The organism is Candidatus Saccharibacteria bacterium (genome assembly GCA_017983775.1).
GTDB lineage: Bacteria > Patescibacteriota > Saccharimonadia > JAGOAT01 > JAGOAT01 > JAGOAT01.
Genome location: JAGOAT010000003.1, coordinates 1 through 43410, shown reverse-complemented (window position 1 = coordinate 43410; position 43410 = coordinate 1). Strand labels below are relative to the sequence as shown.

At 41.0% G+C, this 43410-nt stretch carries 42 protein-coding genes, 3 tRNA genes and 2 pseudogenes; 21 read left to right on the top strand and 26 right to left on the bottom strand.

What is annotated here, in order from left to right; translation table 11 throughout:
• Positions 1-50: 50 nt before the first annotated feature.
• The 4 genes and pseudogenes from dcm to KA531_00765 all read left to right on the top strand — a co-directional run bounded on the left by dcm (position 51) and on the right by KA531_00765 (position 4231).
• Positions 51-1283 (top strand): annotated as a pseudogene (gene dcm, locus KA531_00780) (DNA (cytosine-5-)-methyltransferase).
• Positions 1204-1938 (top strand): restriction endonuclease, encoded by a 735-nt coding sequence (locus KA531_00775; protein ID MBP6005426.1) that lies wholly within the window; start codon positions 1204-1206, stop codon positions 1936-1938. Before dcm ends, KA531_00775 begins: the two are co-directional and overlap by 80 nt.
• Before the next feature lie 124 nt (positions 1939-2062).
• Entirely contained in the window at positions 2063-2410 is a 348-nt protein-coding gene (locus tag KA531_00770) for a WhiB family transcriptional regulator (GenBank protein MBP6005425.1), read from the top strand.
• 255 nt (positions 2411-2665) lie between these two features.
• Positions 2666-4231 carry an AAA family ATPase gene (locus KA531_00765; protein MBP6005424.1) on the top strand — a complete coding sequence of 522 codons (1566 nt, stop codon included), beginning with the start codon at positions 2666-2668 and terminating at the stop codon, positions 4229-4231.
• An 87-nt stretch (positions 4232-4318) separates the two neighbouring features.
• Here KA531_00765 and KA531_00760 read toward each other — a convergent pair whose 3' ends face one another.
• The 5 genes from KA531_00760 to KA531_00740 all read right to left on the bottom strand — a co-directional run bounded on the left by KA531_00760 (position 4319) and on the right by KA531_00740 (position 10024).
• A complete protein-coding gene (locus KA531_00760; GenBank protein ID MBP6005423.1) occupies positions 4319-5788 on the bottom strand; it encodes a multicopper oxidase domain-containing protein in 1470 nt (489 codons plus the stop codon).
• Positions 5785-7812: a copper-translocating P-type ATPase gene (locus KA531_00755; GenBank protein ID MBP6005422.1), complete on the bottom strand. Its 2028-nt coding sequence runs from the start codon at positions 7810-7812 to the stop codon at positions 5785-5787. The genes KA531_00760 and KA531_00755 overlap by 4 nt, the downstream gene beginning before the upstream one ends.
• Before the next feature lie 3 nt (positions 7813-7815).
• A complete protein-coding gene (locus KA531_00750) occupies positions 7816-8097 on the bottom strand; it encodes a metal-sensitive transcriptional regulator (GenBank protein ID MBP6005421.1) in 282 nt (93 codons plus the stop codon).
• Between the two features lie 338 nt (positions 8098-8435).
• Positions 8436-9101: a hypothetical protein gene (locus KA531_00745; GenBank protein MBP6005420.1), complete on the bottom strand. Its 666-nt coding sequence runs from the start codon at positions 9099-9101 to the stop codon at positions 8436-8438.
• A 116-nt stretch (positions 9102-9217) separates the two neighbouring features.
• Positions 9218-10024 (bottom strand): dioxygenase, encoded by an 807-nt coding sequence (locus KA531_00740; protein ID MBP6005419.1) that lies wholly within the window; start codon positions 10022-10024, stop codon positions 9218-9220.
• 245 nt (positions 10025-10269) lie between these two features.
• Here KA531_00740 and KA531_00735 point away from each other — a divergent pair, with 245 nt between their 5' ends.
• A complete protein-coding gene (locus KA531_00735; protein MBP6005418.1) occupies positions 10270-10476 on the top strand; it encodes a hypothetical protein in 207 nt (68 codons plus the stop codon).
• A gap of 25 nt (positions 10477-10501) precedes the next feature.
• Here KA531_00735 and KA531_00730 read toward each other — a convergent pair whose 3' ends face one another.
• From KA531_00730 to KA531_00715, 4 genes are read right to left on the bottom strand one after another with little or no spacing between them, the layout of a single operon-like run.
• Positions 10502-11254, bottom strand: a complete 753-nt coding sequence (locus KA531_00730) for a hypothetical protein (protein MBP6005417.1) — start codon at positions 11252-11254, stop codon at positions 10502-10504.
• The gene (locus tag KA531_00725; protein MBP6005416.1) at positions 11251-12141 is read right to left on the bottom strand and encodes an ABC transporter ATP-binding protein; all 891 of its coding nucleotides are present in this window, start codon (positions 12139-12141) and stop codon (positions 11251-11253) included. Before KA531_00725 ends, KA531_00730 begins: the two co-directional genes overlap by 4 nt.
• On the bottom strand, positions 12131-12328 hold the full coding sequence (locus tag KA531_00720; protein MBP6005415.1) for a PLDc N-terminal domain-containing protein: 198 nt from the start codon (positions 12326-12328) through the stop codon (positions 12131-12133). The genes KA531_00725 and KA531_00720 overlap by 11 nt, the downstream gene beginning before the upstream one ends.
• Before the next feature lie 6 nt (positions 12329-12334).
• Entirely contained in the window at positions 12335-12766 is a 432-nt protein-coding gene (locus KA531_00715) for a VOC family protein (protein ID MBP6005414.1), read from the bottom strand.
• 153 nt (positions 12767-12919) lie between these two features.
• Between KA531_00715 and KA531_00710 the strand changes: the two genes are divergently transcribed.
• Both KA531_00710 and KA531_00705 read left to right on the top strand, forming a co-directional pair.
• Entirely contained in the window at positions 12920-13267 is a 348-nt protein-coding gene (locus KA531_00710) for a DUF2200 domain-containing protein (GenBank protein ID MBP6005413.1), read from the top strand.
• A 350-nt stretch (positions 13268-13617) separates the two neighbouring features.
• Positions 13618-14889, top strand: coding sequence for a DUF2130 domain-containing protein (locus tag KA531_00705; GenBank protein ID MBP6005412.1), 1272 nt, complete (start codon positions 13618-13620; stop codon positions 14887-14889).
• A gap of 585 nt (positions 14890-15474) precedes the next feature.
• Here KA531_00705 and KA531_00700 read toward each other — a convergent pair.
• From KA531_00700 to KA531_00675, 6 genes are all read right to left on the bottom strand, one after another.
• Positions 15475-16263 carry an ABC transporter permease subunit gene (locus KA531_00700; protein MBP6005411.1) on the bottom strand — a complete coding sequence of 263 codons (789 nt, stop codon included), beginning with the start codon at positions 16261-16263 and terminating at the stop codon, positions 15475-15477.
• Complete coding sequence (locus KA531_00695; protein ID MBP6005410.1) at positions 16256-17167, bottom strand: ABC transporter ATP-binding protein; 912 nt, start codon at positions 17165-17167, stop codon at positions 16256-16258. Before KA531_00695 ends, KA531_00700 begins: the two co-directional genes overlap by 8 nt.
• Positions 17164-17583, bottom strand: coding sequence for a winged helix-turn-helix transcriptional regulator (locus tag KA531_00690; protein ID MBP6005409.1), 420 nt, complete (start codon positions 17581-17583; stop codon positions 17164-17166). Before KA531_00690 ends, KA531_00695 begins: the two co-directional genes overlap by 4 nt.
• Before the next feature lie 44 nt (positions 17584-17627).
• Complete coding sequence (locus KA531_00685; GenBank protein ID MBP6005408.1) at positions 17628-20294, bottom strand: efflux RND transporter permease subunit; 2667 nt, start codon at positions 20292-20294, stop codon at positions 17628-17630.
• A gap of 83 nt (positions 20295-20377) precedes the next feature.
• Positions 20378-22033 (bottom strand): MFS transporter, encoded by a 1656-nt coding sequence (locus KA531_00680; protein MBP6005407.1) that lies wholly within the window; start codon positions 22031-22033, stop codon positions 20378-20380.
• A gap of 2 nt (positions 22034-22035) precedes the next feature.
• Positions 22036-22494 carry a MarR family transcriptional regulator gene (locus KA531_00675; GenBank protein MBP6005406.1) on the bottom strand — a complete coding sequence of 153 codons (459 nt, stop codon included), beginning with the start codon at positions 22492-22494 and terminating at the stop codon, positions 22036-22038.
• A gap of 735 nt (positions 22495-23229) precedes the next feature.
• On the opposite strand from KA531_00675, the gene KA531_00670 reads away from it, so the two are divergent.
• The 9 genes from KA531_00670 (at position 23230) to KA531_00630 (ending at position 30130) form a co-directional block, all read left to right on the top strand.
• On the top strand, positions 23230-24000 hold the full coding sequence (locus KA531_00670) for a ZIP family metal transporter (protein MBP6005405.1): 771 nt from the start codon (positions 23230-23232) through the stop codon (positions 23998-24000).
• 97 nt (positions 24001-24097) lie between these two features.
• The gene (locus KA531_00665; protein ID MBP6005404.1) at positions 24098-25423 is read left to right on the top strand and encodes a hypothetical protein; all 1326 of its coding nucleotides are present in this window, start codon (positions 24098-24100) and stop codon (positions 25421-25423) included.
• Between the two features lie 54 nt (positions 25424-25477).
• Positions 25478-26176, top strand: coding sequence for a histidine phosphatase family protein (locus KA531_00660; GenBank protein ID MBP6005403.1), 699 nt, complete (start codon positions 25478-25480; stop codon positions 26174-26176).
• Positions 26177-26184: 8 nt separating this feature from the next.
• Positions 26185-26889, top strand: coding sequence for a ribonuclease H-like domain-containing protein (locus tag KA531_00655; protein MBP6005402.1), 705 nt, complete (start codon positions 26185-26187; stop codon positions 26887-26889).
• Between the two features lie 11 nt (positions 26890-26900).
• The gene (locus KA531_00650; protein ID MBP6005401.1) at positions 26901-27509 is read left to right on the top strand and encodes a hypothetical protein; all 609 of its coding nucleotides are present in this window, start codon (positions 26901-26903) and stop codon (positions 27507-27509) included.
• Between the two features lie 9 nt (positions 27510-27518).
• Complete coding sequence (locus KA531_00645; protein MBP6005400.1) at positions 27519-29150, top strand: FAD-binding oxidoreductase; 1632 nt, start codon at positions 27519-27521, stop codon at positions 29148-29150.
• Positions 29151-29536: 386 nt separating this feature from the next.
• Positions 29537-29627 (top strand) — tRNA-Leu (locus KA531_00640).
• A gap of 35 nt (positions 29628-29662) precedes the next feature.
• Positions 29663-29739: transfer RNA gene (locus KA531_00635), tRNA-Arg, on the top strand.
• A 118-nt stretch (positions 29740-29857) separates the two neighbouring features.
• Entirely contained in the window at positions 29858-30130 is a 273-nt protein-coding gene (locus KA531_00630; protein MBP6005399.1) for an integrase core domain-containing protein, read from the top strand.
• A 385-nt stretch (positions 30131-30515) separates the two neighbouring features.
• Here KA531_00630 and KA531_00625 read toward each other — a convergent pair whose 3' ends face one another.
• The 3 genes from KA531_00625 to KA531_00615 form a co-directional block, all read right to left on the bottom strand.
• On the bottom strand, positions 30516-31007 hold the full coding sequence (locus KA531_00625) for a histidine phosphatase family protein (protein MBP6005398.1): 492 nt from the start codon (positions 31005-31007) through the stop codon (positions 30516-30518).
• Between the two features lie 221 nt (positions 31008-31228).
• Positions 31229-32722, bottom strand: coding sequence for an ABC transporter permease (locus KA531_00620; GenBank protein MBP6005397.1), 1494 nt, complete (start codon positions 32720-32722; stop codon positions 31229-31231).
• Positions 32722-33540 (bottom strand): ABC transporter ATP-binding protein, encoded by an 819-nt coding sequence (locus tag KA531_00615; protein MBP6005396.1) that lies wholly within the window; start codon positions 33538-33540, stop codon positions 32722-32724. The genes KA531_00620 and KA531_00615 overlap by 1 nt, the downstream gene beginning before the upstream one ends.
• A 260-nt stretch (positions 33541-33800) precedes the next feature.
• Here KA531_00615 and KA531_00610 point away from each other — a divergent pair, with 260 nt between their 5' ends.
• Positions 33801-34013 (top strand): hypothetical protein, encoded by a 213-nt coding sequence (locus KA531_00610; protein MBP6005395.1) that lies wholly within the window; start codon positions 33801-33803, stop codon positions 34011-34013.
• An 827-nt stretch (positions 34014-34840) separates the two neighbouring features.
• Here KA531_00610 and KA531_00605 read toward each other — a convergent pair.
• Both KA531_00605 and KA531_00600 read right to left on the bottom strand, forming a co-directional pair.
• A complete protein-coding gene (locus KA531_00605) occupies positions 34841-35770 on the bottom strand; it encodes a hypothetical protein (protein MBP6005394.1) in 930 nt (309 codons plus the stop codon).
• A 15-nt stretch (positions 35771-35785) separates the two neighbouring features.
• Entirely contained in the window at positions 35786-37219 is a 1434-nt protein-coding gene (locus KA531_00600) for an ATP-grasp domain-containing protein (protein MBP6005393.1), read from the bottom strand.
• Positions 37220-37354: 135 nt separating this feature from the next.
• Here KA531_00600 and sodN point away from each other — a divergent pair, with 135 nt between their 5' ends.
• From sodN to KA531_00585, 3 genes are all read left to right on the top strand, one after another.
• The gene (gene sodN / locus KA531_00595) at positions 37355-37807 is read left to right on the top strand and encodes a superoxide dismutase, Ni (GenBank protein ID MBP6005392.1); all 453 of its coding nucleotides are present in this window, start codon (positions 37355-37357) and stop codon (positions 37805-37807) included.
• Between the two features lie 44 nt (positions 37808-37851).
• Positions 37852-38109: a hypothetical protein gene (locus KA531_00590; protein ID MBP6005391.1), complete on the top strand. Its 258-nt coding sequence runs from the start codon at positions 37852-37854 to the stop codon at positions 38107-38109.
• A 32-nt stretch (positions 38110-38141) separates the two neighbouring features.
• A tRNA-Pro gene (locus KA531_00585) sits at positions 38142-38218 on the top strand.
• A 1064-nt stretch (positions 38219-39282) separates the two neighbouring features.
• Here KA531_00585 and KA531_00580 read toward each other — a convergent pair.
• The 5 genes and pseudogenes from KA531_00580 to KA531_00560 form a co-directional block, all read right to left on the bottom strand.
• Positions 39283-39777 (bottom strand): annotated as a pseudogene (locus tag KA531_00580) (recombinase family protein).
• A gap of 31 nt (positions 39778-39808) precedes the next feature.
• Complete coding sequence (locus tag KA531_00575; protein MBP6005390.1) at positions 39809-39985, bottom strand: hypothetical protein; 177 nt, start codon at positions 39983-39985, stop codon at positions 39809-39811.
• Between the two features lie 220 nt (positions 39986-40205).
• Entirely contained in the window at positions 40206-40574 is a 369-nt protein-coding gene (locus KA531_00570; protein ID MBP6005389.1) for a hypothetical protein, read from the bottom strand.
• Between the two features lie 96 nt (positions 40575-40670).
• The gene (locus KA531_00565) at positions 40671-41510 is read right to left on the bottom strand and encodes a hypothetical protein (protein MBP6005388.1); all 840 of its coding nucleotides are present in this window, start codon (positions 41508-41510) and stop codon (positions 40671-40673) included.
• Between the two features lie 120 nt (positions 41511-41630).
• Positions 41631-42461 (bottom strand): hypothetical protein, encoded by an 831-nt coding sequence (locus KA531_00560; protein MBP6005387.1) that lies wholly within the window; start codon positions 42459-42461, stop codon positions 41631-41633.
• 274 nt (positions 42462-42735) lie between these two features.
• Here KA531_00560 and KA531_00555 point away from each other — a divergent pair, with 274 nt between their 5' ends.
• Positions 42736-43122: an HIT family protein gene (locus KA531_00555; protein MBP6005386.1), complete on the top strand. Its 387-nt coding sequence runs from the start codon at positions 42736-42738 to the stop codon at positions 43120-43122.
• A 23-nt stretch (positions 43123-43145) separates the two neighbouring features.
• On the opposite strand, the gene KA531_00550 is transcribed toward KA531_00555, so the two are convergent.
• Positions 43146-43410, bottom strand: a 265-nt coding sequence (locus KA531_00550) for a hypothetical protein (protein MBP6005385.1), incomplete at its 5' end; no start/stop codon positions are given.

Here is a 43410-nt window from a genome sequence, read left to right as displayed (position 1 = left end):
AAGAAAGCGATTGAAACATACTTAGAAAACTTTAACAATCCCGAAGATTACAACTTAGGGATGTTACAGAAATCAAAGAATTACCAGAGGTCGATCTAATTGTTGGTGGTGTGCCCTGCCAGTCTTGGTCTGTAGCGGGCAAAAAAAGAGGGTTTGATGATCCTCGTGGTAAGCTTTGGTACGATGCTATTCGTATGGTAGGGATAGCACGACCAAAAGCATTTATTTTTGAGAACGTTAAGGGGCTTGTCGATCCCAGAAATAGGGCGAATATAGAGCTCATCATCAATTGCTTCCAGGAGATTGGTTACTTGGTTAGATATCAACTCCTAAACTCATATGACTTCGGCGCACCACAAAATAGGAGCAGAGTTTTTCTGGTGGGCTTCAGATCAGATATGCAGGAGTTTGCGGCAAAATTTAGTTATCCAAAGCCTATCAAAAAAAATAGACCTGTTGGTAGTCTCATTGAGGGATTGTCTCATCTTGAGATAAAGAAGACTTCATTTGATCCTCATTTGATCCATGGGGCAAATATACCTAGATCACGGAATGCATTTCAAAAAATTGATGAATTGAATGATTTCTTTATATTTTGTGATACCAGGGGTGGACACACAACTGTTCATTCATGGGAGATTTATCAAACAACTAGTCTAGAAAAAGATGTCTGCATCGCTATCATGAAGAATCGTCGCAAGAAGCGCTATGGCTCGGCAGATGGAAATCCCATGTCACTGGAAGATATTAAGGAGTTGGTCCCAAATGCAGGAGTAGAAGTTTTAAGCTCTCTTGTCAAAAAGAACATTCTGAAGATAACGGATGATGGCAAATATACTCTAGTCAATTCAAAGAACTCATCAGGAATTGATGGAGTATATCGTGTCTTCTTGCCAAATTCACTGATTTTTTCAACACTAACAGCTACTGGTACACGAGATTTTATCGCCACCGACTACCTTGAGTGTAGTGATCCAACAGAATACAAGAAGTTATTCATTGACAAGATATTCAAGGAAGGTAAATACCGAAAAGTAACTTCAAGGGAAGCGGCAAGGATCCAGGGCTTTCCAGACAGTTTTATTTGTCACGACAGTGATTATAGTGCTCAGAAACAGTTTGGCAATGCTGTATCTCCTCCGGTTGTCAAAGCTCTTGGTCATCAGATTGTTGAAACAGGTATCTTTGATATAATGAATTCAAATGAACTTGCAAGACAAGCAGAAGATTATAATAAGAGCAAAAGACTGGATGCGCTCCAGCCTAATTTCCAATCATCTTGAGAACACTAAAAAGCTAGCTTCACTAAAAGAGTTTAAGATAAATCCATTCCTGTGGCCTTATCTTGCGAACTACTACAAGGGGGATACTAATTACAGGTCACTTGCAGAGGTATTGATTTTGCCGCGAATTCTAGGAACTTCTATTACGACAACGTTCGGTTCAAGTGTTCAGCAGTTTATAGCAACACTTTTTTCTGATGAAAACTTCGGATCAGCAGTGTCTGGAATAGATATTGAATTCATTGATACTGTGGACGGAAGAAGAAAATATTGCCAGTTAAAAGCTGGGCCAAATGCTCTAAACAGAGATGATGTCAAGACAATATCAGATCACTTTAACGCCGTTAAAAACCTTGCAAGGCAAAATAGTCTCCCCATCCAACTGGACGATTTGGTATTGGGTGTAATATACGGGGAACCAGAAGAAATGAACGCAAATATCAAAAAAGTTTCCGAAAGCTACATGGTTTACTCTGGCAAGGAATTTTGGTATAGACTTACCGGGGATGAAGATTTCTATCAAGATCTTGCAGTCGCCATGGCTGAAGTAGCAGATGAGGTCGATGTGCGTGAGGTGATCAATGAGACCATAGGGAAACTTGCTGAAGAAATCATTCAGAAGTATCCAGAGATATCCCAAAGCAAAGAGCTATAGCCTATACCTTTGTCTTTTATTTTAGCTTAATTAATCAATAGGAAGCAATTAGGATTAATGTTTGAGATTAGAATAATGCTCATGCTTGCAATGATCATAGTAGTTGAGGTATTATCAAGTGATAATGGAACAAAATTGGGGAGAAGAATATGATGGTGCGGTTGATACCACTTTTACTCGCTACGATAAGTCAGATGGAAGAAAAGATAGTCCTGTTGATTATTCTGATCATCCAATGCCTAGTGATGATAGCCAAGCTTGGCGTGAATTTGCAGCCTGTTCAGATAAGCCTACCGACTTATTTTTTCCAGGACCAACGGGGTCTATATCGCCGGCTCTAAGAGTTTGCCAAGGTTGCCCAGCTAGTATTCCATGTTTGAACTATGCGCTAAGACATGGGGTAGTGGATGGTGTTTGGGGTGGTGTATCAGCGAGAGGACGTAAACAAATGACTAGAGCACTTAAAATATAAAATAATAAACAGGAAATAAAAGACTAGGTTGAGTCTAATTAGTCAGTAATCGAATCGATACTTGATATCTGGGAAATCCAGCATTTCGTATTAGCCCGCATTATCCTAGCTCACAGGAGAGGTGGATCGCCCGTAAACCCTTCGGGTTTCGGAGGATGACCCCACCCAGTCATATTCCAAAATCCTGCAAGGCCGTCAGCTGAGGAGGCATCATTCAGCTTGGGCTAATATGATAAGTTGGGTTATACTACAGGTATGAAACAAAGTCAGGCACTAGATGTAATGCTACTAGGACACAATGTCTATCTGACTGGGGCGGCAGGGAGTGGCAAGACATTTGTACTCAACAAGTTTATCGGCATATTGCGTAAAAATAAGATCAAAGTAGCTGTGACAGCGAGTACTGGGATAGCTGCTACCCACCTCGGAGGAATGACCATCCATTCTTGGTCGGGGATTGGCATAGCAGATCAGTTGACCGATCAAGAGATCATTAGATTGAAAAGTAAAGCAAAGCTTGTCAAAAGTCTCAAGTCAACCAAAGTCTTAATCATCGATGAGATCTCAATGTTAGACGGTAAGAGACTAGATTTAATTGATCGGGTTTGTTCGGAGTTACGAGAGGATGATAAACCTTTTGGCGGGTTGCAGGTAGTTCTGTCTGGGGATTTATTCCAGTTGCCTCCAGTCGATCGGAGGGGTCAAGTCAGTTTTGTATTTGAATCAGAAGCTTGGGAGAGGATGAATCTAAAGATTTGTTACCTAGCTGAACAACATCGTCAGGAAGATGATCGGCTCTTAGTTATTCTCAATGCAATTCGAGATCAATCAGTTACGATAGATCATATTAGTAGCCTGGATGCTCGGTATATCGAAGATCAGTTACCCGAAAATCAGCTGGTCACTCGACTCTACACACACAATGCTCAAGTCGATCAGATCAATCAAGATCAACTAAGGCAGATTGGAGGTGAAGAAGTCAGTTACCAGCTAGAAAGCCATGGTAACAAGCGGGTGATTGAGTCAATGGTTGCTAGCTGTCTTGCTCCTGAGACATTAAACCTAAAGATTGGGGCAAGGGTGATGTTTGTCGCCAACAATCCAGCGGAAGGTTATTATAATGGTACTTTAGGTAGAGTCATAGGATTTGATCCGGCGGATTATCCGATTGTGAGGACTAATAATAGGGAAATAACCGTGACTCCATTTAGTTGGAAGATGCAAGATGGTGATAGGACTGTAGCTGAGATCAATCAGCTACCACTTAGGTTAGCTTGGGCTATTACTATCCATAAGAGTCAAGGTATGAGTCTAGATGCAGCTGAGATAGATCTGGGTAGATCATTTGAGCCAGGTATGGGGTATGTAGCCCTGTCTAGGGTTCGCTCGCTAGAAGGTGTATATATCAGAGGAATCAATGATCGGGCATTGGAGGTCAGCCCAGTTGTAGCGAAGTTGGATCAAAAGCTGATTGAAAGATCGAGGGCTACGCAGGCTGAATTGGTCAAGATCTCTCAATCCAAGCTCAGTAAACTTCATCAGAGAGTTCAAGTGGCATTGAAATCAGATGAGGACAAGCTACTTGATAATTATGATCCAGAGCTTTTTGAGTCACTGAAAAATTGGAGGACAAAGCAGGCTAGAATTAAGGAAGTCCCAGCCTATATTGTATTGAGTGACAATACCCTGAAGCTAATTGCTGCTACTAATCCGACCGACCCTAAGTCATTATCAGGGATTAAGGGCATTGGTCAACAAAAGCTGGATGAATACGGGGGGAAGATTCTGGAGATAGTGAGTGAATACCTGGTGAAGCATTGAATTGTTGCCTTAAGACAGCTCAAAATGGCTCAGGTTTTGCCCTCTCAATGTCAGTGAAGAGGTGGTGGCCTATCAATGAATGATGGTTCATTGTATCTGAAACTGTCCCATCATGCCGGCATCTTCGTGTTCTAGGATGTGACAGTGATACATATATGTACCCGAAAGGTTCTCAGCAAACGGAACAGCCAATACTACTTCATCACCAGGTTTTAGATCTATTGTATTATGCCATCCTCGTAGTAAATCTGGTGGTTTTTCCTGATTTATTGAGATGATTTGGAATTGCGTAGCATGAATATGAAAGGGATGATTTGTGCTCATGCCAGAAGGATCATTGTATATGCGCCAATACTCCAGGGAGTCAGCATTGACTGTGAAATTTATTCTATTACTATCAAATGATTGATCATTGATCCCAAAGTTCATTCTACCACTCATCATTGAATCTTGATTGCCCATCAACATCCCTAGATCAAAGTCTCGATCAATTTCTGCATTTGGGAGTTCATCAAATTTTATAAGGGAGTTAGGCAGGGTATACTTATCAGTAAGTTGTTCTTTTTTGGTGAATAATAGTTCAGCTGAGTTGTTAATCATTAGTGCTGGGTTATCACCAGTGATAGCGGAGCTGTCGATTAGTATCTCATATCTTTTTGCAGTGGTGAGTTCTAGTGTAGTGACGCTAACTGGTTGCTCGAGTAGTCCACCATCGGTTCCGATTACATAAAATTCTTGACCACTACTAAGTGATACATTGTAAGTATCACTGTTCGAGCCGTTGAGTAATCTTAGGCGGATTAAGTTGGTACTAATATTGAGATACGGCTTGACTTGAGCATTTAGCATGATAGTATTGCCTTCAAGTCCTTGAGCTTGCTCCATGTGTGATACTTGATAGGGCTCAAGTTTACCTGACTGATCGAGTTTTTTTGATTGAATTACCAAGGGGATATCATCAACTCCATAGTTTGTTGGTAGTCCAAGCGAGCTAGAGTCTTGATCATCTATGATCAAAAAACCACCTAGGCCGTTGTAGACTTGCTTGGCTGTTTCTTGGTGTTGGTGGGGGTGATACCAAAGAGTAGCTGCTGGCTGACTGACAGTAAACTTGGCATGCCAAGTCTCATTTGGGTTGATGATATTGTGAATACCACCATCGGCATCTCCTGGGACAACTGCACCATGCCAATGTGAAGTAGTCTGCTCATCAAGGTTGTTGGTCACTGCGATATCTAGCTTATCTCCTCTGGTTGCCCTGATGGTTGGGCCAAGAATTGGACCATTGTATCCATAGGTCTCTGAGATAGCATCAGCTGAGAATTGATAGGTACTTTTCTGAGCATTTAGATTAAATAGTTTGATGCCATCTACTTTGGTGTAGTCAAGCAGAGGGGGTACCTGTAGCTGATTGGAATAATTATCGGATCTTTGTTTGGCGTGGTCATTTGTCGTCATTGATTTACTATACTCACGCCATCCAATCATGATTACTAGCAAGGCAATAATTGCAATTCCGGATTTAGTCAGTCTTTGTCGATAGGTAGGCTTATTCATATCTTGAGTTTTTTTAGACTCTGGGCATTGATGGCTACTATGATGGTCGATAATGACATCAGGATTGCACCTACAGCAGGGGAGAGCATAATTCCTAGATTTGCTAATGCCCCTCCAGCAAGTGGTATGGCAATAATGTTATAACCAGTAGCCCAGATGAGGTTCTGTTGCATTTTTCGATAAGTAGCTTTTGACAAATTGATTATCTGGCTAACTCCTTGAGGATTGCTACTAGCAAGGACTATACCTGCTGATTCAATTGCAACGTCCGTACCCGCACCAATAGCAATACCGACATCTGCCTGAGTAAGTGCTGGAGCATCATTGACGCCATCACCAACAAAAGCTACCCTTGAGCCACTTTCTTGTATATTTTTGACTACATCAGATTTGTTCTTTGGTAATACCTCAGCGTAGTATTGATCAATATTAAGTTTGTTCGCAACCCATTTTGCTACACCCTTTGAATCACCAGTGACGATTGCAACTTTCTTGCCAGCATTTTGCAATAAGTTGATTGCCTGTATTGACTCGCTGCGAATAGTATCAGCTATCATAAAGGCACCAAGAATTGTTTTGTTATTCGTCAAGTATACTATTGTTTGGCCATTTTGATGTGCTTGCCTAGCTGCTGATTGTAGGGTCATATCTAATATCAATTTCCGTTCTTCCAATAGTCTTGGGCCTCCTAAGTAGTATGTTGTATTGTTAATCTGTGCTTTTGCGCCTCTGCCCTCAAGTGCGCTGAAGTTGGTAACGGGTTTTGTCTTGATATTCATATCTTTGGCTTTTGCTAGAATAGCCTTTGCTATGGGATGTTCAGAATCTTGTTCGACTCCAGCGGCAATAGCAAGAAGCTTTGCTTGGTCATTAGCGATGATTTCTACAACTCCTTGCTTGCCAGTAGTCAGGGTTCCTGTTTTGTCAAACAGGATTACATCAACTACGCGTATCAATTCAAGGGCACTGCGTTTTCGAACAATTACGCCCGCATTAGCAGCCTTGCTAGTTGAGATTGCTGTGACCAAAGGGATTGCTAAGCCCAATGCATGTGGACAGGCGATGATCAGTACTGCTACAACTCTTTCCAAAATATAGCCACTTGACTGACCAGCAATTGCCCAGCCAATAGCTGTAATAAGTGCTGCAATGAGAGCAATATAGAAAAGGTATCCAGCGACCCTGTCAGCAAGAATTTGAGTTTTGGATTTACTGTTCTGGGCTTCTGATACTAGTTTGATGATTCCGGCTAGTGCTGTATTGTCGCCGATCCCGGTTACTTCCATCCTCAGTGAGCCACTACCATTGACTGTACCAGCTACTAATTGATCACCTATTGCTTTGTCTACAAGCTTGGATTCTCCTGTGAGCATTGATTGGTCAACTTTGGACTGACCTTGGGTCACCAGACCATCAACCGGTATTTTTGAGCCTGGGCGGATTAGAACTCGATCACCAACCTTGAGTTCTGTAATAGCTACTTTTTTTGTGCCAGATTTTGTTAACAAATCGGCTTTGTCGGGGAGCAACTTTGCAAGTTCCTTTAGAGCACCTTGTGCATTTGATACTGAGGCCATTTCTAGCCAGTGACCGAGTAACATGATGGTTACCAAAGAAGCTAATTCCCACCAGAAGTCCATTCCTTCAACAATCTTGAGGGTGATTAGTGAGCTATAGACAAAGGCAACACTGATTGCTAGTGAGATAAGTGTCATCATGCCAGGTTGACGATTGGCAATTTCTATCTTTGCACTCTTGAGAAAAACCAGTCCACCATAGAGGAATATAATTATGCCAAAAATAGCTGGGATATATTCGCTTCCTATAAAACTAGGTGCTTTGTAGCTCAATAAATCTTGTATAGTTTGCGAGAAATAGAGAACAGGTAGGGTGAATACTAATGATAGCCAAAATTTTCTCTTGAACATCTCGGGGTTGTGACCGGCGTGTTTATCATGATCTTGATGATTTGCATGGGGGGTACCTTGATGGTCTTGATGGCTATGGTGGCTGTGGTGATCCATCGGTTAACCTCTGATATTTGTTAGGTCATAAATGCGTAACATGTCTTGGATTGCTTTTTGTTGAGTCAATATGTCATCTTGTTGCATGTTTTCTTTCAGGTGTGTTTCCATGTGATTTTCTAGTATTAATTTGTTGAGAGAGCGTAATGATTGCTGGATTGCTAGGCTTTGTGTCAGGATATCTATACAGTATTCTTCTTTTTCAATTGCCCTTACTAGACCCTTGAATTGTCCTTCTATTATTCTTGATCTATGGATAGCGCGTTTTTTGATAGATGTAATCATAATTAGATTGTATACCCCCAGGGGGTATTAACGCAAGTCTATAATATTACTGGATCTGGATATTACGGGTGGGGCTACAGAGACTTGGAAGATGACGGGTTGGGAGCTTGTGTTTGTTGACAGTAGCGTGGGGTAGACTTGGAGTATGACGGGGTTGAGGAGGATTTTCGAAGATGACGAGAGGGGAGTGGTAATATTTGGAGCATGATTAGGCTAGGCTTGAGAAAATTTGGAAGGTGATTAGGCAAGATCATCCTCTGATTGCCCACAGGACAATACGGGAGACCTAGTATGGATGTGAATTTACCATAAGCCAATTCAGGGTGGTGACCTTCAGGCTAAGTCAGTTTACTGGACAATTTTGTACTTTTTGTAATAGTAGACCTTGAGCTTGTAGAGCTTAGTATCCCGAAAACCTTTGTCTTATTGATAATAATCAGCATAGTTAGATTTATCAACATCATCACGCTAGGGAATATCAGATTCTCGAGTACCATATATGAAGTCAGTGAAATATTAAGCATCCAGCCGAGTGTTTGGATGATATAGAACCAAGAACCTTCCGTGGATGGCCTCTTCCATGTTTTGATAAAAGTTGGGATAAATGCTACCAAGAGCGAACTAGCTGCTAATGTATTTGCTAGGATTATTGAGCTAGTGTCCTGAAGGGCTAGAGATAGTCCACCCAAAGATATTGCTACCAAAAAACAAGCTTTATCGATAAGGCTTTTGCCACCCACTCCATACTTGGTACTCATTAAAAAGATTATCAGATTCATTGCAGAGAAGATTATTAGCAAGGCTGAGTATCTCCAATCATTATCATAGTCTGTTGATATTAAATTGTACAAACCAGGTAATGTTGATAGCCAAAACAAAAATCTCGTCATCCGCTCTGGCTTACTCTTGCCTCTGAGCATGCTGAAACCATAAACTATCATAGATAGGACAGGTATTAGCGCTAGATCAGAAATATTCCTAATTTCATCTAGATTGATATCCATTTTTCTCCTTTTGTTTATTTTTATTCGCTTAATTGTTTATAGCTTATACTATTATAGCAGAAGACTTGGACTTTACAATAGTTGATCTCAAGTCAGGATATTTTTGCTTATTCTAATCAAATAGTGATAAATGAGCGCATACCAACACTGCCCATATCTATCACTTGATTGAAATAGCTTAGTTCCTCGTGCTGATCTAGTAAGGACATCACAGCCAACATTGGACGATAATGATCATCCGACTCCACTGCCTGATTGGCTGTCGGAGTAATTTTGTAGGGATTGATTAAGCCCTTGAGGTCATGCCCACTAATACGATTGGTTATTTTTTGGTCAAATTCCTCTGCCCAATCAAAGGCCTCGCCTCCCCAATTGAGTAGTCGCAAATTGTGAATGATATTACCACTACCGATAAAGATCACTCCTCTTTCACGCAGGTGGCGTAAGTCCTCAAATGATTCTACTACTTGCTCTCTAGTCTGATTGATATCTAGGCTAATCTGGAGAATAGGGACTGTAGGCTTAGGAGCAAGATGTTTCATCACCGACCATGTACCATGATCTAGCCCCCAGGAACTGTCAAGTTGGGCCTCATAGTGTAAAAAAGCATTTCTCAGTTGATTAGCAATATCAGGGTCGCCATTGGCATCATATTGAACCTTATACAATTCATCTGGGAAACCATAGAAATCGTAGATGATTGGTTGCTTGGGAGCATCAGTTATATGGGTACCTTTGGTATACCAGTGAGCACTAATCACGACAAAAGCTTGGGCTTCTGGTAAGTTTTTGCCGACCCTTGACCATTGATGGGTGATATCATTATCAAGTATTGCATTCATTGGGTTGCCATGACCGACAAATAAAACAGGCATTTTGGGGCTAGGTTTGAGTGTTGATTCTAGTGATTTGAGCTTATTCATTGGTGTTTCCTTGGGGTAGTCTTATAGTATCAGCTTACACTTCTAGCTAGCTAGAGTCTAGATATAGCCCCCGAAAACAAAACCCATACCTTTGACTGTATCTTACGGTACATAACTGTCATATTACTTCTCATCCTATCTACATATATGATTTATCACAATAACAACAATTCTAGATCTATAATCTATCACTCCCAAGCGAACAGGTTTTGGTTAGGGCCGGCTATAGCTGTTAATATAAGTTTATGATTATTGATCAATTTAGCTGGACGATTATAGATTTTGTTGCAGCAATTGGATTACTTACCTGTTTTGGGTTGATGATTTTTGTGATATTTGATAATTTACACAGAAAATCTCTCCGGATATTAACCCTGATCATGGGTACCTTGGTACTTGCTTATATTTGGGCAGAATTGGCAGTGGGGATATTTACAAACCTAGGTAATTGATCATCTACTTTGACGCCTATGATGGCTATATAGACCTTTTCTTGAATAAAGTGACCGAAGTCCATAGTAGGATGGGTATTAGGACGATCGCAACAAGACTCGCTGGATAGTAGTCAGAGGGTGTTGATTTATCGCTAGCAATAGATACTAAACTTCCTACCAGGCTCGATGGTAGCCAATCACTGACCTGCTTAATCATCCCAAGGATTGGCATACTGAGTAGGATAATTAGACTAATACCGACACTAGCTTTGGTACTCTTGACAAGGGTAGTAGAAAGACTCAAGACTGAGAGAGAGTATCCCAGATACAGGTTGATCAATAGAGTACCTATCAGAATATCTTGCCACTCGACTGAGCCCAATAAAATATTTGTTTGATACCAGCAGGCCAAGATACCGAGATCAAAGGCTAAGATAGTAGCCAAACTAACTATGCCATAACGGGGAAGGATTAAGCGAGCTGGATTTAAACCTGCTCTTGAGCGATAGAATATACTCAGGCTAGGGTTTGTATCAATAGCTAGGGCGGATGCGCCGATGATAATCGCTACAAGTAGTCCGATCTGAAAAGCATTGTTGATATAGTTGCTAAAGCCATCCATAGGTTGAGCCTCAGCTACAATGATTGTGATGTTTGTACTAGCAGAACTGAGAATATCTGATAAATAATAGGCCATCACTGGTCCAAGCAGGCCAAAAACTAGGAATGGTGTGAATAAAGCAAGCCAGAACCGGGTTCTTAACAGCCTAAGTATTTCCAGTCTCCAAAGATTCATTGGCTTGCCCCTGATATCAGATCAAAAAAAGCTTGCTCCAGATTGTCAACAGGCTCAAAGGCAACCAGAGATGCTTGATTGGCAGATAGTATCATAGGAAGTTGTTTTTCTACCCGATCTATCGAATTGGCACTAATTTTGTAGATATTTTTGGTAATTTTTTCTACTTTATCGAGATAGCCTGATTGCTTGAGAAGTCTCTCGAAGTTCTTTGGTTGATCCTTGACAGTCAATTTCCAGCTTGGCTTGATTTGATTTTTGAGTAAGCTCCGAAGGTCTCCTTGATAGATCAATTTGCCCTGATTGAGCACTCCAATCTTGTCACAGATTTCTTGGACATCACTTAGATTGTGACTTGAAAAAACAACGGTAGATTGGGATGACATTTTGCGGATTATGCTGAGAATATCAGATCTACCCTGGGGGTCAAGTGAAGAGCTTGGTTCATCAAGGATTATCAGTCTTGGGTTCCCAGCAAGCACTGAAGCTAGAGCCAAGCGTTGAGTCATACGACGAGAATAGCTACCTACGTATTTTTTGTCGTCTACGTTGAGACCTACCATCTCAAGTAGTTGGTAGGCTCTATCTTGGTCTAGAGGTACTTGACTGAGTCGGCTTGCTAGCTGAAGTGTTTCTTGACTATTTAGCCAGGGCTCAAAAACTGGTATGTCGGGGCAGATTGCAATATCTCTGCGGTCAATTTCTAGGATTAGTTTTCCAGATGTCTGATCCCGAAGACCTGCCATGATGGATAGTAGGGTGGTTTTTCCCGCACCATTTGGCCCAACTAGGCCATAGATTGAATTATCAGGGATAGCCAGATTGATTCGATTTAGTACTTTCTGGTCACCATAGATTTTTGTCAGATTGACAGAGCTAACTATCATTTTGTTTTTTTGCTAGGATTAGGTAACAAATCGCGCCCAGTGGAAATGAGCCAAGGACAATTATTGCCCAAGCCCAGCGTGGCAAATATCTTGATGAATTATGCTTGTATATATCAATCAAGCAATATGTGTCAATTGCTAATACAAGGATAACTAAAGGTAAAATAGCAGCTGAGGAAGGGTTCATAATCTATTAATTTGCTTTATAGATATCCACCATCCAGCGTACGCCAAATTGATCTACCAATGAGCCAAAATAGTCACCCCAAGGGGCTTGTTCTAGGGGTTGATCAATAGTGCCTCCCTGAGCAAGCTTTTCCCAATACTCTTGGATCAATTGATGATCATCGCCATTGAGTGCGAGGACAATATTGGACTGATTGCTTTGATCTGTCCATGTACTAGGGACGTCAGATAGCATTAGCTCGATATATTCTCCTGTCAGAGTGGCATGCATAATTTTGTCTTTGTCCTGGTCTGGTACGGGCATCGCATTATTTGACCGTTGGTTGAATTCTTGAAAAGTATCACTTTGAATAGTTCCACCAAAGATATCCTGATAGAACTTCAGTGCTTGGGTAGCATTACCATTTAGATTGATATAGCTGGTTAGCTTTACACTCATTTTCCTCCTATTGCTTAATGATACTTTTAGCATACTATTTGAAGGGGAGCTATTCAATCTCTTTGGCTATATTTTTCTAAATATAAGGAATGCTAGAGGGTAACTAGATTATAGTTTATTGATTATCTGGTAGTTAATATGTAAGATAAGCTTATGCAAAATAATCGAATCTATACTATGACCTTTGCTAGTGTCTATCCATTATATTTGGCCAAGATCGAGAGAAAGGGAAGGAGTAAACAAGAGCTCGATCAAGTGATTGTTTGGCTAACTGGTTATAGCTTGGCAGAATTGAAGGAACAAATTGATCTAGCAATAACATTTGAAAAATTTTTTGCTGATGCTCCAGCACTAAATCCTAGACGAAAATTAATCACAGGATTGATTTGTGGTATTCGGGTAGAAGAGATTGAGGAGCCTTTGATGCGAGAGATTCGTTATATGGATAAACTGGTTGATGAATTAGCTAAGGGCAAGGTGCTTAGCAAGATCTTGAGGTGATAGATTTGCTTTCTAGGTAAGGTTCTTGGCATCGCCTTGTCATTTCCCGAGGCCTTGTAAACCCTCCTCTCGTCATCTTCCAAATCTCCGAAGGAGATTATGCGAGATCCGGCATACCGTATCAAGTGATTACTCAGATCTCAGTAGAAGTGGATCCCCCCGATTGTCCTACGGAAGGATAACAAAAGGATCGGGTCTTGGAGGATAATAACACCGATAATCTCCAGCAAATATGAGGCAAGTATGATATATTAAATAGTATGAATTTTGTTCGGTCAAATAAGTCAACATTTTTCACAATAGGGTTAGTATAGGTGAGACCATATTGGTTGATTAAGGAGGAATAAGAAATGACAAATGAAATAATCTGCCCACATTGCAAGAAAGCTTTCAAGATTGATCAGGCTGGGTATGCTGATATTGTCAGGCAAGTTCGAAACCATCAGTTTGAAGAAGAATTAGCCAAACATCTAGATACTGCAAAGAGGGAAAAAGAAGATGCAATCAAGCTAGCTGAACAAGCGGTCAGGATACAGCTGGAAGCTGATTTGGCAAGAAAAGAATCTGAACTCGTAGAATTGAAAATGCAAGATCAAGCATTGATCAGTAATGTTCGAGCAGAAAAAGATGCCGAGATAACCAAACTTTTAGCCAAACTTCAGACCATTGAGGTGGAGAAAAAATTGGAGCTCACTGAAGCTTTAGCTATTCTTGAAAAACAAAGAGATAAGCTCTCAAGTGAATTAATAGCAAAAGACCATGAAAAGCAATTGCTAGCTTCAACTTTGAGTCAAAAATACCAAGCAGAGCTCAAGACCAAAGATGATATCATCAGACTCAAAGACGAAGAGATTGAATTGCGCAAAGATATGAAGGCCAGGCTTTCAACCAAGATGCTTGGTGAAACATTGGAGCAACATTGTGAAATGGAATTCGAGAAGCTACGGGCAACAGGTTTTCAGAATGCAAGCTTTGGTAAGGACAATGATGCCTCAGAGGGTAGTAAAGGGGACTACATTTATCGAGAATTTGATCAAGATGGTAATGAAGTTATTTCGATTATGTTTGAGATGAAAAACGAGGCTGATCAGACTGCTACTAAGAAAAAGAATGATGATTTTTTGACCAAGCTTGATCAAAATCGAATCAAAAAAGGCTGTGAATATGCAGTCCTAGTCTCGCTTTTGGAGCCAGATAGTGAGCTTTACAATACGGGGATTATCGATGTTTCGCATCTATTTCCCAAGATGTATGTGATTCGTCCTCAGTTTTTTATCCCTATTATTACCCTATTACGCAATGCGGCACAGAGGACTATGGGATACAAGGCCGAGTTGGCCCAAGTCAGGGCTCAAAATATTGATATATCAAATTTTGAGGAAAATCTAGAGATTGCCAAGCAGGCTTTTGCCCGGAATTATGATCTAGGAAAGAGGAAATTTCAGACAGCAATTGAAGGTATCGATAAGACAATTAGACAGCTCGAAAAGACCAAAGAAGCTCTGCTCTCCTCCGAGAACAATTATCGGCTAGCCAATAATAAGCTTCAGGATACCACGATCAAGCGTCTGACCAGGGGTAACCCGACGATGGAGGAGCAGTTTACCCGAGCTAGGGAGTAGGAAGGTGATCTTCATTTCTGCGTAATATTCCAAAGTATTTGAATTAAATCCCTAGGAAATACAGAAATGTTGGATCCCTTAAATACTAATAGGTAAGTGCCCGTAAATTCTCTGGGTTTCGGAGGATGACGGGAGAAGGACAAGTTTCAAAGGGCGACAAAAAGTGGGTTTTATGAGGTGGAAGATTTTGTTAGGCTACCAATAATTTTGCTTATGCTTGCAATCAATAGGTAATAGAGTTATTTTATAGATAAAGATTTTTTTAAATCTTTAAAAGAAAGGGAAATAAAATGCCTACAATCATTCAGCCAGGCACTCTGGTAGAGTGCGTGGCTTGCGGTTGGAGGGAGTATACTTATGCTTCCTCCAATTTAGACGAATATTATTGTGAGGCGTGTGGGTCTACCATGCCTCACAGGCTGATTGTCAAAAGTCCTAGGAAGGGAGGTGAAAAGATGTCAGCAAAGAGGGTGTTTATAGCTACTGCTGTCGCATTTGCGACAGCAGTAGCTATAAAGGCTATTAGGAGAGCCTAATAGCCTTAAATAATCTGGTCCCTGGGTTTTTCCTAGGGACCAGACTGATTTACACTCCTGTATCGCGTTTGCGAAATGAGAAATATGCTATCAGATAAAATACTATTGGCAATACGATTAGGACAATTGACAATTCCCTTAGACCATTTCGAAGAATATTGGAGTCATTGAAATAATAAAAAGGTGATAGGTATCTAATAAATTCAAGATAATCAACAAGCTTGGAGACAACATTGGCGATATAGGTAGTTGCTACTATGCCACTACCTAAGCTGATTGCTACTGAGCGACTCTTGCTAATTGACTGGATAGCGAGAGTGAACATTCCAAAACTCATCCCCAGTAGCCAACCAGATAGACTGGCAGTAAAGACATTGATAAGTGACATATCAAAATTAAATAATAGTGTGCCGATTGCAACTCCAGCCCATACCGAAGTAGCAACAACAGCTAGCTGAACTGCTATAGCGAGAGTTTTTTCAAAAATAATTCTACCCCTGGAGATTGGGCTAGCTAGGAGTAGCTCTAGAGTGCCAGAATCCTCTTCCTCGCCTATTGCTGAGGCGCCAAACCCAGTGCCAATGATTACTAAGATAATCGGTACAAACAAGCCATAGAGCTCTACAGCCAGCCAACCAGCTGGAGTAGAAGCAGCTGCCATGTCACCGATGAATGCATTGAATGCGTCTGGGACCATGCTTGCAAATTGATCAATGTCTTTGGCAAAATCTTCATAGAGTGCAGCAAACATCATCGCAAAACTAAATAGTCCCAAGGAGTAGATTGAGGTACTTAGCCTTCTTTTTTTGATGGATCTTAGGGCTATAGTATTAATCATTGCTTGGCTCCTCTTGGTAATAATGCATGAATATTTCTTCTAAGTTTGTCTCTTGTGTTTCCAGATCAATAGGTGGGTTCTTTGACAAGGCAGATATCAGCGGACCTAGATCACCTTTGATGGTTAGTTCAAGTTGGTTACCCTTGGCTACCACATTACTGACCCCAGCTATTTTGCTATAGTCTTTGACCTTGGGTTGAGTTTTAAATCTCATGATGATGTGGCGTAAGGTGATAGAGCTAGTTTGGCTGACTGACTCGATAGCAATCAGTCTACCCTGACGGATGAAGGCTGCTCGATCACAAATCTTCTGTACCTCAGTTAGATCATGCGAAGAAACAAACAAGGTTTTGCCTTGGTTTTTCATTTCTAGAACTATTTCATAGAATACTTGCTTAATCAACGGATCGAGTCCACTAGTAGGCTCATCGAGAATGATTAGGTCTGGCTTGTGCATGAATGCCTGAATCAGACCGATTTTCTGGACATTACCCTTGGACAAAGACTTAATTGGTCTATCCAGCGATGCATCCAAGCGTTTACTTAACTTGTCAACATAATCCCAGTCTGTTTGCTTACCTAGGGAGGTTAGATATTTGAGGGTATCGATCCCAGTCATTTCTGGATAGAGTGCTATTTCTCCTGCGAGGTAGCCAAGGTAATTTTTGATTTTGACGCTTTCTTTCTGGCTATCCAGACCAAATATTTCAATAGTGCCTGAAGATGGCTTGATGAAGTCAAGGATTGTTCTGATGGTTGTGCTCTTGCCAGCACCATTTGGTCCCAAAAACCCAAATACTTCACCGTGATTTAGCTTGATATTGATGTTTTCAACTCCACGATACTTCCCATAGTGTTTGCTAAGGTTTGTTATCTGTAGCGGAGGATTGGTTGTTTGTTTCATGCACTCTCCTTTGCTGGTTTTAATTTAAGTATATGCTCGGCTATCTTGTTATCTATCTTTGTTAGGTCGATTAGCTCTTGGTTACTCAGTGGTTCAACAACTTTCTCTAGTGCACCAATCAAGCTTTCAAAGAATTTCAAGAAGTGACTTTGGCCTTTTTTGGTTAGCTTTACTATAACTACTCTTTTGTCTTGGTCTGAAGGAGTTCTTGTCAGGTGGTCAGTTTTCTCTAGACCCTCTACTAACTGAGTGATCGCACTACTTGTCTTGTATGTCAGCTCGCAGAGCTGCTTGATTGATGCGCCTTGATCACCAAAGTAATCTAGGCAAAATAGGATCTCGAGTTGGGGTAACCCAATATCAATTCCTGCTAGGCTAGATAACTTTTTGGATCTAAAGGCTAAATCAACTTTCAAGCGGCTCTGATAGAGCCCTCGTATCAGTTGATTTCTAGATAGGCTCATCTGAGACCAGGCAAAACCCTATCTTTCCATTCGCGAATTCTTGCGACAAGAAGATAATAGTAGGGGAAGGCAAGGATAATTAGAATTGTACTAGATAGCATCCCAAATATTAGCGTATAGGCCAAGGCTTGCCAAAACGGATCACTAATTGCGAGTGGCATCAAGGCAAATACTGTTGTTGAGGTAGTGGTAACTAGTGGTCTGAAGCGATCCCTTACGGCATTGCTAATTGCAGTCCAACGGTCGGCACCACCAGCTCTTTCCTGTTCAGCATATTCAGTCAATAAGATAGTATTATTGACGACTATACCGATTAGTCCAAGTAGTCCTAGCATCACAAAGAAGCTTAGAGAATTATCTGTAACAGTCAAGCCAAAGAATACACCAAATAAGCTAAATGGTATGGCAGTAAAAATCAAAATAGGTAGCAGGAATGAGTTGTAGAGCATGACCAACAAGAAGTACATCATGATTAGGGCAATTACTAGCCCAACTCCAATTGAATTGAAGCTATCAGTATTCTCGCTCTCTTGACTAACATCAAAATCTAAGGAGTCTTGGTGTAGCCCTATCTCCTTAAGCTTGGCTTCATTGAACTGATCCTTGACAGCTTGTTCTAGATCGATTATAGCAGGAGAACTTAGGTCAGGGTTACTAAACCTCGCTAGAATTGTGATGAATCTACCTTGTTCGGTACGGTTGATTGAGCCATCTTCGTCTATTGTTACCTCAGCTACATTCAAGTCTTGGCCGTTGATTTGGAACTCTTGCTCATCAATGAAGTTTGAGATCTCGGTTGCAGCAGAATCAAGTAGGGTGATATCTTGACCATAGATCCTCATTTGAAAAGGAAACTCTTCAGCACCTGGACCGGCATCTCTTTGAGAATACTGAATAGTCGCGCCATCAATATCAAGTCCAGTATTCTCCAGTCGTTCAATCAACTGGTGGCTGGTTGGCTTGCGTTCGTTGTAGCTGGTCAGGCCAATTTCGAGGCTAGCGTTTCTTTCATTTGCAGACAGGTAGCTAACATTGGTCAGCTCTTCACCAATTGCAGTAATGATATTGGCATCAAGTTTGTCAGTGATTTTTTCAGCTTGTTCTATTGTGGTACCAGGGGCAAATTCAACAGTTGCTTGCAAAATATCACTATCTTTGCTTTGAGGGAAAACATCCATAGGTAGTTTTCCAGCAAATATTCCAGCTCCAAATACGGCAAGGATACTTAGTGAGACCATTGCGAGGGTCACCAGTCTGCCACGTTTTGGTTTGTCACGGTTGAGTAGAGGCAGCTTGGAAAGTTTGCCAGCCAGAAATTTTTCTACTGGTACTAAGAGGCTGAGTTTGTCGAGTAATTTTGCACGATTAGACCCTGCTAGAATAATAGGTCTCGCTAGAAAAGGCACCAAGGTTACCGATATGACTAGAGATAAGCCAAGAGAGAGAATAACCGTCACTGGTAAAAGTCTGATAAAGCTACCTAGTATACCACTGATAAACAACATCGGAGCAAAGACAAGGATAGTGGTGAGGGTACCGGCTATTGAAGCTATTCCGACACGTGTAATTGCTTTTTGGATAATCTCTCGACTTTTTTTGCTATCTTTTCTGTGAGCATCAATTGCCTCAACTATGATGGTTGCGTCATCGACAAAAAGCCCCAGTGTTAGGATTACGGCAAATAGGGTAATGGTATTGAGGGTGATCCCCATAGTGTATAATCCAGCAAAAGTTCCAGCTAGGACGGTGGGGATAAATAGTGAGATTACAAGGGCTGCTCTCCAGCTAATCAAGAGTAGAGTCACAACGATCACCGCAAAAAGTCCCCAGAGTAAGCTACTTTGCAAAGAAGCAATTTGTTGATTTATAGTAGTGGCAAAATCGGCAGTGATCTTGGTTTTAATTTGGGAATTATTATCAATATCCCCTAGTACATTCTCGACAGCATTTGAGAGCTCTAGATCATCAAACCCCTCAGCCTTGACCACGCCAACATTAACTGCTGGGTAGAATGTAGTCTCTCCATCTTGATTAATTGCAATCTTGTTGATAGTAGTTTGTTTCTCAATAGATTGACCATCGGCAGGATTTATAACCGTTTCTAATACTGGTACTGCTTGAGCAGCAACAATCTCATCTGCTCCAGCCAACTCTTCTGCAACTTGTGTAGCTTTGATTGCTAGATCTTGATAGTTAGAGTCTTGTTTGTCATAGACTGCAAGCAATAGATTGTATTTGTTGTCAAATTTGGAGGGATCGAAACTAGCAACATTGCTAGTAGCTCCTGTTGGCAACTTAATTGCATTTAGAGCTGCCTGAACTTCTCTGACACCATCCTCTACTTTTGTCTCTTCATTAAACGTAATAAAGATAGAGTAGAAATTTGCGCCTGTAGAAGCTTGATAATTATCAATGCTGTCTATTGGTTCCAGGGCTTTTGCGATTGGCTGGGTGATTTCAGTATCTACCTTGGTGGAATCATTGACAAAATAAGTACCCTGAACGGCACCAATTGGCAGATTGATTGGGGGGAAGCCTTCTTTTTTGAGCAGAGTCGAGTAGCTTGCAAAACCAAAGATCAATAGTCCAAACCAGATTATTAATGTTAGACGATATTTACTTGCAAAATTCCAAGATATCTTACTTAGAAAATTATTCTTCATTTTGTGTACTATCCTTTCTTGTTATTTAGTGTCTAGTATTATGTTAGCTGCTAACATAATAATGTCAATAGTCTTGATGCTTGCTAGTGCGCATTGGCCGGCTGTTCGATGGCAGGTTTTCCAGTCTCTAGATTGTGAATATTGGGGAGTAGGCTACTGGATATCAGGGCGATCAGAGTGAATAGCATAGTCAATTCTAGCGCTAAGCGATTGCCTTGAACAGTTGACTGGTGAGTCAATGTAGTAATTTCTTTGGTAATCTGAGGAGGCGTAGTACTGGGATCTAGAGGGCTGGCAAATTCTATATTGGATCCAGCTGCTTGAATTTGCTCGACAATAGATTGTTTGGCTGATTCGGGAATCACTTTGTTAACTTCAATACCAGAGATGATATTGCTAGTCAGACTAGCTATCAAGGCAGCTCCTATAATTGCTGAACCAAAGCTAGAACCTACTTGTCTAAGCGTATTACTGACTCCTGAAGCTTCACCAGATTGTTCCACGGAAACAGCAGATAGAGTCAAGTTGTTGAGTTGACTAAACCCTAAACCTAGACCTATACCATAGATGAACAAACCTGGAGCCAATACTAGTCTGCTGCTAACTGCATCAAGGGTCATGATCAGGATTAATAAGCCCAGGCAACTAACAATAAATCCTAGCTGAATGATTCTTTTTGGGGTTAACCATTTGGTTAGCTTGAGTGCGAAAGGTGCTGAAATCATAATCGCGATTGACATTGGTATTAGTCCGATACCTGTTTCAAGTGCATCCAGACCTAGGACACTCTGGTAAAAGATCGGTATTGCAAATATTAGTCCAGTTTGACCCATTGCCATTAGGGTAGTAGTAATAGTCCCTGCCGAAAATTGTTTGTTTGCAAATAAGGCAAGAGATACCAAGGGTGTATGTCCAGAATCTTCATACCTTTTCTCGTAATAGGCAAAGACAATTAATAGTATCAATCCAAAGATAATTGTGATTATTGAAATCGAGAGACCAAAAGGAGTTGCACTGTGTCCAAATATAGAAAAAGGTGCTTTGGAAACCAGCCAGCCATAGTTACTAGATTCAATTAGACCATAGACTATTGAGACAAGACTTAGAGAGCTGAGCAACACCCCGCCAAAATCTAGGGTTGGTTTTTCAATCTTAGTGACTGCCTCTTTGACATAACGAGAACCAATCAAAAGGGCAATAACTACAAGAATATTGATTCGAAATGCCCAACGCCAAGAATAGTAAGTAGTCAGCCAACCTCCGAGAATCGGACCGATGGCTGCTGCACTTGCAGCAACTGCTCCCCAGATAGCAAAAGCCATTGCTCGATCTTTGCCTTGATAGTTATTGACGAGCAAGGCAGCAGTAGCTGGCATCATTAGGGCAGCCCCAATGCCCTCAATGATTGCATTACCAATGATTACCCAGCCAATATTTGGGGCAATTGAGGTGACGATTGAACCAATAGCGAAGAGTATTGCTCCTATTTGGAACATTTTTTTGCGACCAAACAGATCTCCTAGTCTACCCCCTGTCACGGTCAGTGCGGCAATAGTCAAGGAGTAAGCAGAGATCACCCATTGAATACCTTGGACTGTAGTCTTGAGATCTGTAATCATATTGCGAATGGAGACATTGAGGACAGTGGTATCAATAATGATGATCATTAGAGCCGAAGACAAGACGATTAAGGGTGCCCATTTGCGAAGCAATTTTGATTGAGACAGTTTTTCTTTCATTTCTATAGATCCTTTCTAATATTTTGATTAACTTTCTTTAAGACATCAACAAAATTATCTAGTTGCTGATCAGTAATATTGGCAAAATAGCCTTTGATTTTTTCTAGTCTGATTGCTTGGAGTTTCTTGACGAGTTCTAGGCCTGGTTTGCTCAGGGATACTATTACATTACGTCGATCATTGGAGTCTATTTCTCTTATCAGTAAGTTTTGTTCGACCAGGATCTCTACTTGTTGGGTAATTGCAGCTGGGGTGATATCGAGGATTTGGGACAGTTCTTTGATATTACTTTTATTTTTACTATCAACTGTCAGGAGTAAGGCACGTTGGGCATGAGGTAGACCAGTAGTTTGTTTGGATTTGATTCGGATAATTGAGCGGTGGGATTGCTGAAAGTTCTCAATTAGTTGGCTGAGTAAGGCTGTACGGCCTTGGGGTAGGGTTGGGTCTGGGTTTTTCATAATAAACTTAATATATTAGAAACTAAATCATTTGTCAACTCGATTTTTTTGTATTTTCAGTATTATCGCTATAGCCGCCCAAAACAAAACCTGTTCGCTTGGGAGTGATAGATTATAGATCTAGAATTGTTGTTATTGTGATAAATCATATATGTAGATAGGATGAGAAGTAATATGACAGTTATGTACCGTAAGATACAGTCAAAGGTTGGGGTGTGTTTTTTTGGGATAACCTTGCTCATGGACAACTATTCCCCTGCCAACTAAAATCTACAAAATTTTATACTTCGCCAGCCCAAAGGTTCACAAGACTTTTTCCACGATTAACTCCAAGTCTACATAATTTCTTGGTATTACATTATCTTTAGTAAAGATTCTATAAGCCCCAAATCACATTATGCTCCAGGTTTAATCCAGATATCCTGCCTCCCAAATCTTTCCAGCTTCCTATGCCGTAACCTTATAACCCTCAACCCTCACCCCGCCATCTTCGGGTTGCCCGAAGGGCAAGACCGAGTATGACATGATCGAAGTAAGCCAAGGTTCAGAATTGTCGCGATTGTCGCGGACTGTCCGCGACTTTTGTCCTTTCGCCAGGTTACGAAGGACGCGGACTGTCCGCGCAATACGGAGTAGGGAGGGAGCTTTGAAGAGTGATAGTGGGGTTGGAGAAATTTGGGGTGGTACTTTACGCTAGGGGTAGCCTTGCAAGATGACGTGTTATAATTACTAAATATGTCAGGGCTTCTAAATGTTATAGTGTTTTCACTGATCGGTGGGCTATTATCACTGATCGGTGGGATCTTATTATTGGCAAGCAGAAATCGGGCTAAATTGCTAGCCAATTATGCTACCCCTTTTGCTGCTGGTGCGCTCTTGTCTGCAGCTTTTATTGATTTGCTCGGTGAAGCAGCAGATGAGGGAGATGGGCAAAGAGCCTTAGTCTATGCCCTGATAGGTATCTTAGGATTTTTCGTATTGGAGCGTTCAATTCGCTGGTTTCATCATCATGACCATGATGATAAGGATCATCATCCGGGAGCCGACCCGGCAATTAGTCTGATAGTGATCGGAGATACCTTACATAATTTTATTGACGGCCTGGCTATTGGTGCAGGTTTTTTGGTTTCAGGCCCTACTGGTATGGTAGTAGCCTTGGTAGTCGCATTGCATGAAATTCCTCAAGAAATAGGCGATTTTGGCTTAATGCTTCATAAGGGTATGACTAGAAGTAAAGTCTTACTAATCAACGCTTTTAGCGCACTCGCTACCACCTTGGCAGCAGTAGCGGTATATCAGTTTGGTGGAGGATTAGATGGGGTTGAGGCTCCAATGCTTGGCCTAGTAGCTGGATTTTTTATCTATATTGCCGTTAGTGACATCATACCTAGTATCCATCATACAGAGTCACGTAGGTTAGCAACATGGCAGACTTTTCTTCTAATCTTCGGGGCGATATTGGTCTGGTATTTGACGACAACTCTTCATCATTATCTAGAAGTCTAACCAATTCAATTTATATAGTGTAATATAGATTATTATCTTGCAAAAATTGAGTATTTGTGATAATATACAGATAGTAATTTTAGGTATTATTTTAAAAATGAGTAATAATCGAGAAGAAAGACCCCGTCTTAGTGGATTAGTAGAAGAAGGAAGTCAAATAGGGGAAGACTGGCTAACTCGCCAGCCTACAGTGGAGTATTTTGGTGATAAGAGGCTTTGCATCACTCAGTATGGAGGATACGAACTAACAGAGCCTAACATAGTTGATTATTTGAAAAAACTATGGGGTTCCGGTAAGAATCGTGCAATACTTGCTCCAGAAGTACTCCATTATGATGATCGTAATGGACTGCCTTTTGATATTGGTCGATTAGTTCAAGAAATGCGTTCGAGGCATAGTGTCAAAAGGTCTGATCAGGTTCCAATTCTAAGCCTGGTAGATTATGGTAATGACCCAACAGACCTATGGTTTGTAGCTAAAATGAATCTGATCAGTGCCTTGACTGGTCGAAAGGTTATTGCCATTGGCAACCCCGGTATTGATCAGGCCAAAGGGTTGAATCGTGAAGAAAGGCGACAAATCTGGCAAAAAAGTAGCTTTGGTCCAATTGCCGAATCGATTCTTGATGCGTTTAATGACGCAAGGAATCAAGGATTGATTCCCGAAGGCCCTATTGATTTGATTGGCTCTTCTCAAGGTGCACGTAATGTTTTGGCTTTGCTCGGGGTACTAGCAGGTGATAAGACTAAGGCAGATTTATTAATGGTGCAGGATGTGATGTTGACTGATCCTCCAGGAATGACTGCCCAAGACCCACCAAGAATGTTATATAGATTTGGCATAGCTGAGCTCAGAAGGTTAGAACGGATTAGAGGATTATTGGCTCGTTATCATTCAGGTGACAAGAGGCTCAATCAAGAATATCCAGTGTTTTCAGGATTTGTCAAAAATCTAGTTAAGCGAGTATTGCTACATTTTCCGACCAATTTGGCTACTGCAGTAGGGTTCACCAGGGACAGTGGACTAGGTGATCTATGGCAAGCTTTGGACGAAGGGGTAGTAAAAGGTAGATTTACGATCTTGGATATAGATAATAGTGGGGTTAGTTATGGAGGAGACTTTTTAAGGCGAGTGCTCGGTAGGGGAGAAAAAGATTTGTGGGATAGTATACAAAATGACCCGAGATATACTGAGCTATTAGATTCGCTTGGGCAAGAAATGTTAAAAGAGATAGCTCAACAATATAAGAATTCACCAATAGCATTCCAGATACTATTTGATCAAATTGTAAACGGTACCTCTGCTGTGGATGCAAAAGTCCTACATGGTAGCCATGGGGATCCGATCATGAATGTATTGCGTTACGCAATACTGGTAGCATCCTCTCTTGGGGGAAAGGATAATGCCACTCAAGATGCCTAGTGATAAGTTTTGATTTTGCTTTGATAGTATTCTATCTGGTATAATATACCTGATATGGCCTATAGATTGAAGATCAGTCAGCTAGTAATAGTCAGAAGTTTTGCGAGTGAGGAAACTCTCGAACAGTTAGTGGGGCGTGCTCAGCGTACTTCGAAGGCAGGAATGCTCAAGGTACTTGATGACTTCAAGGTTCCTCTGACCGATCAAGGAATCTCTCAAGCAATTAGCTCAGGACATCAGCTGGGTAAGGAAGGCTACACATTCGATCAAGCTTTTTATTCGCCGATGATTCGGTGTGCTGATAGTTTGAGTTTGATTGATCAGGGATTTGATCAACAGTTCTCAACTCACGTAGATCAAAGGCTTAGACCTAGAGACTATGGTATCTTAGCTCAATATTCTCTAGCAGGAATGAGGCAAAGGTTTCCAGAGGAGGTTGCTAGAAGACAGAGCTTGGGTGAGTTTTATTATCGACCAAGTGGAGGAGAGAGTTTTGCGGATATAGTTGAGCGGATATTGAGCTTGTTTAATGAGATCAATATGTTACATGAAGATAAGCGGATTTTGATTGTTACTCATGGTGTGATTGCAAAATTGATGCGTTATGTGATCGAAGGATTTGGTTCGACGCTTGATATTGACCAGCAGGTCTTAGCAGATCCTCGAGGTGATCTAGACCCTGGTGCTGTGATAGAGTATCATTTCACAGATAGGGGGATTCAACTGATCAATCTAAATCGTAAATTTTACTAGGAGTATATATGTCAAATCAGCAAAAAACTATTATTTTCGATGTCGAGATGGCTGGGGAAGATTTTAATGATCTTGATTCGGTGACTCAGGACAGTCTAACCAAACGGGCTAAGAGCTTTAGTGGACTCAGACAGAAGCAAGAGATTGATAGGGTTAAGCAAGAGACTTCACTTTCTCCACTGACTGGGGAAGTGATCACCCTAGCCATTTGGGACCTTGAGGCAGATAAGGGAGCAGTTTATTATCAGGCTCCTAGTCAGGATAACTCTAATCAGGTAGCGATCCCTGAAGGTTATAAGCCCCAAGTGCTGACAGAGGCTGAGATCTTGATTCGTTTTTGGAGCCAAGTCTTGCTTGCCGACAAAGTAGTCAGTTTTGCAGGTCGAACTCTAGATATACCCTATCTGATGATTCGTTCAGCAATTCATGGGATTAGGCCGAGTGCCAATCTAATGAGTAGTTCGGGCAAACGACCAAAACATATTGATCTTTATGAAACTTTGACCTTCAATCGTATGTCGATTAAGAAGGGCGGATTACACCTTTGGGCTAAAGGATTTGGGATTAAGACTTCAAAGGAAGGGATAGATGGTTCTGAGGTCACTAGCTACTACAGGCAAGGTCGCTATCAAGAGATTGCCAAATACTGCGCTGAGGATACCAGGGTGACTATGGAATTATATCAACATTGGCTTAGGTACCTTGATATTTAATAAGTTTTTATATGGATAGGTTAAATTGGCGATTCTTTGCCTGGGGCTTTTGTCTAGTCAGCCTGGCAGATTTACTAATCAAAGCCTTGGCTTATTATTGGGATCACTGGGTTGCTTGGCAGCTTGATCAACGCTTCAATCTTGACTCCGAACTCTCAATTGCTACATGGTTGTCTATAGTGATCTTGCTAGTAATTTCCTCTAGGTTATTTGATTTGTATCAGAGGTATGGAATCAAAGAATGGCTAGTCGGTTCTATCATCACGCTACTGATGTCTCTTGACGAGGCAATTAGCGGGCATGAGTTGATTATGGAGCTTTTGAGGTCGGGGTTTGGGATAGAGAAAGGAATCCTCTATCATAGCTGGATAATTCTTGGTCTGCCTGCTGTCATAATATTTTTGGTATATGGATATCGATTCTTGAATATCAGCAAGTCTAAGCGGTTGATCTTTGGGGCAATTGCAAGCTATTTGACGGCAGTGATTGTGATCGAAGCTATTGGAGGGGCTATGGATTATCAAAGCTACCTATATCAATGGTTTACCGTCTGGATTGAAGAGGTATTGGAATTTGTTGGCTTGGTTTTGGCACTTGCTTGGGTGGACAGACAAGGTTAGTATATAGTTATGCTTAAAAAAATTGTCAATGACCTAAACAATATTGTTAGTGGAGAGATATCCACTAGTAAGAATACTAGAGATTATTATTCTACAGATTGTAGCGTATTTCAGATTGAGCCAAAAATGGTATTTTATCCACGCAACAAGCGGGATGTTACTGAGATGATCAGATATCTCTATGATCTAGCCTGTGAGGGTAACAAATTACCTTTGACCGTTCGGGGTAAGGGGACAGATCTATCTGGTGCTGCCATCGGCAATGGCGTGGTAATGGTGATGCCAACTCACATGAATCGTAAGATTGGTCTATACAAACAAACAGTTAGAGTTCAGCCTGGAATGGCCTACAAGCAACTTGAACAGCTATTGCAACATCATCAGAGGTTTTTGCCCCCCTATCCGTCTAGTATTGATTTTGCTTCTGTGGGTGGGGCAGTAGGCAATAATACAGCAGGTGAGAAGAGTATGCGCTATGGGGTGACCAAAGATTATGTTAAATCATTAGAAGTGGTTTTGAGTAATGGGCAAAAAGTTGAGCTTGGATACTTAAGCAAGCGCCAATTAAAATCCAAGCTGGATCAGAATGATTTTGAAGGTGATATCTATAGAAGGATTAAGGAGTTGATTGAGACCAACCAAGAGCTGCTTGATAAATCGCGACCAGATGTCAGTAAAAATGTAGCAGGATACAATCTTTGGGACGTGATGGACAAAAAGGGTGGAATGGACATGACCAAGCTAATTGTTGGCTCACAGGGTACACTTGCCGTGGTGACTGAGATTGAATTTATTCATGAGCCATATCAGCCGGATACAGAGCTGATTGCTGTATTTTGTGAGAATATTGAGCAAGTAGATAAGCTAATCTTAGCCCTAGGCAAATATAATCCGAGTTCATTAGAAGTGGTAGATCACAACTTGCTTGAGGTTCTTAAGCAGTCACATCCTAGGTATATTCAAGGGTTGGTGCCAGAGAAGTTTCCAGAATTAATGCTTTTGGTCGAGTTTGATAATAAGTCAAAGAGATATCAGAGGTATTATGCCAAGCGAGCTATTAAGCAGATAGAGAAATATGGCATGGAGTATCGTTTGGCAAAGAATTCAGATGAAGCTGCTGATTACTGGAGGATTCGTCATGGTGCAGCTGCAGTACTAGCTATGCAGGATGGACGCAAGAAGGCTTTACCAGTGATCGAGGATTTGGTGGTTCCAATGGATAAAATGATTGAGTTTATCAGCAAGATCAATAAGCTCTTCAAAAAATACAATCTCAAGATTGCTATTTGGGGGCATGGAGGGGATGCTAATTTTCATATGCAGCCATATTTTGATTTGGGGAGTAAAGCTGATCGGGAACAGATGCTCAAGTTTATTGATGAAGTTTATCGAATGGTGATTAAGCTAGGAGGTAGTACGGCTGGTGAGCATAATGATGGTCTAATTCGTGGTAAGTATCTCAAAGAGTTGTATGGAGCGAGGCTGTATGGGGTGATGAAACAGGTCAAGGATATCTTTGATCCTCAGGGGATACTTAACCCTTATATCAAGACTGGAGCTGAAAATGTCAAGCTCGATAAGTTACTCCGCAAATCTTATGATATGAGTCACTTGAGTGATCATATGCCTCAGATCTTATAGAATAGCGGAGGATGGATATCTATTTTTGCTTTCCAAGTCTCTCTTACCCCGTCATCTTCCAAAATCTTACAACCCGCACTCCGTCATCTCCCAAAATCCTGCAAAGATTTATGGGAGATTCAGTATCTCATATAAAGTGATTATCTAAATATCAGCAGAGGTGTATCCTCCATAAACCCTCTGGGTTTCGGAGGATGACGAGAATAGGGCCTTCGGGTTTAAGAGGGTTACAGAAGACCTCGTAAATTGCAGGTAAAATGAGACAATTAGTGAACCTCCAAAAAACCAACTGTGACACTAGGCGGCTGATATCTAGAGCTGTATTGCAATTTTATTTCCCTGAAAATGTGAGATTATGTTAAAATAAGGCTTGTGTACGATTCTATGCGGATGTGGTGGAATTGGTAGACACGCTGGCTTGAGGGGCCAGTGCCCACTTTTTTGGGCGTGGAGGTTCAAGTCCTCTCATCCGCACCATTGAGTCTAGTAAACTATGTTGAGTCAGTATAAATGCACCCTTAGCTCAGTTGGATAGAGCGCGTGGCTTCGAACCACGAGGTCGGGGGTTCGAGCCCCTCAGGGTGTACCATTATAGACGTAGAGCCTCAAGAAGACTCTTTCCATCTGTGGAGATGTTATTATAGCCTGTTAGAATTGCCCAACAAAGTTTTTTGTATTGTCACGTTGTGGCGATAACCACTCGTTGAGTGTTATTTGTAGTTTCCCCGTCTAATGGTGCAGGATTCTGGTCTATCGCGAGTCGTATTTATTTATCAGCATATCAAAAACTTAAGTCAAAATGGCAGATACTAGGTACTAGGTCAGTGGTATGCCTCAATCAAGCAAACAAAGCTATTCAAGACTGGCTAGATTTCTACAACCAGACTAGACCTCATCAAGCTCTAGGATACTTGTCCCCCAATGATAAGGCAAAAGAAGATAACCAACCAATACTCAAACCAAGACAAAACAAGCGTTAGATGTGCTAGGATAGCTGTTAATTGAATGGAGTCCTTTACATAAAACTATAGCTCCCGAAAACAAACCCCATACCTTTGACTGTATCTTACGGTACATAACTATCACTATTACTTCTCATCCTATCTATATATATGATATATAACAATAACAACAATTCTAGATCTATAATCTATCACTCCCAAGCGAACAGGTTTTGTTTTGGGTGGCTATAGATTAGTTCTTTACTGAGCTTATCAATACTAAGCTAGAGTAAATTCAAATTTAGATAAGTTACTCCGAAAAGTATTCTAGACGATTTAGGCTTGTGGAGTTTACGGTGATTGAGATTTATCAACTTTTTTACTCGAGACGGATAAGTTAGTATCTATTTAGGCTAAGAAGAATTTAGTCAAATGATATTTCTCGGACTTCACAAAACTGCGGTATTAGTCGGTCATATTTTTGACTTAGACCAAGAACTTTTGTGAGACCAGCAATGACAAGCCCATGTGTAAATATTATACCTTCTCTAGGTGGACTATCGAGTATTGTTTCTGCAGTATCCAGCGCTGATTGAGGTAATTCTCCACTATCAAGCATCGATCGTAGGGATTTTAAGTCCATGCCATGCTCAACTTCATTCAGTATTGAGTAGGGTATGATTTGGCTAAAACCTGCCTCTTGCGCTGTTTGTTGTGCTCGCAAAAGCTCTGAGCAGGCAATAGCAGTGTCTAGTGTATCTGCCGGATACTTTTGACGCAATATTACTCCGAGTTTTTGTGCCTGCTCAATACCCACGGGCATCAGAGGTGCCTCTTTGCTGGCAAAAGCCAGAGTCCCCAAGTTGTTTCGGTTATTGGCTTCTGATACGCCATGCCTGATTATTAATCTATCCATCTTATTGTATTGTTCCATAGAGTTTAAAGGATTACTAGGTTATAAATTAAGCCTAGTAATATCACCGCGGTAATCATTATGAAGCTAATTACTATACCACATTTTTTGTCGCGGACTGTCCGCGACTTTTGCTGATCTATCAGATACGGAATATCGCGGACTGTCCGCGATATTTGGGACCTTGATGACTTGTCAAGGGGTAGGTAGCCAGGTGTGTTTATTTAGTCTTCGCGCAAGTAGCGAAGAGTATCTTTCTTGAGTGATCTGAGGACAGGGAAGCTAGCACCGATCAGTCCGATCAGGATTGCAAATATCCCGATCAAGAGTAGCTGATATAAATCAATACCAAAGAAGCTGAAATGCCCATGCGGATCTGGGCTAGCATTGAATAGAGCAATCTGAGTCGAGAGCTTATCAGCATATTTGATATCGAGAAATCCAATAATCAATCTGGCTATTACTAGGGCAATCATCAGCGCAGAGATCACAAGCATAGCAATATAGACATTATAAATGCCAGATATTTGTCGACGTTTGGCACCGATTGCTCGGAAGACTCCGATTTCTTTACGAGAGTCCAAAATCACCTTGCTAGTAGTAGAGGCAATGCTAAAAGCTACACCAATTGCTACGATGCCTAAGACTATCCTGGCAAAGCTCAATACTTGTTTGCCAGTCTCGATAAAGGCCAGATCGTAGGTGTTGAAATAATTGATATAGGGCTTGGTCCCTTCAGGAGCCCAACAGGCGTCTGGTCCAGAATAGGCACTCTCATTACATTTTTGCTCAGCTATATAGCGTTGCATATTGGAAATATTGTCAAATTCAGGGAACAGTGTATAGGAGCCAAAGTTACCATTTTTGACTTCGGCCAAGTTAATAGAGCTTGGGTAGTTTTGATCTGAGAAATAAACTCCTGAAGATCGCCCATTATTATAGCTAAAGATGCCAGCAATCTCATTGATCAGACTGGGTGACGGTACTATACCTACTACATTAACAGATATCGGTCTAGTTTCAGGTTCTGGAGGCTCATCTTCGGCGGAGATTGGCAGACCTTCTGGGTACTGATAAGCATCAACAGTGATTTTAAGTTCAAAATTATTGCCAAGTACTGCTTGGATTGATTTGGTTTGTTTTGCCATCTTGGCATAATCATCATCACCTTCTTTGAAATCTTGTTTAGCTAAGTAGCGAGCATAGGTATCACTGACCAATACATTATAGACACCTGCTGATTGATCGAGTGCTTTGGTAGTGTAGTATTCAAACATTTTGGCACTCATTACATAGGTAGTATCAACGCATGTGGTAGCCCACGAAGAGTCATCATAGCAAGAAACCTCATCATTAGTCATTACTTCATCTGGTGTACCAAATCCCTCATAAACTGCCTTGATGCCATATTCTTGGCCAAAATTACTGATGATACTATTTGGCTCGGTAACTGTTGTCTTAGGCGAGGTGTTATTCATGTTATCTGGCTGGTTAGTTGGGTCATATATTACCTTGATATCATCTTGAGCCAGTATATATTTATCTTTTAGATTAGCAGGAGAGGCATCACGCATCGCATTTAGCCCTCCATTGTAGGCGAAGCTAGCAGTAATGAGTCCAGTAAAGACTATTGCCATCGAGATCATTGTCAGGACTGAGCGGAGTTTGCGGGTCTTAATCTTGGTATAAGCTAGCAGGGTATAATCTGAGACTTTCATTATTTTATCCTCCCGTCTTCGAGGGTTAATACTCGATCAGCCATCTGAGATATCTTGTGATCATGTGTTACTACTAGTACAGAACTATTATATCTGGTCCGAATGTTATCCAGAAGATGCATTACCGATTCGGCATTCTTGCTATCTAAATTGCCAGTGGGTTCATCTGCGATCACAATCTTTGGCTTGTTGATCAGGGCTCTAGCTATCGCTACACGTTGCATTTGCCCGCCAGAGAGTTCCTTGGGTAGATGGGTCTTGCGATCAGATAAGCCTACGAGCTCTATTAGCTCATCGCTACGTCTTTGTCGTTCATTTTTGTCACGAACACCAGCAAACATCAATGGTACTTGGATATTCTTTTCCAGGGTCAAAAAGGGTTGGAGGTAGAAGAATTGGAAAACGAAACCGATAGTATGCGAACGAAATTCCGATAGTTGCTTGTCGCTCATGGTTGCGATATCATCTCCATTGACTCTCACAGAGCCATTGGTTGGTTTTTCTAGGCCAGCTATCAGATTGAGCAAGGTTGATTTGCCACTACCACTGGCACCGACTAGAGCAACTATTTCTTGGTCGTGAAGCTCAAAGCTGAGGTTGTCAAGCGCTTGGACTTGATTTGCCTTACCCTTGTTGAATACCTTGGAGACATTTGAGACATTGGCAATCACTGGCGTATTTGGTGCTAGTTTGATGTTTTGACTAGGATTAGATTGGGTCAAGAGAATTTTTTCAAGAGCATTATTGATTCTGATAAGATCATTATTGTATTTTTTTAAAATTTCTTCTTCTAGTATTCTTGATGATTTGGTCGGCATTTAGCTCCTTTGAGGTTATGATACTGCTACTCAAAAAGTATAACAATATTCTGGATTAACGTATAGTGAGCAAACCAGCCTATAGTTCATAGCTCTTGAGGACGCTTCATTTGACAATCTTTGATAAATATTGTATATATAAGATGTAAATATCACATAGATCACCAGCTAAGGAATATATTAAGAATGAAAGTAATGAATACAGTAATGCTATATACTAGATTTGATAAGGTGTTGATATAAATATTATGCATAGATTGATGCGACGCCATGAAGAACCTGAAGATTTTTGTTTTACCGACCCTGTCTTTACGGATAGATCTCTTGAAGGAGTAAATCCAGAAGACACCTTTCGGTCAATAGGCACGGAAATTGGTACTAGTGCTAGATATAGTTTAACTTTTGATCCCGGTACACTGTCTTGGGTAATATCAGGCAACAGAATTCAACTATCAAGGATTAGAAGTAATTAATTGAGTGATCTGGCTAGTCTCGTATTGGGGGTAGATATTAAAGATAATAGATAACGAGAAAGAGGACTTAATACCAGTTATAATGCTAGAATTAAATTTAGGGTTGGTGATCTAGGAAAAGGCGAGACACTTGGATCCGGTTTGCCACATATGGATCATTATGTTGGGCAAAAACCTTCGAAGAGGGTAGAATTATTACCAAGAATATATTCGGTTAGTAATACTTCGCCAACGTCCTATTTTGTTCCATGGCCAAGAGTACCTAGAGGGTCTCACTGATGAAGTAAAAGCCACTATTTGTAATCGACCAGATACACCTTATGGAGTCATTCATGAAGAGTTAGATAGATACTTTTTGCATGTAATAAGAAGTAACCTATTTCGTAGATCGAGACCAGAACCTAACCAGATAGTTCAATTTGATACAAATACCTTACACTGCGAAGAGCCAGTGTCAGAATCTACAAGAAGGTGGTTCTTGGCTATCTATTAAAATGATGGACATAGTACTTGTACTATGTTTGCAAAGTGATTATTAGGCAGCTTGTTCCCCTATTCAGATGAGACACAAAGAGAACGGATTTGCGATGGAGCTGCCAGAATAGTTCGTGCTGGATTGTTTAGGGCAAGGGGTGCTGTCTATGAAAATCTAATGCCTTATCAGGTCAGGTGACTATACATGACAATAAAACTTTACATAGAGAGGTACCCGGAGCTAGTGGTATGCGCTACTTATTAGCAGTAGTACCCAGGAGGTAATCTTTATTATTTATTGATAGACCATGGTAAATCTAGTGGATGCATAGCTGGCACTAGATTCTTAATAACTAGAATGCTTCAAAGAATGGTCGATCCTTCAAGATATGCATTAAGCTAGTAGATATACGGTCAGCAGTTGGTTGGGATAGATCATATTCGGTATTATGATTGGCGTTGGGGTTAGATGAGAGCTCCCAGATAATCGCTAATCCCCTGATTAGGGCAGACATGTTGAGCTGGGGTATGGCGTTTTCTAGGTCAGTTGATTTATTATATTTGAAATATTGGTAGATCATTTTTGTGCATCCTGGCGTAAGATTTGGATGTAAAATCATTCTATTGTAAGTAAAGTTGGTCAGATCATAAAATCTAGGCCAGCGGAGACTAACAGATTCATAATCAATCAAAGTCTTTTTGTTGTGAAACTCCAAGACATTATTTGGGGTAAAGTCGGCATGAGTCAACCTGGCTTCTAATAAGCCGGAGTTGATACTAAAGTAATCAAATGCTTGGTCAATCAATTTTGGATCAAAATACTGTGGGTAGTTGGTAGATAGTAATTTCTTGTGGAGTTGCCTGGTGCTGGAGTAGATATTTTTGGTTTTGGTACTAAAGGTTGCTGGCAATGGGTTGGCCAGATGGCAAGAATAGTCAATCTTGGCAAAGCTCTTAGCAAAAAATCGAATATTTTGATCGAAGTCAGATTGATCAGGGTCAAATTGGATGGGTTGACCTGCTGCCCAGCTAGTGACTAAGTAATCTGATCCATATTCAATGATTTTTGGTACCTTAAAGTCGAATTTGATCAAACTATCAAGTTGTCGAAAAGCTTCCAGTCCAAATATCTCATAACGGATGTTTTTTTTGAGTCGTGGGGAATTGATATGTTTGATAAATACTTGTTGATCTTTATATCTAGCACTATAGGTAATGTATCGTTGGTTTTGGCCAAGAGTGACTAGATCTTTGTAGTATTCAGGTAAGATTATCTTTGGCACTAGACTAAGGGAGGATTAGCTCGGTGAGTTATTAGTCTGCTCTTCTTCTCGGTCAGTCAGGATTTGATTGGCATTGGTGAGGGTAGGGAGTTCATTCTCGACCACTGGCAAAGATTTTTGATCAGCTTCTAGGATTAGCTGGTTGATGTCTAGTTTTTGAGTTGTGACTTGGATATCAAGGAGCTTTTCTACGCGACGATTGTCTGCAATCAACTTGGAGCGATCTTTGTTGGCTAGATAGACATCAATCACACTCATGCCACCATGCAGGGCAAATAGGGCTTCATCGCCGACTTTGCTATTCTGGTCATGCTTCTGATAAGACTCTAGTCTTTGGATTTCTTCTAGTCCACTAATTTTGATGATCTTGCCTTCTGTCTTTGGGTACATCTTCATCACATTAGCATGGCTGATGATTCGTTGCTTGATCTTAGGCTTTTTGCCAATTCTAATCAATAAATCATTCTTGCCATGGTCAATACCATAAGCTTTTTCATAGAGATAGTTGCGGAATCCACCCATTCTTGCTCCAATTTCCACTAACTTCCAGCCTTGATTTGTTTTGAGCAATTCTACATGTGAGATTGTGTTCCTCAGGCCTAGGGCATGGACACCTTGTATTGCGACATCAATGGCTTTATCTTGTTTACGTTTTGGCAAGATTGCAGGAGTACGTTGAATGTATCCATAGAAGTCTTCCCGACCAGCATCTTGACCAGTAGTAATATGGGTGAGTGGTGTAGGATAGGTATTGCCAAAGGCATCGATGTAGATATCAGTCGAATAAAGCGTACCTTCAAAGTATTGTTCGACAAGGACTTTTGGCTCAGTCAATCTGCCTCTGATTCGATAGACTCGTTTGACTTGTCCCAATACTTGCTTGAGTGATTTTTCAAGTTCTTCACGATCATAGCAAACAGTTACGAGGACACTTGCAGCTAGACCAGATGGCTTGATGATACAGGGAAATCCGAGTTTTTTGACAACTCTATTGATAGTTTCTGGCTTGGTGTCATAGACTACGGAATAGTTTGGGCTAATCTTTGGGTTGTAAGCACGAAAACGTCTACGCATAGAGATCTTGTCATTGGCCCAATTGAGTGATTCCATAGTGGGTGTCAATAGGTAAGGAACATGGGGGATGACATTACGGAGATAGGGAATGTTGTTTTCGGCGTAGCTAGTGATTGCCAGGAGGCGATCTTGGATAGGCAAGAGGGCTTTTTCTAGTTGGAGAGATGATAAGGTGTTGACACGAATGATTTCAAGATCACTTGGCAGGTTAGACTTTTCTTGCTTGCGTTTCTCGACTATATAGATTACATGAAGTTTTCTACTCAATTCAGATTCCAAAGATTTTACGGCTTGATCAAAGTAATCTTTAGATCGCGGGGAAACTGTCCCGACGAAAAGGATGATATCTTGTTTTGGGTTAAGTTTCTTTGGCATGCAATTTTGGATATACTATTGAAAAGCTGTGACCTTACAAAGATACCATAAATCATAGTGTTTGGCAAGATTATTTACCGTGGTAGGATCTTTGATGAGATTTTGTTTTGAGATTATTTAAGCTACAATGGGTATATGAAGAAATTAATTGGTTTTTTTGGAGAGCAGATAGGTAGTAGAGTGCCTGAGGTTTATGCTCATTGTGATTTGTTTTGTGGAGTTTATGACCCTGCGCAAGCACGGATTGAGGCTCAGGCTGTATATAACGCAGTGGAGAAGTATAAAGCCAGTGAGGACGAGATATTTCGTCAGCGCGCAGTGATGATCAAGGAGGAGAGAGCTGAGCTAGTCAAACATCATCTATGGGTGCTTTGGACTGACTACTTCAAGCCAGATCATTTGGAGGTTGTGTCCGATCTGCATCAATTATTTTGGCAGGCGACCAAGGCAGCTAGTCAAGCCAAGAAGACAATGGAGATCAAGGATGCTCAGAATCTGATCGAGGCTGTTGATAGGGTAGGTCATGCTTTTGCTCAGACTAAGCCTGGCTACAGCTATCAAGCGGTGATTGATAATCTTCAGGCTTAATCCGATTGATTGGCTTGAGGGTTTTAAGAATTCGCGGAGAGAGTATGTCCCCGAGCTTAAGGCCAGATAGACTGGTACTTGTCCAGAGTTTTTTATTGCCCAGAGGAGAGAGGCTGATCGATAGGGTAGTAGTTTTTGAGAGTCCTGAAGGCCTGATGATTAAGAGAGTTAAGCAGGTTGAGGGGGATAGGATTTGGGTGGAAGGAGACAATCAGGCTTTGAGTATAGATAGTAGAGAGTTTGGCTGGATAAGAAAGCAAGATTTGACAGGAGTGTTGATAGGCAAAGGTAAAAGATTATGATAAAATACGCCTTGTCTAAGTAGACAAGATTTCGGGGTATGGCGCAGTTGGCTAGCGCGCCGCGTTTGGGACGCGGAGGCCCTCGGTTCGAGTCCGAGTACCCCGACCACTCAAGACTTTTTGAGCCTTTTCCAGCTTGGAGAAGGCTTTTGTCATCTGGTAGGACACTACATTTTCCTCATCTACCACTAGGTTCAAAAAGATTATTCGACATATACGGTCTTTAGCGACTTCATTAGCTACTTTCAGTTTAGAACCAGCGTTTTTAGCTAGGTTCAAAAATTGTTCTATGCTTAGTAGCTCTTGCTTTGGGTCTTTCATTGTTTCCTTGAGTTCAGTAATCTGGTTTGCAAGGTCTTTGCTATCGGCTTCCAGTTTTAATATCTGTTCGTTGTTTACTTTCCATACAGGGCTATCTTGCTTGTAGTCTACAATCTTCAAGCCAATTTCTTTAATTCTACGCTTGGTAGCTTTCAGTGCGCCTTCTTTGCTGTTGATTTCAGTTCTAAGAGTAAGTTGCCTGTTATTGGCTTGCCCTGTTAGGTTATCGTGATAATACTGATAGTCTTTTTCTGTAAGTGCTATGCCATTCTCTAATAATTGGTACATGTAGTTAAACACAACTAAGGCTCGTATGGATTTCTTCTTGCGAGTACAGTCATCATTGGTACAGCGATAGTATAAATAACGCTTTCCAACTCTACTCTTTGAAGCGCCTGGCGTCATGCTACGAGTACAGGCTGAACACTTCACTAATGCTCTCAAGGGGTAGAATGTTTTACGCCTATTAGTTACCAGTGGCGAACGCATAGCTCTTGAAAGTCTTTGTACCTCATTAAAGTCATCTTCATTTACTGCGATTTTGAAGTCGTATGAGTCGCAAAGGTTAATAGTCTTTTTAGTCTGAATAAGAATCCCGTAATAGAAAGAGTCTTTGAACATTTCACTAAGAATCTGGTAAGTCATAGTGATTGTTTCGCCAAAGCGTTTTGCCTTCGTGCTTTTAATGATTCGTCCATAGCCCTGCTCATTCATGTAATCAGCAATCTCACGCAAGCCCATTCCACGTTTTCTTAGTTGCCATGCTTCAACAACAAGGTCAAAGTTTTTGCCATCAGGTACATACACGCCTTCTTCTGTGCGAATATAGCCATGCTTGGGAGTACCAGATGACTTACCTTCCTTAAAGGCTCGTTTATGACCTCGTTTCACATTGTCAGATAGATTTGCTGAGTAGTAGGTAGATAATGTAAATGAAATACCTAGTAACATCTTTCCACTAGCATTATTGGTGTAATAGTGGGTTACGAACTTGAGGTCTTTAATGTCGCCATCATCAATTAAGCCAAAGATTTTGCCCCCATCTTGCATATTACGAGCAAGTCGGTCTGGGTGCCATGCCATAATGCCATCTACTTTTCCTGCTTGTAGGTCAGAAAGTAAGTCTTTGAATCTGTTGCGCTTTGGGTTATCTGGTATTTTTGCAGAGCCACTATCTTCGTAATAAGGTTTAGCGAGTTTAACACCAAGTTTTGCTGCTAGTTCTTCACATTCAGCAATCTGGTCGCCAACAGAGCGTTGCTGGCGTTCTTTGTCGTCAGTAGATTTGCGAACATATAAAGCATATTTCAGCTTATGTATATCTACCTTTTCTTCTTCGTCTTCCATTACCCTTATTCTACTTCAAGAGTGAAGCATACTAAAGGTGGATACGACCACCATTATTGTCGCTAATAGTTGTTTCGTTTAACTCAGCCAGTGGGCTTTCCATATCTACACTCTCTAAAGCCTTGAGCAACTCTAGTAAAGCGTCCTCGTCCTCTTTTTGTTTTTGCCCTTCTGTCTCTACACTTCTAACTATTCCTCTGTCTGACACGACTAGTCTTTCTTTGACCAGTGAAGGGTTTTAGGGTCTTCACCACCAAAGAAGCTCGTAAGGGCATTCTACTAATGTGCCAAAGCTAACTGCATGTAGTCTATAGAATCAAAATAGACGCCACGCAGGAAACCTAGTCTTACTAAGTCTTCTGGTTGGCGTCTACTATACCTACAGTATAAAGGTTATGGCTTTCTATGTCAAGACCTCTAAGCCTCTGCTAATCCAGTGCAGACTGCTTTGCAGGTATGACTTCAACCAGTAATTTAGAAGATTGGAATAGTCCATTTTCAGTTGTTTCAGACGCATAACTTAGCCCTTGTTGCTGAGAAAGCCAACAGACAACCTGTACGTTGCCCTCAAGAGCTTTTTTAAGCATGGCAAGTACGATAGCTTGGGCGTAGCTCGTTGGTTTTCCATTAGTTAGGCTTGCTATGTTGTTGCTGGTTAATAACTGCTCACTTGCGTCTTGTTCTAATAGTTCACGAACAACAGTAAATACGTTTTTACTACCTAGTTTTCTACCAGCAGGGTTGCCTGATTGACCCTTGTTCCATTTCTTTAGATTAGCGAGTGAGTTTTGGTTCATTTTTGTTTTGTTTCCTATTACTATTTTAGCAATAAGACAATTCCACTAAGTTTATAAAGCTACCACAGTCCTGATTTGTTAATAGTAGAGGTTTGGTTATTTGATTTCAGTGAGCTGTAGCTCTTCTGGTATTTCAGGCGGGACGCCATAATAAGCAGCTTCATGACCCCCTAAGATACCCCACATTTGGTCGTAGAGAGAATAGTGCCAAGTTTCAGTTGGGTTATTCTCCATACTTACTCCACCCACTTCTTCTGAGGTCATTACATTGTGAAGCACTCTTCGTGCATTCAAGGCTCTCTCAAGCCCTTCAATAGCCAAACCACCTCTTAATACTTCTTCTAAGAAATCTGTACGTATAGCTTCTTTTCCTACTTGTGCCTTACCATGAGCAGTATCAATTAACTCTCCTGTGTCGGTAGACCTCAGGCTTAAATCAACAGCTCCACCAGTAAAGTGAGGTGGCATAGTGTCTTGTGACCACTGAGGGTAGGCAATTACTTGACTCACTCTGGTCGCTATTTGTTCGTCAGTCCAGTCGGGATTCTGAGTTCTAACTAGACGAGGAATAACTGTATCGTGAAGATGGGCTTGCAGAATTGGAGAGCGAAAACCATCACGCACATACAGTTCAATACGCCCATCAAATAGGGCTGCTAGACCCTTATGTGCAACAATGAAATCATTAGCAGCCCTAAGTTTTTTAGCAACTGAACGTCTAACAAATATATTTGGCGTTACTCCCTCTACAGGGTCAACAGTAGCGTTATTTGGCTGGCTATAGTAACTAACACCATCAACACCATATTCACTAATAGGTACGAGTGGTTCACTAAACAAAGGGTGGTCACTGTCAATGGGGTGACCCCTATATTCTAATTTAAGTTCCCTTGCCTTATCTAAACAAGGTATTGGTTTCAATATATCAACTGCCATTGAACTATATTATAACCCACTTCTATTTATTTGTAAAGTTATTTTATGATGTATTTAGATTTGCAGGAGCACACCCCTTATGTGCGCAGTTTGGTTCAAACCTTTGTAGGTTAATGATACCTAGTAAGCATATATCTTTCCTTTAATCTGATTGGAGCTTTCTTTCTCATCTATTAAGGCAATGAGTGGAGCAGTATTCTTTTCATAATTTAATGAGTCCCATGACTGATTTAATGCAAATAATATGCTCTCAAGGTGGAGTTCAAAGTTATTCGCCTTTGGGCGACCACGATCGAAATTACCTGATTTTACGAACCCGTCCCAGGGTTCGTTTAATTTATGAGTGATTTCATACCTCTGTTGTTTGCCTTTTCCGCTCGCTTTGATTGTGCAGTTCGAGAAGAAAATTCCGAGCACTTTGTCCAAGTATGCCATATCGGTACTTTTGCGTAATTTAACAGATAGAGATTCAAATAGTTTGAGATATTGCTTGTAGGTGAGTTTTGCCTGCCTTAATTCTTCCAGCTGGGTTCTCAGTTTCTTGAGTTCATCTTCAATAACCTCTTTATCTTTTTTCAATACATCGAGATCATAATGCTCCGCAAGACTAGGATTGTTTCTAACAAATGTCTTTGCATTCTCATATTCTTTCTGTTTATTACCTAGCAGAGTGGTTGTGCTCGCAATGTTACTCCGCAGTTCTTTCGATTGTCGATCAATTCGTACATTCGCGTCATCAATATATGAGTGATAGTTTTCCTTTGTAGTAAATAGGTGGTCATCAAGAAAGTCGAACATATAGTTCAGTGCGACATTCGCACGCACACTCTTATTCTTAAACTGACAACCATCAGCTTCACATCTGTAATAGTAGTAGAATATCGTACCTCGCTTGAGTTTCTTGGGAGTTAAACCAGAGTTGAATTTTTCCCCACACCAGCCGCAACACACAACTCCACGCAGTTAACAGTAGTAGGGAAGTACAAATCGCCGCGAAACTACTTATACTATTGACACAGCACAGCATATTTACCTAAACTGCGTCAGCGAAAAACCTAACATGGCATAATATGTTTTTTAACAGAGGTGGGTGCAGTAGACGCAAGCCCTTGACATTGGGTGTTTCTAGAAAATATTCTTTTCCACCTCTGTTACCCTATGTCGCTCAACGTACATTGTACGACGTTTGTATTACGTGCTTGCAACTTTGTGGTATTATGTATTTATGAGTAAACCAGAATGCTTGTTTTGCGATTTCGAAAATCCAGAGCGACACTCCGTAATAACACAAAACGATTTAGCCTACGCAAGGTGGGACAACTACCCTGTGAGCGATGGTCATGCGGAAGTAATTCCAAAGCGACATGTCGAATCCTTCTTTGATTTAAGTGACGAGGAATTGGCTGCCATTTATGGTTTAGCTAAGGTAACCCGTGACGAAATAGTTGAAAAGCATCATCCTGATGCCTTTAATCTTGGTGTTAATGACGGAGAGGCTGCTGGACGAACCATACACCACGTACACCTACACCTAATACCTCGCTATGTAGGCGATGTTGAGAACCCTAGGGGCGGCATTAGGCACATTATTCCAGGTAAGGGTGATTACTAGGACTATCTAGACCTCGTTAGAACTTAAAGTAGAACTTTCAAATTTAGTTTTGCACTATTAAGTTTTGGTTTACAAGCAATTCTAAGCTCTTCGAGTACGCTAACGGTGTTGTGATAGTCTTCTAGCAGACATTTGAGTAGTTCGTGTAGAGTATGTTCGACCCGACCAGAAGGAACTTTTTCTAAATCTGCCATCAAATTGTATTCAGAATACTGCTTTGAGGTGGCAAACAGGATACTGAGTAACATTTTACCGTTAGGGTTGTTCTCGAACTGGTACGTCTTGAAA

Coding starts and splice junctions, on each gene's coding strand:
- KA531_00770 (MBP6005425.1), top strand. CDS start 2,063: ATGGAACAAAATTGGGGAGAAGAATATGATGGTGCGGTTGATACCACT.
- KA531_00675 (MBP6005406.1), bottom strand. CDS start 22,494: ATGAAAAACCCAGACCCAACCCTACCCCAAGGCCGTACAGCCTTACTC.
- KA531_00735 (MBP6005418.1), top strand. CDS start 10,270: ATGATTATTGATCAATTTAGCTGGACGATTATAGATTTTGTTGCAGCA.
- KA531_00555 (MBP6005386.1), top strand. CDS start 42,736: ATGAGTAAACCAGAATGCTTGTTTTGCGATTTCGAAAATCCAGAGCGA.
- KA531_00725 (MBP6005416.1), bottom strand. CDS start 12,141: ATGATAGTTAGCTCTGTCAATCTGACAAAAATCTATGGTGACCAGAAA.
- KA531_00730 (MBP6005417.1), bottom strand. CDS start 11,254: ATGAATCTTTGGAGACTGGAAATACTTAGGCTGTTAAGAACCCGGTTC.
- KA531_00765 (MBP6005424.1), top strand. CDS start 2,666: ATGAAACAAAGTCAGGCACTAGATGTAATGCTACTAGGACACAATGTC.
- KA531_00625 (MBP6005398.1), bottom strand. CDS start 31,007: ATGGATAGATTAATAATCAGGCATGGCGTATCAGAAGCCAATAACCGA.
- KA531_00775 (MBP6005426.1), top strand. CDS start 1,204: ATGAACTTGCAAGACAAGCAGAAGATTATAATAAGAGCAAAAGACTGG.
- KA531_00685 (MBP6005408.1), bottom strand. CDS start 20,294: ATGAAGAATAATTTTCTAAGTAAGATATCTTGGAATTTTGCAAGTAAA.
- KA531_00705 (MBP6005412.1), top strand. CDS start 13,618: ATGACAAATGAAATAATCTGCCCACATTGCAAGAAAGCTTTCAAGATT.
- KA531_00665 (MBP6005404.1), top strand. CDS start 24,098: ATGAGTAATAATCGAGAAGAAAGACCCCGTCTTAGTGGATTAGTAGAA.
- KA531_00655 (MBP6005402.1), top strand. CDS start 26,185: ATGTCAAATCAGCAAAAAACTATTATTTTCGATGTCGAGATGGCTGGG.
- KA531_00695 (MBP6005410.1), bottom strand. CDS start 17,167: ATGAAACAAACAACCAATCCTCCGCTACAGATAACAAACCTTAGCAAA.
- KA531_00680 (MBP6005407.1), bottom strand. CDS start 22,033: ATGAAAGAAAAACTGTCTCAATCAAAATTGCTTCGCAAATGGGCACCC.
- sodN (MBP6005392.1), top strand. CDS start 37,355: ATGAAGAAATTAATTGGTTTTTTTGGAGAGCAGATAGGTAGTAGAGTG.
- KA531_00600 (MBP6005393.1), bottom strand. CDS start 37,219: ATGCCAAAGAAACTTAACCCAAAACAAGATATCATCCTTTTCGTCGGG.
- KA531_00565 (MBP6005388.1), bottom strand. CDS start 41,510: ATGGCAGTTGATATATTGAAACCAATACCTTGTTTAGATAAGGCAAGG.
- KA531_00610 (MBP6005395.1), top strand. CDS start 33,801: ATGCGACGCCATGAAGAACCTGAAGATTTTTGTTTTACCGACCCTGTC.
- KA531_00590 (MBP6005391.1), top strand. CDS start 37,852: ATGTCCCCGAGCTTAAGGCCAGATAGACTGGTACTTGTCCAGAGTTTT.
- KA531_00615 (MBP6005396.1), bottom strand. CDS start 33,540: ATGCCGACCAAATCATCAAGAATACTAGAAGAAGAAATTTTAAAAAAA.
- KA531_00660 (MBP6005403.1), top strand. CDS start 25,478: ATGGCCTATAGATTGAAGATCAGTCAGCTAGTAATAGTCAGAAGTTTT.
- KA531_00650 (MBP6005401.1), top strand. CDS start 26,901: ATGGATAGGTTAAATTGGCGATTCTTTGCCTGGGGCTTTTGTCTAGTC.
- KA531_00715 (MBP6005414.1), bottom strand. CDS start 12,766: ATGAGTGTAAAGCTAACCAGCTATATCAATCTAAATGGTAATGCTACC.
- KA531_00570 (MBP6005389.1), bottom strand. CDS start 40,574: ATGAACCAAAACTCACTCGCTAATCTAAAGAAATGGAACAAGGGTCAA.
- KA531_00710 (MBP6005413.1), top strand. CDS start 12,920: ATGCAAAATAATCGAATCTATACTATGACCTTTGCTAGTGTCTATCCA.
- KA531_00645 (MBP6005400.1), top strand. CDS start 27,519: ATGCTTAAAAAAATTGTCAATGACCTAAACAATATTGTTAGTGGAGAG.
- KA531_00700 (MBP6005411.1), bottom strand. CDS start 16,263: ATGATTAATACTATAGCCCTAAGATCCATCAAAAAAAGAAGGCTAAGT.
- KA531_00745 (MBP6005420.1), bottom strand. CDS start 9,101: ATGGATATCAATCTAGATGAAATTAGGAATATTTCTGATCTAGCGCTA.
- KA531_00720 (MBP6005415.1), bottom strand. CDS start 12,328: ATGAACCCTTCCTCAGCTGCTATTTTACCTTTAGTTATCCTTGTATTA.
- KA531_00740 (MBP6005419.1), bottom strand. CDS start 10,024: ATGAATAAGCTCAAATCACTAGAATCAACACTCAAACCTAGCCCCAAA.
- KA531_00620 (MBP6005397.1), bottom strand. CDS start 32,722: ATGAAAGTCTCAGATTATACCCTGCTAGCTTATACCAAGATTAAGACC.
- KA531_00755 (MBP6005422.1), bottom strand. CDS start 7,812: ATGGATCACCACAGCCACCATAGCCATCAAGACCATCAAGGTACCCCC.
- KA531_00760 (MBP6005423.1), bottom strand. CDS start 5,788: ATGAATAAGCCTACCTATCGACAAAGACTGACTAAATCCGGAATTGCA.
- KA531_00750 (MBP6005421.1), bottom strand. CDS start 8,097: ATGATTACATCTATCAAAAAACGCGCTATCCATAGATCAAGAATAATA.
- KA531_00670 (MBP6005405.1), top strand. CDS start 23,230: ATGTCAGGGCTTCTAAATGTTATAGTGTTTTCACTGATCGGTGGGCTA.